At 65.8% G+C, this 56,646-nt stretch carries 54 protein-coding genes (1 of these 54 only partly in view); 39 read left to right on the plus strand and 15 right to left on the minus strand.

All coding sequences use genetic code 11. The features are described from left to right. From ACGRVM_RS15380 to phoB, 5 genes are all read left to right on the plus strand, one after another. A partial coding sequence (locus ACGRVM_RS15380) for a PstC family ABC transporter permease (protein ID WP_394624067.1) occupies positions 1-494 on the plus strand: 494 nt, incomplete at its 5' end. Continuing rightward, complete coding sequence (gene pstA, locus ACGRVM_RS15385; protein ID WP_377173136.1) at positions 491-1,810, plus strand: phosphate ABC transporter permease PstA; 1,320 nt, start codon at positions 491-493, stop codon at positions 1,808-1,810. The genes ACGRVM_RS15380 and pstA, both read left to right, overlap by 4 nt. A 27-nt stretch (positions 1,811-1,837) precedes the next feature. Beyond that, positions 1,838-2,605, plus strand: a complete 768-nt coding sequence (gene pstB, locus ACGRVM_RS15390; RefSeq protein ID WP_377173134.1) for a phosphate ABC transporter ATP-binding protein PstB — start codon at positions 1,838-1,840, stop codon at positions 2,603-2,605. Positions 2,606-2,608: 3 nt separating this feature from the next. Beyond that, on the plus strand, positions 2,609-3,322 hold the full coding sequence (gene phoU, locus ACGRVM_RS15395) for a phosphate signaling complex protein PhoU (protein WP_377173132.1): 714 nt from the start codon (positions 2,609-2,611) through the stop codon (positions 3,320-3,322). Further along, positions 3,319-4,026 (plus strand): phosphate regulon transcriptional regulator PhoB, encoded by a 708-nt coding sequence (gene phoB, locus ACGRVM_RS15400; RefSeq protein WP_377173130.1) that lies wholly within the window; start codon positions 3,319-3,321, stop codon positions 4,024-4,026. The genes phoU and phoB overlap by 4 nt, the downstream gene beginning before the upstream one ends. Here phoB and ACGRVM_RS15405 read toward each other — a convergent pair. The 12 genes from ACGRVM_RS15405 to ACGRVM_RS15460 all read right to left on the minus strand — a co-directional run bounded on the left by ACGRVM_RS15405 (position 4,023) and on the right by ACGRVM_RS15460 (position 18,131). Beyond that, positions 4,023-6,200 carry an alpha-ketoacid dehydrogenase subunit alpha/beta gene (locus ACGRVM_RS15405; RefSeq protein ID WP_377173128.1) on the minus strand — a complete coding sequence of 726 codons (2,178 nt, stop codon included), beginning with the start codon at positions 6,198-6,200 and terminating at the stop codon, positions 4,023-4,025. The two genes, phoB and ACGRVM_RS15405, sit on opposite strands and share 4 nt — an antisense overlap. A gap of 12 nt (positions 6,201-6,212) precedes the next feature. After that, complete coding sequence (locus ACGRVM_RS15410) at positions 6,213-6,956, minus strand: SDR family NAD(P)-dependent oxidoreductase (RefSeq protein WP_377173126.1); 744 nt, start codon at positions 6,954-6,956, stop codon at positions 6,213-6,215. A gap of 3 nt (positions 6,957-6,959) precedes the next feature. Then, complete coding sequence (locus tag ACGRVM_RS15415) at positions 6,960-7,754, minus strand: SDR family NAD(P)-dependent oxidoreductase (protein WP_377173124.1); 795 nt, start codon at positions 7,752-7,754, stop codon at positions 6,960-6,962. Further along, positions 7,751-9,352, minus strand: a complete 1,602-nt coding sequence (locus tag ACGRVM_RS15420) for a GMC family oxidoreductase (RefSeq protein WP_377173122.1) — start codon at positions 9,350-9,352, stop codon at positions 7,751-7,753. The genes ACGRVM_RS15415 and ACGRVM_RS15420 overlap by 4 nt, the downstream gene beginning before the upstream one ends. Beyond that, on the minus strand, positions 9,345-10,733 hold the full coding sequence (locus ACGRVM_RS15425; protein ID WP_377173120.1) for an FAD-binding oxidoreductase: 1,389 nt from the start codon (positions 10,731-10,733) through the stop codon (positions 9,345-9,347). Before ACGRVM_RS15425 ends, ACGRVM_RS15420 begins: the two co-directional genes overlap by 8 nt. Then, positions 10,733-11,527: a shikimate dehydrogenase family protein gene (locus ACGRVM_RS15430; protein WP_377173118.1), complete on the minus strand. Its 795-nt coding sequence runs from the start codon at positions 11,525-11,527 to the stop codon at positions 10,733-10,735. Before ACGRVM_RS15430 ends, ACGRVM_RS15425 begins: the two co-directional genes overlap by 1 nt. Before the next feature lie 56 nt (positions 11,528-11,583). Continuing rightward, positions 11,584-12,390: a 3-oxoacyl-ACP reductase FabG gene (gene fabG / locus ACGRVM_RS15435; protein ID WP_377173116.1), complete on the minus strand. Its 807-nt coding sequence runs from the start codon at positions 12,388-12,390 to the stop codon at positions 11,584-11,586. Position 12,391: 1 nt separating this feature from the next. Continuing rightward, positions 12,392-13,096, minus strand: coding sequence for an ABC transporter ATP-binding protein (locus ACGRVM_RS15440; protein ID WP_377173114.1), 705 nt, complete (start codon positions 13,094-13,096; stop codon positions 12,392-12,394). After that, positions 13,089-14,894 carry a branched-chain amino acid ABC transporter ATP-binding protein/permease gene (locus ACGRVM_RS15445; RefSeq protein ID WP_377173112.1) on the minus strand — a complete coding sequence of 602 codons (1,806 nt, stop codon included), beginning with the start codon at positions 14,892-14,894 and terminating at the stop codon, positions 13,089-13,091. Before ACGRVM_RS15445 ends, ACGRVM_RS15440 begins: the two co-directional genes overlap by 8 nt. Then, entirely contained in the window at positions 14,891-15,775 is an 885-nt protein-coding gene (locus tag ACGRVM_RS15450) for a branched-chain amino acid ABC transporter permease (RefSeq protein WP_377173111.1), read from the minus strand. Before ACGRVM_RS15450 ends, ACGRVM_RS15445 begins: the two co-directional genes overlap by 4 nt. Before the next feature lie 84 nt (positions 15,776-15,859). Next, positions 15,860-17,065, minus strand: coding sequence for an ABC transporter substrate-binding protein (locus ACGRVM_RS15455; protein ID WP_377173109.1), 1,206 nt, complete (start codon positions 17,063-17,065; stop codon positions 15,860-15,862). A 70-nt stretch (positions 17,066-17,135) separates the two neighbouring features. After that, positions 17,136-18,131, minus strand: coding sequence for an NAD(P)H-quinone oxidoreductase (locus ACGRVM_RS15460; RefSeq protein WP_377173107.1), 996 nt, complete (start codon positions 18,129-18,131; stop codon positions 17,136-17,138). 195 nt (positions 18,132-18,326) lie between these two features. On the opposite strand from ACGRVM_RS15460, the gene ACGRVM_RS15465 reads away from it, so the two are divergent. From ACGRVM_RS15465 to ACGRVM_RS15495, 7 genes are all read left to right on the plus strand, one after another. After that, complete coding sequence (locus ACGRVM_RS15465; protein ID WP_377173105.1) at positions 18,327-19,040, plus strand: GntR family transcriptional regulator; 714 nt, start codon at positions 18,327-18,329, stop codon at positions 19,038-19,040. A 209-nt stretch (positions 19,041-19,249) separates the two neighbouring features. Next, positions 19,250-20,947: a type I secretion protein gene (locus ACGRVM_RS15470; RefSeq protein WP_377173104.1), complete on the plus strand. Its 1,698-nt coding sequence runs from the start codon at positions 19,250-19,252 to the stop codon at positions 20,945-20,947. A 54-nt stretch (positions 20,948-21,001) separates the two neighbouring features. Next, complete coding sequence (locus ACGRVM_RS15475) at positions 21,002-22,678, plus strand: mechanosensitive ion channel family protein (RefSeq protein WP_377173102.1); 1,677 nt, start codon at positions 21,002-21,004, stop codon at positions 22,676-22,678. Positions 22,679-22,780: 102 nt separating this feature from the next. After that, complete coding sequence (locus tag ACGRVM_RS15480) at positions 22,781-24,178, plus strand: methyl-accepting chemotaxis protein (protein ID WP_377173100.1); 1,398 nt, start codon at positions 22,781-22,783, stop codon at positions 24,176-24,178. Between the two features lie 199 nt (positions 24,179-24,377). Next, the gene (locus tag ACGRVM_RS15485) at positions 24,378-24,734 is read left to right on the plus strand and encodes a hypothetical protein (RefSeq protein WP_377173099.1); all 357 of its coding nucleotides are present in this window, start codon (positions 24,378-24,380) and stop codon (positions 24,732-24,734) included. Positions 24,735-24,770: 36 nt separating this feature from the next. Continuing rightward, the gene (locus ACGRVM_RS15490) at positions 24,771-26,918 is read left to right on the plus strand and encodes a TonB-dependent siderophore receptor (protein WP_377173097.1); all 2,148 of its coding nucleotides are present in this window, start codon (positions 24,771-24,773) and stop codon (positions 26,916-26,918) included. 23 nt (positions 26,919-26,941) lie between these two features. Then, complete coding sequence (locus tag ACGRVM_RS15495) at positions 26,942-27,754, plus strand: DJ-1/PfpI family protein (RefSeq protein ID WP_377173095.1); 813 nt, start codon at positions 26,942-26,944, stop codon at positions 27,752-27,754. Positions 27,755-27,805: 51 nt separating this feature from the next. Here the strand turns inward: ACGRVM_RS15495 and ACGRVM_RS15500 are convergent, their stop codons facing one another. Further along, positions 27,806-28,717, minus strand: a complete 912-nt coding sequence (locus ACGRVM_RS15500) for a LysR family transcriptional regulator (RefSeq protein ID WP_377173093.1) — start codon at positions 28,715-28,717, stop codon at positions 27,806-27,808. A 112-nt stretch (positions 28,718-28,829) separates the two neighbouring features. Here ACGRVM_RS15500 and ACGRVM_RS15505 point away from each other — a divergent pair, with 112 nt between their 5' ends. From ACGRVM_RS15505 to ACGRVM_RS15525, 5 genes are read left to right on the plus strand one after another with little or no spacing between them, the layout of a single operon-like run. Next, positions 28,830-29,759, plus strand: coding sequence for a VOC family protein (locus ACGRVM_RS15505; RefSeq protein ID WP_377173091.1), 930 nt, complete (start codon positions 28,830-28,832; stop codon positions 29,757-29,759). A gap of 14 nt (positions 29,760-29,773) precedes the next feature. Further along, positions 29,774-30,400 (plus strand): alpha/beta hydrolase, encoded by a 627-nt coding sequence (locus ACGRVM_RS15510; protein WP_394624068.1) that lies wholly within the window; start codon positions 29,774-29,776, stop codon positions 30,398-30,400. 28 nt (positions 30,401-30,428) lie between these two features. Beyond that, the gene (locus tag ACGRVM_RS15515; protein ID WP_377173224.1) at positions 30,429-30,725 is read left to right on the plus strand and encodes a GNAT family N-acetyltransferase; all 297 of its coding nucleotides are present in this window, start codon (positions 30,429-30,431) and stop codon (positions 30,723-30,725) included. Beyond that, positions 30,712-31,305: a histidine phosphatase family protein gene (locus ACGRVM_RS15520; protein WP_377173223.1), complete on the plus strand. Its 594-nt coding sequence runs from the start codon at positions 30,712-30,714 to the stop codon at positions 31,303-31,305. The genes ACGRVM_RS15515 and ACGRVM_RS15520 overlap by 14 nt, the downstream gene beginning before the upstream one ends. Before the next feature lie 25 nt (positions 31,306-31,330). Continuing rightward, positions 31,331-32,308 carry a pirin family protein gene (locus tag ACGRVM_RS15525; RefSeq protein WP_377173221.1) on the plus strand — a complete coding sequence of 326 codons (978 nt, stop codon included), beginning with the start codon at positions 31,331-31,333 and terminating at the stop codon, positions 32,306-32,308. A gap of 70 nt (positions 32,309-32,378) precedes the next feature. Here ACGRVM_RS15525 and ACGRVM_RS15530 read toward each other — a convergent pair whose 3' ends face one another. Beyond that, entirely contained in the window at positions 32,379-34,430 is a 2,052-nt protein-coding gene (locus tag ACGRVM_RS15530) for a TonB-dependent receptor domain-containing protein (protein ID WP_377173220.1), read from the minus strand. 200 nt (positions 34,431-34,630) lie between these two features. Here ACGRVM_RS15530 and ACGRVM_RS15535 point away from each other — a divergent pair, with 200 nt between their 5' ends. From ACGRVM_RS15535 to ACGRVM_RS15565, 7 genes are all read left to right on the plus strand, one after another. Then, positions 34,631-35,683 carry a hemin-degrading factor gene (locus ACGRVM_RS15535; protein WP_377173218.1) on the plus strand — a complete coding sequence of 351 codons (1,053 nt, stop codon included), beginning with the start codon at positions 34,631-34,633 and terminating at the stop codon, positions 35,681-35,683. Then, a complete protein-coding gene (locus tag ACGRVM_RS15540; protein ID WP_377173216.1) occupies positions 35,680-36,543 on the plus strand; it encodes a heme/hemin ABC transporter substrate-binding protein in 864 nt (287 codons plus the stop codon). The genes ACGRVM_RS15535 and ACGRVM_RS15540 overlap by 4 nt, the downstream gene beginning before the upstream one ends. A gap of 4 nt (positions 36,544-36,547) precedes the next feature. Continuing rightward, positions 36,548-37,618 (plus strand): FecCD family ABC transporter permease, encoded by a 1,071-nt coding sequence (locus ACGRVM_RS15545; RefSeq protein ID WP_377173214.1) that lies wholly within the window; start codon positions 36,548-36,550, stop codon positions 37,616-37,618. Beyond that, the gene (locus ACGRVM_RS15550) at positions 37,615-38,397 is read left to right on the plus strand and encodes a heme ABC transporter ATP-binding protein (protein ID WP_377173212.1); all 783 of its coding nucleotides are present in this window, start codon (positions 37,615-37,617) and stop codon (positions 38,395-38,397) included. The genes ACGRVM_RS15545 and ACGRVM_RS15550 overlap by 4 nt, the downstream gene beginning before the upstream one ends. A gap of 11 nt (positions 38,398-38,408) precedes the next feature. Further along, positions 38,409-39,158, plus strand: coding sequence for a ChaN family lipoprotein (locus ACGRVM_RS15555; protein ID WP_377173211.1), 750 nt, complete (start codon positions 38,409-38,411; stop codon positions 39,156-39,158). Between the two features lie 12 nt (positions 39,159-39,170). Beyond that, positions 39,171-39,497, plus strand: coding sequence for an antibiotic biosynthesis monooxygenase family protein (locus ACGRVM_RS15560; RefSeq protein WP_377173209.1), 327 nt, complete (start codon positions 39,171-39,173; stop codon positions 39,495-39,497). 195 nt (positions 39,498-39,692) lie between these two features. Continuing rightward, on the plus strand, positions 39,693-41,513 hold the full coding sequence (locus ACGRVM_RS15565) for an ATP-dependent nuclease (protein WP_377173207.1): 1,821 nt from the start codon (positions 39,693-39,695) through the stop codon (positions 41,511-41,513). A 196-nt stretch (positions 41,514-41,709) separates the two neighbouring features. Here ACGRVM_RS15565 and ACGRVM_RS15570 read toward each other — a convergent pair whose 3' ends face one another. Next, positions 41,710-42,357 (minus strand): hypothetical protein, encoded by a 648-nt coding sequence (locus ACGRVM_RS15570; protein ID WP_377173205.1) that lies wholly within the window; start codon positions 42,355-42,357, stop codon positions 41,710-41,712. Between the two features lie 303 nt (positions 42,358-42,660). On the opposite strand from ACGRVM_RS15570, the gene ACGRVM_RS15575 reads away from it, so the two are divergent. The 15 genes from ACGRVM_RS15575 to ACGRVM_RS15645 form a co-directional block, all read left to right on the plus strand. Further along, entirely contained in the window at positions 42,661-43,155 is a 495-nt protein-coding gene (locus ACGRVM_RS15575) for an Lrp/AsnC family transcriptional regulator (protein ID WP_377173203.1), read from the plus strand. Between the two features lie 165 nt (positions 43,156-43,320). After that, positions 43,321-44,490: a glycine cleavage T C-terminal barrel domain-containing protein gene (locus ACGRVM_RS15580; protein ID WP_377173230.1), complete on the plus strand. Its 1,170-nt coding sequence runs from the start codon at positions 43,321-43,323 to the stop codon at positions 44,488-44,490. 81 nt (positions 44,491-44,571) lie between these two features. Next, complete coding sequence (locus ACGRVM_RS15585) at positions 44,572-45,375, plus strand: enoyl-CoA hydratase (protein WP_377173201.1); 804 nt, start codon at positions 44,572-44,574, stop codon at positions 45,373-45,375. 2 nt (positions 45,376-45,377) lie between these two features. Then, complete coding sequence (locus ACGRVM_RS15590) at positions 45,378-47,012, plus strand: acyl-CoA synthetase (protein WP_377173199.1); 1,635 nt, start codon at positions 45,378-45,380, stop codon at positions 47,010-47,012. Positions 47,013-47,147: 135 nt separating this feature from the next. Beyond that, the gene (locus ACGRVM_RS15595; protein ID WP_377173198.1) at positions 47,148-47,780 is read left to right on the plus strand and encodes a DUF3047 domain-containing protein; all 633 of its coding nucleotides are present in this window, start codon (positions 47,148-47,150) and stop codon (positions 47,778-47,780) included. Positions 47,781-48,006: 226 nt separating this feature from the next. Further along, positions 48,007-49,062: an extracellular solute-binding protein gene (locus tag ACGRVM_RS15600; protein WP_377173228.1), complete on the plus strand. Its 1,056-nt coding sequence runs from the start codon at positions 48,007-48,009 to the stop codon at positions 49,060-49,062. Between the two features lie 64 nt (positions 49,063-49,126). After that, positions 49,127-50,227 (plus strand): ABC transporter ATP-binding protein, encoded by a 1,101-nt coding sequence (locus ACGRVM_RS15605; protein WP_377173196.1) that lies wholly within the window; start codon positions 49,127-49,129, stop codon positions 50,225-50,227. A 4-nt stretch (positions 50,228-50,231) separates the two neighbouring features. Then, complete coding sequence (locus ACGRVM_RS15610; RefSeq protein ID WP_377173194.1) at positions 50,232-51,092, plus strand: ABC transporter permease; 861 nt, start codon at positions 50,232-50,234, stop codon at positions 51,090-51,092. After that, positions 51,089-51,940: an ABC transporter permease gene (locus ACGRVM_RS15615; RefSeq protein ID WP_377173193.1), complete on the plus strand. Its 852-nt coding sequence runs from the start codon at positions 51,089-51,091 to the stop codon at positions 51,938-51,940. The genes ACGRVM_RS15610 and ACGRVM_RS15615 overlap by 4 nt, the downstream gene beginning before the upstream one ends. 98 nt (positions 51,941-52,038) lie before the next feature. Continuing rightward, positions 52,039-52,848 (plus strand): transporter substrate-binding domain-containing protein, encoded by an 810-nt coding sequence (locus tag ACGRVM_RS15620; RefSeq protein WP_377173191.1) that lies wholly within the window; start codon positions 52,039-52,041, stop codon positions 52,846-52,848. Between the two features lie 66 nt (positions 52,849-52,914). After that, positions 52,915-53,658 carry an amino acid ABC transporter permease gene (locus ACGRVM_RS15625; RefSeq protein ID WP_377173190.1) on the plus strand — a complete coding sequence of 248 codons (744 nt, stop codon included), beginning with the start codon at positions 52,915-52,917 and terminating at the stop codon, positions 53,656-53,658. 208 nt (positions 53,659-53,866) lie between these two features. Next, complete coding sequence (locus tag ACGRVM_RS15630; protein WP_377173188.1) at positions 53,867-54,730, plus strand: amino acid ABC transporter permease; 864 nt, start codon at positions 53,867-53,869, stop codon at positions 54,728-54,730. Beyond that, the gene (locus ACGRVM_RS15635) at positions 54,727-55,488 is read left to right on the plus strand and encodes an amino acid ABC transporter ATP-binding protein (RefSeq protein WP_377173187.1); all 762 of its coding nucleotides are present in this window, start codon (positions 54,727-54,729) and stop codon (positions 55,486-55,488) included. Before ACGRVM_RS15630 ends, ACGRVM_RS15635 begins: the two co-directional genes overlap by 4 nt. Positions 55,489-55,669: 181 nt before the next feature. Next, on the plus strand, positions 55,670-56,416 hold the full coding sequence (locus ACGRVM_RS15640; RefSeq protein ID WP_377173185.1) for an amino acid ABC transporter substrate-binding protein: 747 nt from the start codon (positions 55,670-55,672) through the stop codon (positions 56,414-56,416). Between the two features lie 3 nt (positions 56,417-56,419). Further along, positions 56,420-56,646 carry the start of an amino acid ABC transporter permease gene (locus tag ACGRVM_RS15645; RefSeq protein WP_377173184.1) on the plus strand. 448 nt of this gene lie beyond the right edge of the window, so the window shows 227 of its 675 coding nt (coding positions 1-227); its start codon is at positions 56,420-56,422; the stop codon falls past the right edge of the window.

Genomic DNA, 56,646 nt, shown 5'->3' on the forward strand with positions numbered 1-56,646 from the left:
TCTTCGGCCGCGACGGTCTGGGCTGGATGCAGGCGGGCACGGCGGTCATGACCGCGGGCCTCGTCATGGGCATCATGCTCATTCCCTTCGTCAGCTCGCTCAGCGACGACATCATGGGCGGCGTGCCGCAGGCGCTGCGCGATGGCAGCTACGGCCTCGGCGCGACCCGCTCGGAAACCATCCGCCAAGTCGTGCTGCCCGCCGCGCTTCCGGGGATCGTGGGCGCCGTCCTTCTGGCCGCGAGCCGCGCCATCGGCGAGACGATGATCGTCGTGCTGGGCGCGGGCGCCGCCGCCAAGCTGGGCCTCAACCCCTTCGACGCCATGACCACGGTCACCGCCAAGATCGTCAGCCAGCTGACCGGTGACGCCGACTTCTCCTCTCCCGAGGCGCTCGTCGCCTTCGCGCTGGGGATGACCCTTTTCGTCATCACGCTGGGGCTGAACGTCGTCGCCCTCTGGATCGTGCGCAGATATCGCGAGCAATACGAATGACACAGAACAGCCTTCTGGTGCCCGACGCGCGCACCCGCCGCCGCAACGCCGCCGAGAAACGCTTCAAGGCCTATGGGGCGATCGCCATCGCCATCGGCATCGGGTTTCTCGTGGTGCTCCTGACGACGATCATCGTCAACGGGCGCGGCGCCTTCCAGCAGACCTATCTCGAGGTGCCGGTCTATCTCGACCCGGCGGCGCTCGACAAGAACGGGAACCGCGACCCCGAGGAGATCGCCAAGGTCTCGACCTTCGGCTACGCGCCGCTCATCAACGACGCGCTCCTCGCGCAGGTCGAGGCGCTCGGCACGCAGACCGAGCTGACCGATGCCGCCGACATGAAGGCGCTCGTCTCGCCCTCGGCCGCCGCGCAGCTGCGCGATCGCGTGATCGCCAATCCCGATCTGATCGGCGAGACGGTGACCTTCCAATTGCTCGCGTCGAGCCGTGTGGACGGGTATCTCAAGGGCCGCGTGATGCGCGAGGACGTGGCGCGCGACAAGAATATCGATGCCGCGCATCTCGATATCGTGGACGCGATGAAGGAGGCGGGCATCGCCGCCAAGGGCTTCAACTCGGAGTTCATCACCGGCGCGGACGCCTCGGAAAGCCGGCCCGAGCAGGCGGGCATGGGCGTCTCCATCCTCGGCTCGCTCGCGATGATGGCGGTCGTGCTGATCCTGTCGCTGCCCATCGGGGTGGCCGCGTCGATCTATCTCGAGGAGTTCGCGCCGAAGAACCGCTTCACGGACCTGATCGAGGTGAACATCTCGAACCTCGCGGCGGTGCCGTCCATCGTCTTCGGTATCCTCGGCCTCGCCGCCTTCATACAGTTCGCGAACCTGCCGCAATCGGCGCCGCTCGTGGGCGGCCTCGTGCTGACGCTCATGACGCTACCGACGATCATCATCTCGACCCGCGCCAGTCTCAAATCCGTGCCGCCCTCGATCCGTGACGCGGCGCTCGGGGTGGGGGCGTCCAAGATGCAGGCGGTCTTCCACCATGTTCTGCCGCTCGCGATGCCGGGCATCCTGACGGGCACGATCATCGGCATCGCGCAGGCCCTTGGCGAGACCGCGCCGCTCCTGCTCATCGGGATGGTGGGCTATGTCGCCACCAACTATCCCGACGGCATCAGCTCGGCCTTTCTCGACCCGAACTCGGCCATGCCCGCGCAGATCTTCGAATGGGCCAAACGGGCGGACCCCGCCTATTACGAACGCGCCTGGGGCGGGATCATCATCCTTCTGCTCGTGCTTCTGGCCGTGAACCTCATCGCCATTCTGCTGCGTCGCCGCTTCGAGCGCCGCTGGTAAATAGAAAGACGGATTCCCATGCAGGACATGACCAACAAACCCATCAAGATGTCCGCCAACGGCGTTCAGGTCTGGTATGGGGACACGCACGCGATCAAGGATGTGAGCGTCGATCTCGAGGACCGCACGGTGACGGCCTTCATCGGCCCCTCGGGCTGTGGCAAGTCCACCTTCCTGCGCTGCCTCAACCGGATGAACGACACGATCGACATCTGCCGCGTCGAGGGGGATATCCATCTCGACGGGCAGGACATCTACGACCGCCGGGTCGACCCCGTGCAGCTGCGCGCGCGGGTCGGGATGGTCTTTCAGAAGCCGAACCCCTTTCCGAAGTCGATCTATGATAACGTCGCCTACGGGCCGCGCATCCACGGGCTCGCGCCGACCCGCGCCGATCTCGACCAGCTCGTCGAGGAGGCGCTGCGCCATGCCGCGCTCTGGGAAGAGGTCAAGGACCGCCTGACCGCCCCCGGCACCGGCCTCTCGGGCGGACAGCAGCAGCGCCTGTGCATCGCGCGCGCCATCGCCACGCAGCCCGAAGTGCTGCTGATGGACGAGCCGTGCAGCGCGCTCGATCCCATCGCGACGGGCCAGGTCGAGGAGCTGATCGCGAACCTGACAAAGGATTTCTGCGTCGCGATCGTGACCCACTCGATGCAGCAGGCGGCGCGGGTCAGCCAGCGCACCGCGTTCTTCCATCTCGGCAATCTCGTCGAATACGGCGAGACCGGGCAGATCTTCACCAATCCCGTGGACAAGCGGACCGAAAGCTACATCACCGGACGGATAGGATAAGACATGAGCAAGCACATCACATCCGCCTATGACCGCGATCTGGAATCGGTCGAGGTGCTCATCACCCGCATGGGCGGCCTGGTCGAACAGGCCATCCTCAACGCGGCCTCGGCGCTCGATGCGCAGGACGAGGAAGCGGCGCAGCAGGTCCGCGCCGAGGACCGGGCCATCGACGCGCTCGAGGATCAGCTCAATGACGAGGCCGCGCGCATCATCGCGCTGCGCGCCCCCACGGCGATCGACCTGCGTCTCATCCTCGGGGTCATCAAGATCTCGGGCAACCTCGAGCGGATCGGCGACTATGCCAAGAACATGGCCAAGCGCACGACGCTTCTGGCGGGCATGCCCCAGGTCGAGGGCGGCACGGCCGCGCTGCGCCGCATGGCGCGCGAGGTGCAGCGCATGCTGAAGGACGCGCTCGACGCCTATGTGCGCCGCGACGCCGATCTCGCCCGCGAGGTTCTGGAGCGCGACGAGGACGTGGACCAGATGTACAACGCGGTCTTCCGCGAGCTTCTGACCTTCATGCTCGAGGACACGCGCAACATCACGCCCTGCATGCATCTGCATTTCATCGCCAAGAACACCGAGCGGATGGGCGATCACGTGACCGCCATCGCCGAGCAGGTGATCTACATGGTCACCGGCCAGCACCCGGACGAGGACCGTCCCAAGGGCGACGCCACCTCCGTCGATGCGGAGGTGGCGGAGGGATGAACGCCGCCTTCACCACAGGGCGGCCTTCCGTGCTCCTGGTCGAGGACGAACCCGCGCAACGCGAAGTGCTGGCCTATAATCTCGAGGCCGCGGGCCTCGAGGTGATCCGGGCCGGGGACGGCGAAGAGGCGCTGATGCTGGTGGCCGAAGGCACGCCCGATCTGATCCTTCTCGACTGGATGCTTCCGAATGTGTCGGGCATCGAGGTCTGCCGCCAGATCAAGTCCCGCCCCGCGACGCGCGGCGTGCCGATCATCATGCTCTCGGCCCGGACCGAGGAGGTGGACATGGTGCGCGGCCTCGATACCGGGGCCGACGACTACATGACCAAGCCCTATTCGCTGGCCGAGCTGATGGCGCGCGTTCAGGCGCAGCTCCGCCGCTCGCGCCCCGCCGCCGCCGGTGCGCGGCTCGAATTCGAGGACATCGTGCTCGACGGCGAGACGCACCGCGTCACGCGCGGCGGCACCGAGGTCAAGCTGGGTCCGACCGAGTTCCGCCTTCTCGCCACGCTGATGGAGCGCCCGGGCCGCGTGCTGAGCCGCGAGCAGCTTCTGGACCGCGTCTGGGGCCGCGACATCCATGTCGACAGCCGCACCGTCGATGTTCATGTGGGCCGCCTGCGCAAGGCGCTGGGGCAGGGCGACGCGATGCGCGCCGACGTCATCCGCACCGTGCGCGGCGCCGGATACGCCCTCGGCTAGAGCGGCGCGCCCATATCGGCCATCATCCGGCGCAGGGCGTCTTCGATTTCGCGCCGGCCCGCGCTCGCGGCGGTCTCGAGCACCTTGGAGATGCTGGGCGATGCCTCCGCGCCGGTCACGCGCTGGATGGGCTGATCGAGCCAGTCGAAGACGCGGCGCTGGAGCGCGTCGGCCAGCCATCCCCCATAAGAAGTGCCCTGCGCGCCCTGCTCGACGATTAGGACATTGTTCGTCTTGCGAATGGAGGCCTCGATTGTATTCCAATCGAGAGACGCGCGGTCGAGGCTGCGCAGATCGATGATCTCGGCGTCGATCCCGAGGTCATCCACCACCTCGCGCGTCTTCTCGACCATCGCGAGATAGGTGAGCACGGTGAGTTTCGTGCCGGCCCGCACCACCTTGGCGCGGCCAAGGGGAATGATGTAGTCAAGATCGTCGACAGGTGCGGCGCCCTTGCTGGCGTAAAGCTCCACATGCTCCAGCACCAACACGGGATCGCGGCACAGAAGGGCGGCGTTCATGAGCCCCACATAGTCGAAGGGTGTGGAGGGGGCCACGATGCGCCAGCCGGGGGCGGTGGCGAAGATGCCCGCGGGGTCCATCGAATGCTGCGAGCCATAGCCCGTGCCGATGGCCACCTTGGTGCGCAGGACCAGCGGCATGTCCGCATCGCCGCCGAACATGTGGCGGAACTTGCCGATCTGGTTGAAGACCTGATCGGCGGCCACCCACATGAAATCGGGGTACATGAATTCGATGACGGGCCGCACGCGCCCGTCCGCCGCCATGCCCGCGGCGATGCCGGTGAAGGCGTTCTCGCTGATCGGGGTGCCGAGGACGCGGGCAGGGAAGGCGTCGGCCAGCCCGCGTGTCGCACCGTTCGTGCCGCCCTTGAGGCGGTGCACATCCTCGCCGAGAACGACGATGCGGTCGTCCTCGGTCATCCGGCGGTGCATCACATCTGCGACCGTATCGACGAACTTCGCCTCTTGCAGCGTGCCGTCGAACGTCGCCTCCTCAGCGGTGCGGGCGCCTTCGAATTCCGACAGATCGCCACGCAGGCCCGCGTCCCGGAAACTTTCCTCGGGCCAGAGGCTCGGGATGATGCGGGGGCGTCCCTCGTGCATCTCGGTCAGCTCGCCCGCGACATCGTCCATCAGCCGGACCGCGCGATCCCGCAGGGCGGCCACGTCGTCCTCGCCGAGCACCTGCCGCTCCATCAGGTTTCGTGCCATCGCGTCGAGCGGGTCTCGCGCGCGCCACTCGGCCTCCTCTTCCTTGGCGCGGTAGCCGAAGGCGCTGCCGGGCAGGGGGCCGTTCTGGTGGAAATAGCGGTAGAGGTCGGCCTCGATGATGGTGGGCCCGTCCCCTCCGCGCATGATTTCGTTCGCGGCGAGGGCGGCGCGATAGACGGCGACCGGGTCCATCCCGTCGACCTTGAAAGAGGGGATGCCGAAGGCAAGACCACGCGACGACAGGCGCGGCTCGGCCGTCGACTCCTCGACCGTGGTAGACACGGCATATCGGTTGTTCTCGATGAAAAAGCAGATCGGCAGCTTCCACGCCGCCGCGATGTTCATCGTCTCGAGAACGGAGCCGATATTCGTGGCGCCATCCCCGAAATAGCTGTAGACGACGCGGTCCGTTCCCGCATTCCGATGCGCCCAGGCAGCGCCCGCCGCCATCGGCACGCCGCCCCCCACGATGGCGTTGGTGCCGAGGTTGCCCGCCTCTTCCCAGCGCAGATGCATCGAGCCGCCGCGCCCCCGGCAGAAGCCCTGGGCAAGGCCCATGATCTCGGCCATCGTGCATTTCGACAGATCGCGGATCGCTGCGGGGAAATCCTCGGTGGCGGAGATGCTGGCGGCGACATGGCGCAGCGACTTGGCCAGGAACTGGTGATGCGCCCGGTGCGAGCCGTTGACCTGATCGCCGTCGCCAAGGGCCATCGCGGATCCGACGGCGCCGCCTTCCTGCCCGATGGCGGAATGTGCTGGCCCGTGTACGAGTTGCTTGCCGGCGAGGTCGAGAACCTTTTCCTCGAAGGCGCGGATGAGGTGCAGTTGGGCGAGGATGGTGCAGCCGGTCTTCGGGTCGACGCCGCTGCGATCCTCATCCGTCACGGTGATCTCGCGCCACGGGGCGAGGGGGGCAAGATCGCGGTATTCTGGCATTCGTGGCTCCTCTCAGGCGACCATGTAGAGGCCGCCATTGACCTGTATCGTCTCGCCGGAAACGAAGCTGGCCGCGTCGCTCGCGAGGAAGGCTGCGACGCTGGCGACTTCCTCGGGCAGGCCGAGCCGGGCGAGGGGCGTCAGTTTCAGCGTCTCGTCGCTGCGGGTTTTCTTGAAATCGCCGATCATGGGCGTGTCGATGATGCCGGGCGCGATTGCGTTGCAGCGGATATCGGGCGCGAGCTCACGGGTGAGCGAGCGCATCAGCGCGCCCACCGCGCCCTTGGCGGCAGCGTAATGCGCGTTGGTCAGCGCGCCGCGATGCGGCGCGAGCGAGGTGAGAAAAACGAGCGCACCGCCCGGTCTCAAATGCGGCTGCGCGCGGCGGCAAATGTAGAAGACGCCGTCCAGATTGACGGCGAGGGTCCGCCGCCATTCGTCGTCCGACATCTGGGCGAAGGGCTGCGCGGGATAGACGCCCGCGCCTGGGATCAGGTAGTCGATGCCGCCGAAGCGGGAGACGGCGAGATCCACCAGCCTTTGGGCGTCATCGGGATCGGCGGCGTCGCCGGCCAGCATGGCGATGCGCGCGCCGTCCATGTCCTCGGCCAGTGTCTCGAGTGCTGCCTCGTCCCTGTCGCCCAGAACGAGGTTCGCGCCCGAGCGATGGAAAAGCTCGGCGATGCAGCGTCCGATACCGCCTGCGGCGCCGGTCAGCAGAAGCGTGCGGCCGCTGAAATCGAAACTCGCGTTCATCGTCTAGAACCCCCTTGCGCGAAACCCGCCATCCGCCAGATGCGCGTGCCCGGTGATGAAAACCGCCGCGTCCGAGGCGAGATAGACCGCCATTTCAGCCACTTCCTCGGGCGTGCCCATGCGGCCCTGCGGCGTGCGCGCCTCGATCGCCGCGAGGTCCAGCTTGCCATCTGCGATCAACTCGTCCGTCAGCGCGGTGCGGATGTAGCCGGGGCAGATCGCGTTGACGCGGATGCCGTGGGCGGCCCACTCGTCGGCCAGAACTTCGGTCAGCGAGATGACTCCTGCCTTCGAGGCGCAATAGGCCGCGCGGTTCGCCGAGGCCGAAAGGCCCCACATCGACGCGGTGTTGAGAATGACGCCGCCGCCCTGCGCCTTCATGTGCCGCGCGGCGGCCTGCGCACAGAGGAAAGTGCCGGTAAGGTTCACGTCGATCGCACGGCGCCAGTCGGCGGGGCTCAGATCGAGGCTGGGCCTGTTCATCGAGATGCCCGCATTGGTAAGCAGTATATCGAGACTGCCGAAGCTCTCGGCGCAGGCATCGCAGGCGGCGGCGACGTCCGCCTCCTCGGTGACCGAGCCCGCATGCACGGCGATACGCGCGTCGGGAAAGTCGGCGCGCAGCGTCGCCGCCGCCCCGGCCAGCGCGTCCGCGTCGCGGTCCATCAGCATCAGATACGCGCCGTGGCGGGCGAAGGCGCGCGCCATCGCATAGCCGATGCCGCGCGCGCCCCCGGTGTTCAGGACAGCGCGGCCCGCAAGGCCGGGATAGGTGGCGGGAGCGAAGGCACGCGTCATCCCGCCGCGTCCTTCAGGATGAGGTCCGCGCCTTTTTCCGCGATCATGAAGACGGCGGCCTGCGTGTTGCCCGACACGATGGTCGGCATGATCGACGCATCGACGATGCGCAGCCCTTCGAGGCCGCGCATTTTGAGTGCCGGATCGACGACCGAGGCCTCGTCCGCGCCCATCCGGCAGGTGCCGCTGGCGTGATAGATCGTCTGGCCGTTGTCGCGCGCGAATTGCAGCCAGTCCCCATCGCTTCGGCAGCTCTCGCCGGGGCTGATCTCGGGGCCGCGAAAGGCGTCCATCGGGGCCTGTGCCACGATATCGCGTGTCATCTTCATGCCGTCCACCATGGCGCGGCAATCCTCGGGCGTGGCGAGGAAATTGGGCCGTATCACGGGTTGGCGCGCGGGATCGGGGCTTCCGATATGCACTGTTCCGCGCGACTCGGGGCGCAGTTGCGTGACACCGATGGTCATGCCCGGCTGACGGTCCAGCTTGCGCTCGGCGGCATTGGCATAGCTGGCATGCAGGAAGAAGAGCTGCACATCCGGCCCTTCGAGATCGGGCCGGGTGCGCATGAAACCATGCACAAGGCCGGTGCCGTAGGTCAAAATGCCCTTGCGGGTGAGCGCGTATTGCAGGACCGATCTCACGAGGCTGAGGCCGCGCGTCATTTCGTTGAGCGTCACCGGCTGCGTCACGCGCCAGTTCATGCGGGTGCAAAAATGGTCGATGTAGTTGGCGCCGACTGCCGGCGCCTCATGCAGCACATCGACGCCCGCGCCGCGCAGTACCTCGGGGTCTCCGATCCCCGACAACTCGAGCAGTTGCGGCGTGTGAAAGGCGCCCGCGGCCAGCACCACCTCGGCGCGCGCATGGGCCTGCAGCTTGCAGCCGTTCTGCATCACTTCAACGCCGGTGGCGCGGCGTCCGTCCATGAGTATGCGCTGCGCCTGCGCGCCGGTCCAGATCGCCAGGTTCGCGCGATGGCGTGCCGGAGCCAGATAGGCGGTGGCCGCCGAAACGCGGCGCCCGTCCTTCTGATTGACTTGGTAATAGCCGAAGCCATCCTGCGACGCGCCGTTGTAGTCGTCATTCTCGGGGTGGCCCGCCGCCTTGGCCGCGCGGATGAAGGCGCGCCCGATTTCGGGGCGTTCCTTCACCGTGGTCAGGGGCAGGGGGCCGCCGCGCGCGCGCAGATCGCCCTCGGCCTCGTCGTAATCCTCGATCCGTTTGAAATAGGGCAGCACGTCGTCGAAGCCCCAGCCGGTGCAGCCGCGCTGTGCCCAGCCGTCGAAATCCTGCGGCTGGCCGCGCACATAGATCATTCCGTTGATGAGGGTCGAGCCGCCCAGCCCCTTTCCCTTGGGGATCGAGATGACGCGGTTCATCGTCGCCTCTTCCGGCTCGCTCGTCAGGCGCCAGTTGTGGCGCGGATTGGTCAGCAGTTTCGAGAAGCCGGCGGGGATATCCACCCAATGGCTCTGCCCCTCGTCTCCGGCCTCGATCAGTAGCACGCGATGCTTGCCCGATGCGCTCAGGCGATTGGCCAGTACGCAGCCCGCATTGCCGCCGCCGACGATGATGTAATCGAATGCGCTATCCACGTGTCGGCACCACCTTGCCGGGGTTCATCAGGCCCGCCGGATCGAGCGCGTCCTTGATCCGGTGGGTCAGGTCATGCTCCACCGCGCCGGCGAGCCGCGCCCATTCGGCGACGCGGTATTGGCCCAGCCCATGCTCGGCCGAGATCGAGCCGTGATGCGCAGCGACCATGTCGTGCAGGGCGGCATTGACGCGGGCGGCATCTTCCTTGGCGACGTTCATCACGTTGTAATGAAGGTTCCCGTCGCCCAGATGGCCGAAGACGTTGAGCCGTGCTTCCGGAGCCACATCGCGCAGCATTGCGCCCGCCTCTTGCAGGAACGCATCCATGCCCGGGATCGGCACCGAGATGTCATGCTTGATCGCGCCCCCGGCCTTGCCTTCGGCTTCGGTCAGGCTCTCGCGCAATTGCCAGAGCGCATCGGCCTGCGCGCCCGACTCGGCCAGCACGCCGTCGGTGGCCCAGCCTTCCTCGAAGGCGGCCTCCAGCAGCTTTTCAGCCGCCTCCCGAAGCCCGGGAAGGGACGAGCCCGCCTCGATCAGCAGCACCCAATCGGCGTGGACGGGCGCGGTCTGGCCCATATGCTCAGATATCAGATCGAGACCCGCGCCCGAGATGAGCTCGAACGCCGACAGCGCCTCGCCGATTTCGTTCTGTGCGCGTGCATAGAGCGCGATGGCCGACGCGATGTCCGGTACGGCGATGAGCGCGGTGGCGCGGTGGCGGGGCAGGGGGACGAGGCGCAGGACGGCCGCGGTGACGATCCCGAGCGTGCCTTCGGTCCCGATGAAAAGCTGTTTCAGATCATAGCCTGCATTGTCCTTGCGCAGATGCCGCAGGCGGCTGAGGATCTGCCCGTCCGGCAGCACCACTTCGAGGCCGAGGACCAGCGCGCGCGTCATGCCGTAGCGCAGCACGTCGACCCCGCCCGCATTCGTGGCGATCAGCCCTCCGATCCGGGCCGATCCTTCGGCGGCGAGGCTGATCGGCAAAAGGCGGTTCTCATTCCGCACGGCGTCCTGAACCGTTTGCAGGATCGTGCCTGCCTCGACTTCCACGGTCATGCCCACCGGATCGATCCGGCGGATGGCGGTCATGCGGTCGAGCGCGAGGATGACTTCCGTGCCGCTTTCGTCGGGCGTGGCGCCCCCGGCGAGGCCGGTATTACCGCCTTGCGGCACGATGGCGGTGCCTGCCTCGGCGCAGGCTGCGACGCAGCGCGCCACCTCCTCGGTTCCGGCGGGCCGCAGAACGCAGAGCGGGCGCCCGTGGAACATGCCCCGCCAATCGGTCGCATAGGCGGCCATGTCGCCGCCCGTCAGCACGGCGGCATCGCCGCAGATGGCGCGCAGTCTTTCGAGAAGGGGGGCGTCGCCGGGCATCAGATGGCGCCCATGTATTCGGCCATGAGGCGGGCCTGGCTTTTGAGCATCGGCAGGCCCGGATGGGTGCGCGCGCCCGCCTGCTCGGCGGCGGCGAGGAGGGGGGTCACGGCAGGGTCCATGATCGCCTCCGCGACGATCTGGCCTGCGTGAAGCTGGCTGGTGTCGAGCGGCAGCGCATCGCCCTCGCGCATGCCGAGCGATGTGGCGTTGACCACCAGATCGGCCTGCGCCACAGCGCTCTCGTCCGTCGAAAGGATGACGTCCGGATAGGCCTTGGCGACGCGGTCGGCGAGACCCCGTGCCCGCGCTTCGGTGCGGTTCGCGATGGTCAGCCCGGCGATGCCCGCCTCGGCCAGCGCGAAGGCGATGGCGCTTGCGGCGCCGCCCGCCCCGGCGAGGATCACGCGCAGCCCCTCGGGATCATGTCCTGCGCCGCGCAGCCCCTCGACGAAGCCCACGCCGTCGAGGATCGCGCCCGTGAGCGTGCCATCCGCGTCCCGGCGGATGCAATTGACCGCGCCCACCATGCGGGCCTGATCGGTCAACGCGTCGCAGAGCGCGGGGATCACGGTCTTGTGCGGAACTGTCACGATCACGCCCTTCAGGGACTGAATCCGGCGCAGACCCTGCACCGCATCCTGGAGCCCCTCGGCTCGGACATGCAGCGGAACCAGAACACCGTCATGGCCTTCCTCGGCGAACAGCCGGTTCATCACCTGCGGGGTTTTGACGTGGTGGATGGGGTCGGCGAGGATGCCGTATAGCTTCGTGTTGCCGGTGATCTGACTCATGTCCTTGCCTTCAGCTTCGAGCGTCGCCGCTCACGTCATGTGTTGAGCGCAGGGGCTCACGTCATATAAAGCCCGCCGGCCACGTCGATTGTCTGACCGGTGACGAAGCTCGCCTCGCTTGAGGTGAGCCATAGCGCGGTGTCGGCCACCTCGGCGGGCTGGCCGAGCCGCCCCATGGGCGTGAGCGCGATCTGCGCGTCATTGGCGGCCTTTCCCGCGCCCGCGACCATCGGCGTCTCGATCCGGCCCGGCGCCAGCGCGTTGACGCGGATGCCGAACGGACCGAGCTCGGCGGCCAGGTGGATGGTGAAACCCACGATGGCGGATTTCGTCGCGGCATAGTGGCTCGCCACGATGGGCGAGTGGGTCTTGCCGGCGACGGAGCTCATGTTGACGATCCAGCCGCGCCCAGCCTCGCGCATACCGGGTGTGACCGCGCGGATCGTGTTGAAACTGCCGGTCAGGTTCACGTCGACGACACGGCGCCATTCCGCGGGGTCCATCTGCCAGACGCCATGAGGTTTGCCGTCATGCTTGGGCGAGATGCCCGCATTGTTGACGACCGTATCGAACGGCGCGTGATCGGCGGCGAAGCGCGCGCATATCTGCTCAACGGCGTCCCAATCGGCCACGTCGAGCGTCAGCGGCACCGCATGGCCTAGCCCCGCCTTGCCGATCAGCGCGGCGGTCTCGGCAATGGCGTCCTCGTTCATGTCCGCGACACCCACCGTGGCCCCGCGCCGGGCGAAGCCGAGGGCGAGCGCGCGGCCGATGCCGTTCCCAGCGCCGGTGACGAGTACGTGCCGACCCGCATGACTCGGCCGGGTGTCCAGATCTTCGGGGGTGATCTCGCTGCGCTCCATCTCAGATCCCCAGATAGGCCTTGCGCACATGCGGGTTCTCGAGAAGCGCGTCCGCGTCGTCGCTCAGCACGATCTCGCCGTTCTCCAGCACATAGCCCCGATCGGCGGCCTTGAGCGTGTGAAAGACGTTCTGCTCGACGATGAGCACCGTCGCGCCGGTCTTCACGATGCTGTCGATCACCTCGAACACCTGCGCGACGATGATGGGGGCGAGGCCGAGGGACGGCTCGTCGAACATCAGAAGGCGCGGCTTGGACATAAGTCCCCGCGCGATGGCGACCATCTGCTGCTCGCCGCCCGAGAGGGAGTTGGCCTTCTGCTCGAGCCGCTCGGCGACGCGCGGAAAGAGGGCCAGCACCTCGTCCATGATCTGCGACTGGCTGGCGCGCGCGCCCTTGCGGTAGGCGCCCATCATCAGGTTCTCGCGCACGGTCATGTCCGGGAAAAGCTGGCGTCCCTCGGGAATGAGGGTGATGCCGAGCTCGACCGTCTCGTGGGACGAAAGCCTCGTGATGTCCTGCCCCTCGAAGCGGATCGTGCCCGCCGTCGGCTTGATGAGTCCCGAGATCGTGCGCAGCGTCGTCGTCTTGCCGGCGCCGTTGGCGCCGACGATGGTGACGACCTCGCCCTCGGCCACGGTAAGAGAGACGTCCTGAAGGATGGTGGTGCTGTCATAGCCCGAATGGATGCCGCTCAGCTCAAGCATGGGTGAACTCCTTGCCCAGATATGCCTCGATCACCTGGCTGTCTTCGACCACTTCCTTCGGCTTGCCCTCGGCGATGACCTCGCCGGAACTCAGCACGATCACATGATCCGAGAGCGACATGACGGCCTGCATCACATGTTCGATCGCGATGATTGACACACCCTCGTCGCGGATCGACAGCATCAGGTCGATCGCGCGGCGCACGTCGGCCTGGTTGATGCCCGCCATCACCTCGTCGAGCAGCAGGACACGCGGCTCCATCGCCATGACGCGGGCGACTTCGAGACGCTTGAGCCCGCCGATGGTAAGCGACGATGCCTCGGCGTTGAGATAGGGCGCGAGGCCCATTTTCTCGGCGGTGCGCCGCGCCGCCGCACGCGCGTCATCGACATGCGGATAACGGTGGAACGCGCCGACCATGATGTTTTCCTCGACGGTCATGGCCGCGAAGGGCTGCACGATCTGGAAGGTGCGCCCGACGCCCAGAGACGCGAAATCGGCAGGTGTCCTGGGTGTGTGCCACTTGCCGTCCTTCCCCTTGATCTCGACCGTGCCGCCATCGGCATCGAGAAAGCCCGAGATCATGTTGAAGACCGTCGTCTTGCCCGCGCCGTTGGGACCGATGAGGCCGAGGATCTCGCCCTCGCGCAGGGTGAAAGACACGTCGTTGGTCACATGCAGACCGCCGAAATGTTTGTTCAGGTTCCGCACGCGCACGATCTCCTCGCCCGGCTCGGGCGGGGTGAACTGGCGCGCGACCTCGGGGGCGGCGACCTCCGCGGCCTGCTTGCCTTCGGTATCGTCGGGTTTGAACCAACGCCCGACGACGCCCATCAGCCCGTTCGGGATGAATATGACGACAAGCACCAGAACCGCGCCATAGACGAAGCCGTGCAGGCCCACCGCCTCAGCGCCGAGCGCGCCGCGAGCGAATTCGGTGATCGGCACGAGGAGCACCGCGCCCAGAAGCGGGCCGAAGACCGTGCCGAGCCCGCCGATCAGCGCGAACATCGCGATCTGGATCGAGAAGGCGAGCGAGAAGGCCGATTCAGGTTCGACGAAGGTCAGGTACATGCCGTGGAACGTGCCCATCATCGCGGTGAGGGCGGCCGAAATGGCGACCGCGATCAGCCGCACCTTGACGGTGCCGATCCCGGCGGCGCGCGCCGCGCTCTCCCGCTCGCGCGTCGCGACGAGCTGAAAGCCGAGGCGATGCGAGCGGATATACCATGCGACGGCGAGGATGAAGCACATCATGCCGAAGGCGATGATGAGAGCGGGCAGACGTTCGCGGAAGACCATCCATTCCCAGCCGATATTGAGCGGGATCATCATGCCCGTCGCGCCGCCGGTGAAGTCGCGGAAATGCAGCGCGAGCTGATGGAAGACCTCGAGAAAGGCGATGGTCGCCAGCGCGAAGAACGGCCCGTGCAGACGAAAGCAGGGATAGCTGATGATGATCGCGACGACCGCGGCGATGCCCGCCCCGGCGAACATGCCGATCCAGGGCGAGATGCCGATATTGGTCAGCATGACGCCGGTATAGGCGCCGATCCCGTAGAAGATCGCATGGCCGAGCGAAAGCTGCCCGGCGAAACCGCCGACGATGTTCCACGCCGTCGACAGGCCCGCGAAGATGCAGATCGTGATGAAGATGTGATAGACGAACTGGTCGTCCACCGCGACAGGCGTGATGAAGATCGCGGCAAGAAGGACGGCCAGCGCGATGGCGGCGCCGGTGCTGCGCTTGGCCTTGGTGCCCATCGGGGCGGTCTGGGTGCTGGTTTGATCCGTCATGATACATGCGACAGGTTCAGTCGCCCTCCGAACAGGCCCTGCGGACGCAGGATCAGGATGAGAAGAAAGACCGTGAACACCGCGACTTCGCGCATGTCAGAGCCGATGTAGAAGCCCGCGAGACTGTCGATCAGGCCGATGATCATCGCGCCGAGGAACGCGCCCCCGATCGATCCGAGGCCGCCGAGCACCACGACCACGAAGGCGGTCAGCACAAAATAGGTGCCGATCCCGGGTGAGGTCGGATAGAGCGGCGCGACGAGGCAGGCGGCGACGCCGACGCAGGCGGCGCCGAGGCCGAAGGTGACCATGTAGACGCGGCTTACATTGATGCCCATGAGCTGCGCCGCGGCGCGGTTCTGCGCAACCGCCCGGATGCCGCGGCCCGCCTGGGTGCGTTGCAGGAAGAGATGAAGGCCGATCACCAGAAGCGTCGCGACGGCGAACATGACGATCTGTCCCGTCAGCATGCGGACCGGCCCGATCTCGATCGAGGAGCGCAAGCCGTAGGCGGGCGTCGTGTAGATGTCGGCGCCGAAGATCAGCAGCGCGAGGTTGATGAGCGCGGTCGAAAGGCCGACGGTGGCGAAGATCTGGATGTCGTGATTGCGCGCGCCCATCAGCGGCTCGATCAGCAACTTCTGGGTCAGCATCCCCAGCACGAAGAGGAGCGGCACGATGGCCGCGACGGCCACGTAGGGGTGCATGCCCAGCGATGTGCTGACCAGAAAGGTCGCATACATCCCGATCATCAGGAATTCGCCATGGGCGAAGTTCACGACCTTGACGATCCCGAAGATCAGCGTGAGCCCCACGCTGGTGATGGCGAACAGGCCGCCCAGAAGCAGGCCGTTCACCACGACTTGAAGAAACACGTCCATCGACTATCCCACCTTGTCCGGGTTCGGAGCGGCCCGCGCGGCGGCCCGCTCCTTGCGATCCGTCGCCGGATCAGAAGACCAAGATCAGTTCTTGGTGCGCATCTCGGCCGCGGCGGCATCGTCCGGATAGACCGTCACCAACTTGCCGTCCTGCCATTGCAGGCCCATCATCCGGGCGCGCTCGTTCTGATTGTTCTCGCCGAACTTCACGCCATAGCCCGCGGCGGTCGTGCCCTCGGGGATGTCGATGGCCTTGACCGTCTCGATGATGGTCGCCGGTTCGAAATCCGAGGCTTCGTTGAGCGCTGTCAGGATAGCCATCGCGCCGACATAGTTGGTCAGCGAATGGCCCGAAAGCGGCTCGCCGCCGTATTTCGCGTCATAGGCCGCAAGGAAGTCGTCGATACCGGGGGTGAATTCCTTGTTCACGATATACTGCGTGAAGTCGGTGTTCAGCACGCCGTCGATAATCTCGTGGCCCACCGCATCGGCCGTCGCCTGGGTGGAATAGCCGCCACCGCCGCCGATCACGGCCAGGGGCTCGAAACCGGCCTCGTTGGACTGCTGGAGGAACAGCACCGAGTCGTTCTGGTAGGAGGTCTGGAGCACCACGTCGACTTCGCGCTGCTTGAGATCGAGCACGATGGAGGACATGTCGACGGTCGAGGCGGGATAGGCCAGCTTGGCGACGACATCGAGGCCGGCTTCCTCGGCGAAGCGCTCCTGATGCCCGGACACCGATGTGCCGTAGCTGCTGTCCTCGTGGATGATTCCGATCTTGAGATCGCTCGCCTCGACGCCGTTCATGGGCGCGACCTTGTCGACGATCATGTTGATGATCGTATCGGCCATGTCCTCGGCGGTCGGGTTGACGCGGAAGAGATACTCGAGCCCGCGGCCCGTGACTTCGTCCGCAACGGCGCCGAGTTCGAAATAGGGGATGCCCGAGAGTTCGGCCACCTGGCTCGCCGCGATGGAGCGGCTCGAGGAATAGGAGCCGAAGATCGCCTTGACGTTCTCTCGCGAGATGAGGCGGCGGGCTTCGCCGATGGCCTGGTTGTTGTCCACGGCGTCGCCGCGCTCGAGCACGATCTGCTCGCCTTGCAGGCCGCCATTGGCATTGATCTCGTCCACGGCCAGTTCCAGCCCGCGCGCGGATTCCTCGCCGAGCAGGGCAAGCTGGCCGCTGAACGGATAAAGCGCACCGAAGGTGACTTCGGCATGGGCCGCCTGCGCGCCCAGAATGGCGCCCGCGGCAGCGGTGGTCTTCAGGATTGTGGTCAGTTTCATTGGGTTCTCCTCCCCTGGTTGGTCTTCGTTCGGCCCGCCAGCGCGCTCCTCCGCGCCGGCGTGCGGTTGGTCAATCGGTCATGGTCAGGACGATCTTGCCGACATGCGAGCCTTCATCCATTTTCGCGTGCGCGCCGCGCACGTCCGAGAGCGGGAAGGTGCTGTCGATCACCGGCACGGCCACGCCCTTGGCGAGGAGCGGCAGCACATGCTCTTCGAGTGCGCGGGCGAGATCGGCTTTCATCTCGACGGGACGCGCGCGCAGGGTGGAGCCGGTCCATGTCAGCCGCTTGGTCAGAAGTTGCAGCATGTTGAGCTCGGCCTTGGGCGGCTTTTGAAAGGCGATCTGCGCGATGCGCCCGTCGATGGCCACGGCCTCGAGATTGCGCTGCATGTAGTCGCCGCCGACCATGTCGAGGATCACCTCCGGGCCCTTGCCATCCGTTGCCTTCCTGGCCTCCTCGACGAAATCGGAACTCTTGTAGTTGATCGCGACATCGGCGCCGTTGGCTTTGGCGGCCTCGCATTTCGCGTCGCTGCCGCAGGTCACGATGACGCGGCTGCCGAGCGCCTTGGCCAGAAGGATCGTCGTCGTGCCGATGCCTGACGTGCCGCCATGAATGAGGATCGTCTCGCCCGTCTTCAGCCCCGCGCGCTGAAATACGTTGGACCAGACGGTGAAATAGGTCTCGGGGATGCCACCGGCTTCGATCATGCTCATGCCCTCGGGCACGGGCAGGGCGTTCGTTTCGTGCACGGCGCACCACTCGCCGTAGCCGCCGCTCGGGACCAGCGCCATGACGCGGTCGCCGACGGCGAAGCGGCTGGCGCCCTCGCCGAGCGCTTCGACGACGCCCGCCATTTCAAGGCCGAGAATGTCCGACGCGCCGGGCGGCGGCGGGTAATTTCCCTCGCGCTGCATCACGTCGGGGCGGTTGATGCCCGCGGCATGGACGCGCACCAGGATCTGACCGGGCCCGGGCGTGGGGCGCGGCAGCTGGACCACATCCAGAACCTCGGGGCCACCCGCACCGCTGGCCGTGACGGCCCGCATCGTATCGGTCATCGCGATCTCCTCCGCTTCGGCATCCGTTCGGGGCCTCATGTCCGCCGTGCCCTCCCCGGCACGCCGAACACCCCGCCGCCCCTTGCCTTCCCTGCGCTTCGATCTCGCTTTGAGCGGGACGCCGTGCATAATAATCAGGCTATGGGCGCGAATGCGTTATTTGTTATAACAAGAATAAGCAGGGGAGGCGCATACTTGTCAACGCGGAGTTTGGAAAACACGCCCGAAGGCGGTGATGCCCATGCCTGGGCAAGCCCGATTACCAAGGAAAATCTGGGCGATAGGGCCTATTTCGCGCTGCGCGAGGCATTGATGGGCGGGCAGCTCAAACCGGGCGAGAAGCTGCGTCTCAGACCCATGTCCAAGCGATTCGGAATCAGCGCGACGCCGATGCGCGAAGCGTTTCTGCGGCTCGTCTCGCTCGATGCGCTCGCGCTCGATGCGCGCGGGACGGCGATGGTGCCCGAGCTCAGCCGCGAGCAATTGATCGAGATCCGCAACATCCGGCTCGACCTCGAGGGGCGTGCCGCCGCCGCCGCCGCAACATGTGCGACCGACGCTCAGATCGATGCGCTCGAGGCGATGCACGCGCAGCTGTCGCGCGCCTTCGAGGCGGGAGATTTCGCGCAGGCGATCGACCTCAACACGCAGTTTCACCTGTCGCTCTGCCGCGCGGGCGGGATGCCGATCCTGCTCGAGATCGTCGAGAACCTCTGGGTGCGCTGTGGGCCGCTGCTGTCGCATCTTTACGACGCGGGAAACCCGTTCCACGATATCCACCCGCACCTGACGGTAATTGAAGGGCTGCGCGCCCGCGACCCCGATGTGACGCGGCGCGCGATCTGCCATGACATCGAACATGGCGGGCAAGGCCTTCTGCATCACGCAAAGGACAGCGGCGGGGCCTGATACCGGCCAAGCCGTGGCCAGTGGAAAGGACATGCCGCGCCGCCCGATTCGTGCCCGCGCTCCGCGCGAATGGCTATCGAAAGAGACGACTATATCTAAAGATAACTGAAACTTGCGCAACTCTCCTCTAGGAGGAGTGGTTCAAATTCATATTGAAGCAAGTTTTTTCAGGCCGGCCGCCTTTCGCATGATCGAAGGAGGTCCATACCATGCCACGTCTCGACCCGACCGCACGCCTTGTGGGCACGCGCGCAGATCACGGCCTTTTCGGCGGCAACGTGATCGCGACGCGGACCGAGGAGGAGCCGCAGGATTCGTTCGTCGCGCCCGTCGAGGCGCTCGGCGTCACGAGCTTGCGCTATCCCGGCGGCTCGCTGACCGAACAGTTCTTCGATCTGTCCGATCCCGATGCCGTGCGCGCCATCGACGCCGCGACCGGCGAGACGACCGATTTCATCCCGCTTTCGGAGATCATGGGCTATGCCGCCGAGACGGGCCGCAGCGTCAATATCGTGATCCCGACGCGCGACCAGCTCTCCGAGACGGCCACCGACGCGAATGGCGACCGCCTGCCCGAGGTCGATGCGGAGACGCTGCGCGGCTTCGTGCGGGACGCGATTTCTGGCCGATACGGTCCGGCGGAGGTGCAGTCCTTCGAGATCGGCAACGAGTATTGGGGCGCGGGGCAGATGAATGCCGCCGAATACGGGCGCCTTTCGGCCGAGATGACGGGCATCATCGACGAGGAGCTTCTGGCCCTGCAGGAGGAGTTTCCGCAGGCGGCGCAGACGGAAATCCTCGTGCAGATCGGACAGAATTACAATTTCTCGTCGCTCGACGAGGTCTATGAGGGCGTGCCGAACGATGCGGCGCTCGCCGATCTGAACGAGACCTACGGGCTCGATCTGACCGAGGAGAACGCCGTCTACGGCAGCGGGCGCATCAACTGGCAATTCGTGAACAACAAGATCATCGTGGAGCGGTTTCAGGAGGCGGGACGGCTGGGCGATGTGGACGGCATCGCCACGCATGTCTATTCCAAGGCGCCCGATTTTCCCAATTCGCGCTATACCGATATCAGCCAGTTCCAGCGGTCCTGGCTCGAGGAGCGGCCCGATCTCGAAACGCACGTGACCGAGTGGAACCAAAAGGCCGCGACGTCGGTCTATGAAGACGAGCGGGATTACGGCCTCTACCAGTCGCACGAGATGCTGAATCTCATGGAAGGCTTCATGAAGAACGGGGTCGATCAGGCGCAGGTCTGGCCGCTCTTGCAGAATACGGCCAATGCGCTCGCCGTCGGCCCGACGCTGGACGCGCCCGCCGCGCCGGGCGAGATGTTCCGCATGATGTCCGAGACCCTGCCGGGCAAGCGGCTGCTCGACTTTCAGCCCGAGGGTCGCGAGACCGAGATGCCGGCGGGCGCCGTCGATGTGCACGGCTTTGCCGGGGGAGGGGATCTGGCCTTCTACATCGCCTCGAACGCGCGCGAGGAGGTCACGCAGACCGATATCGACGTCTCGCAGCTTGTCGCAGAGGTGCAGGACGTCTCGATCCGCGTGCTCGGTGTCGAGGAGGGCGCGGCGCCCGGCTCGAACCGGTCGGCGGCGGTGCTGGAGGAGATGGACGCCGCCGAGATCTATCGGGACGGCTTTATCGAGGCGGTGCTCGCGCCGGGCGAGATCATGGAGGTCCGCATGACCGGCGTCACCCCGACCGAAGCCTTCGCGCCGAGCTTTCTTGCGCCCGGCGACGATCTTCTGCCGCCGATACCGCCCGAGGAAGAAGATCCGCCGGACGAGGACGTGCCCGCCGTCCCGGTGGATGACGGGGGCGGCATGGATCTGGGGATGGGGGCCGTTCTTCTGCCCCTGCTCCTTCTGGCCGGGCTGGCCGGCGGCTTCTAGGCCGACTGTGAAACCCGCTTGATTAACGCGCGCGCTGCCGACACTCTGAGCGCCATGCGTGCCCTTCTTCGGATATCGTCCCGGCTCCTCGCGGTGCTGGTGATCGCCTTCGCGGCCGAGGGTGCTCTCGCGCAGGACGAGACCGCCGAGGGCACCTGGTACGAGATTGACGCCGCCGCCCTCGAGAGCGGCGAGGGCGAGACGCAGGTTCAGCGCCGGACCCCGCGCGAGGCGGTGCGCAGCTTTCTCGAATTGACCGAAGCGGGGCAATTGAACGCCGCCGCGCGCTATCTCAACCTCAGCGATCTGACGCCCGAGCGGCGCGCCGAGCGCGGCCCCGAGCTTGCCCGGCAACTCGCGCTCGTGATCGAGCGGCAGCTCTGGATCGACTGGGCGGGCCTATCGGCGCGGCCCGATGCGATGATCGAGACGGGCGCGTCGAACAACCCGCTGGTGGGCAAGCCGCGCCGCGATATCGGGCTGAAGATGGTCGAAGTCGACGGGCAGGCCTACGAGATCCGGCTGGGGCGCTACAAGGCCGAGGGCGCCGATGCGATCTGGCTCTTCACGCCGCAGACCGTGCAGAACATTCCCAAGCTGTTCGAGGCGTTTGGCCCCGGCCGGTTCGAGCGCTACATTCCCGAGCGGCTCAACGCCCCGGTGGCAGGCCTGCGCCTTTGGGAGTGGCTGATCCTTCCGGTGATGCTCGGCGCGCTTTTCGGCTTCGGCTGGATCGTGAGCCGCACCGTCGGGGCGGCGGCTAAGCGGGTCGAGCGGCCGGTGATCCGGCAGGCGCTCGAGCGGGTGCGCGTGCCGCTCGGCCTCGTCGCCGTCGCGGTGGCGGCTCAATTCATGCTCGAACTCGGCGTGTCTTTCTCGGGCCCCGCGACGACGCTCCTGCGGCCCTTCCTGCTCATCGTCATGGTCGCGGGCATCGGGATCACGGCGCTCAAGGTGGTCGACGCGGTGCTCGACCGGATCACGCTCGGCGTCATCGGCGAGATCGACGACACCCGCAGCCTCGACGAGCGCGAGCTTTATACCTCGATCTACGCGATCCGGCGGGTGATCGTGCTGCTCATGGTCGGGATCGCGGTGATCGTCGTGCTCTCGCGGCTCAATCTCTTCGACTCGCTCGGCATGTCGCTCTTGGCCTCGGCGGGTGTGCTGACGGTGCTTCTGGGCATCGCGGGGCAGGCGGTGCTGGGCAACATCATGGCCTCCTTGCAGATCGCGCTGGCCAAGCCCATCCGCATCGGCGACAGCATCCTCTTCGAGGGCAACTGGGCCTATGTGGAGAGCATCTTCTACACCTTCCTGCGCCTGCGCACATGGGACGAGCGGCGCATCATCGTGCCGGTGAAATACTTCGTCTCGCAGCCCTTCGAGAACTGGTCGGTCAAGGATGCGCGCATCCTCAAGACGATCACGATCTTCCTCGATCACCGCGCCGACATGGAAATTCTGCGCGAGGTCTTCTTTGACATCGCCAGGGAGGATGAGGGCGTGATCGAGCATGACCAGCTCTTCACGGCGGTGACCGCGCATGGCGAGGCGGGGCAGGAGATGTCGTTCTACGCGATGTCGCCGGACCCCTCGACGGGGTGGGAGACCGCGATGCGCCTGCGTGAGAAGCTCCTGAAGCATATCCGCGAGAACCACCCGGACTGGTGGCCGCAGGACCGCGTGGAGCTCGACCGCCAGCCCAGGAAAGAAGCGGGCGAAAACTGAGACTTGGGGCAGTCGCCACGCCGGATGACGCGACGTCGACCCGCGCCGCGCAAAAGTTGGCTCGGGCTTTGCAACTCCAGCATGTTGCAGGAGGAGGCGGCCATGAAGGACCACGACCACAGCGCCGAGGACTCGGCGATCCCCGAGATCGCGCGCAGCGTCGGGCATCTCGGCGTCGGCCTCGCCGATGTGTCGGGCCATGTCGACGACGTCTCCGCGCAGGTGCAGGACGGCGCGCGGATCGCCGAGGAGCTGAGCCGCGACGCCCACCGCATCGCCACCGGCAACCAGCGCGTGATCGACGCCTCGAGCGAGGCCGAGGATGCGGCGCGGCAGGTCGAGACGCTGGTGACGTCCGGCCATGCCAAGATCGACGATATCATGGCGCGCGTGGTCGAGGTGACAGGCGGCGTGGTGCGGACCGGCGAGGAGATCGCGGGGCTGCGCGATGCGCTGAAAAAGGTGAACGACGTCGCGCAGGTCATCCATTCGATCGCGCGCCAGACCAATCTTCTGTCGCTCAACGCCTCCATCGAGGCCGCCCGCGCCGGGGCGGCGGGGCGCGGTTTCATGGTGGTGGCGCAGGAGGTCAAGACGCTCTCGACCAAGACCGCCGAGGCCACCGAGGAGATCAACAGCACGCTCGAGGCCATCGCCGCGCTCAATGCGGGGCTGGTCACGCGCAGCGACGCGCTTGTCGCGCGGGCCAGCGAGGTGCGCGAGCAGACGGGCGAGGTCAGCGGCGTGATGCGCGAGATTTCAGGCGCCGTGACCGAGGTGAGCGCGCGCCAGGCCGACATCCTGCACTCGACGCGCCAGATCGCGGCGGACATCACCGGGATCGACAAGAAGGCCGCCGATCTCTCGGAGCAGGTGGCCCGCTCGGGCGGCAGCCTGTCGAGCGCGTGCGCGCAGCTGCGCGCGCTCACCACCACGTCCGAGCGCCTCATCGGGGCGACGGCCCGGCTGGGATACCGCACCGAGGACAGCATCTATATCGAGGCGGTGATCGAGCGGGCGGGGCGCATCGGCGCCGCGCTGACCGCCGCCGTGAAGGACGGCACCATCCACCGAAGCGATCTTTTCGACACGGATTACGTCGAGATCCCCGGCACCGATCCCAAGCAGGTGCGCACCCGCTTCACCGATCTGGCGGACCGCCTCCTGCCGCAATTCCAGGACGACGCGCAGAGCCTTTCGCCCAAGGTCGTCTTTTGCGCCAGCGTCGATCGCAACGGCTATCTGCCGGTGCATAACCCGAAGTTCAGCAAGCCGCAGCGCAGGGGGGAGACCGCGTGGAACGCGCAGCATTGCCGCAATCGGCGCATCTTCGACGACCGCGTCGGCCTCTCGGCGGGCCGCAACACCGAGCCGTTTCTTCTACAGGCCTACCGCCGCGACATGGGCGGCGGGGAGTTCGCGCTGATGAAGGACGTCTCGGCGCCGATCATGGTCGCCGGCGAGCATTGGGGCGGCCTGCGCCTCGCGTATCTGGTGTGAGCGGGGGTATGCGGATGGCGCTTGATCAACCGCGCGTAATCAATGTTATGTAATTAAACGGACCATACCCGCGACAATGGCGCCCTTTACCGCCGCGGAAACGCGCTGTAGGTCTCGGCGCATTGTGGATCTTCAACGGCGCGGGGCGATTGTGCGGCCACGGATGGCGCGGAGCGGGCGGTTTGGCGGGTTGTGGTCGATGATGGCCACGGCGCTGCTGCTTTGCGCGCTCACGCTTCAGTCCATGACGCTCGCCACCGCCTTCGTGCCGCAGAAGGATGCGGACGGGCGCCTCATCGTCTCGATCTGCACGGGCGGGAAGATCGTCCAGATGGTGCTCGGCCCGGACGGCTTCGAGGAGATCGAGGACGGCGAGACCGGCGCGGCGGACTGCCCCGTGGTCGCCGCCCAGCACATGACCGAGGCCGGCGCGCCCGATATCGCCTTCTGGACCGCGCTCGGCGCGGGCGTCGTCATCGACACGCCCGGCGATCTGCTGCGCGCCGCGCCCGCCGCCTCCATTCCCCACCCGAGAGGACCGCCGGAGCTGACCTGATCGCATCGCATCACGTCATTTTCCGAAGGACTTCCCATGGAACCCATCTCGCGCCGGATTTTTCTGGCCTCTACCTGCATGGCATTCGGCCTGCCGGTCTCTCTCGCCGCCCAGCAATCGGGGCAGACATCCACATTCGATCTCGGCACGCTCGTCGTCGAGACCCCCGGCGAGGAGACCTCCGCCGGTCCGGTGGACGGGCTGCGCGCCCTCACCTCGGACAGCGCCACGGGCACGCGCACGCCGCTGCGCGAGGTGCCGCAATCCGTCGCCGTCGTCCCGCGCAGCGTCATCGACCGCCAGGCGGCGCAGAGCGTCAGCGACGCGCTGCGCAACGTGGCGAACGTGCAGGCGAACGATCAACGCAGCACGCCCGCTTTCGACAACACGCTCCTGCGCGGCTTTGCGGCCGAGCGCTATCGCGACGGCTTCACCACCAATCAATACGCCCCCGGCGACCGCGAGAGCCTGATAGATGTGGAGCGCATCGAGGTGCTCAAGGGCCCCTCGGCGATCCTCTTCGGCGGCGGCTCGGGTGCGCCTGCGGGCGGCATCGTCAACATCGTGTCGAAAAAGCCGGAGGCCGAAGCGGCCCGCAGCGTCGGCCTGCGCGTCGACACCGACGGCCTGCTGTCGCCCTTCTTCGACGTGAATCAGCCGCTGAGCGAGACCGTCCGGTTCCGCTTTGTCGGGGAATACGCGACGCAACGCTTCGATGTGGACGTGCTCGAGGCCGAACGTTTCACGCTGGCGCCTTCGGTCGCCTTCGACTGGGGCGCGACGACGCTTCTGGTGCAGGGGCGGTATTCCGAATGGAGCCAGCCCGAGTATCAGGGCCTGCCCGCCACCGGCACCGTCGCCGGGGCCTTCCGCATCGACCCCGATCTCTTCATCGGGCCGGCGGATATCGAGGATAGCGGCTCGCAGGCGGCGAGCCTCGGCGCGACGCTCGAGCATCGCTTCTCGGATATCTGGTCGGCCAAGGCGACGCTGCGCTGGTCGGCCAGCGACTTCGACGAGCATGTCCAGAGCCTCGTCGGCGCGGACGGCTTCGCGGCCGACACGCCCTTCGCCGCGCCCTCGACATGGGCGCTGGCCAACGGGCGCCTTGCGCAGGAGCAGGACGAGCTGTCCTTCGCGGCCTCGGCCAAGGCGGAATTCGCATGGGGGCGTAGCGTCAATACGCTTCTCTTCGGCGCGGATTACAGCGCGCTCGACGACGAGGGGTTCATCGCCGTCGCCTTCGCGCCCGCCACCGTGGATCTGACCGCGCCGGTCTTTTCGGCGCCCTATACGCGCCCCGGAACCGGGCTGAACGACCAGTTCGTCGAGAACCGCACGGCGGGTGCCTACGCGCAGTGGCAATCGAGCATCGACGACCGCTGGCACCTTCTCGGCTCGCTGCGCCTCGCGCATGTCGAGGTCGATTTCCGCAACGCGCTTGGCGCCGAGCGCACCGCCGAGACGCGGCTTCTGCCGCGCTTCGGGGCGGTCTATGACGTGACAGATCAGCTTTCGGTCTTCGCGAGCTATGGCGAGGGGATGCGCGGCCAGCCGTTCCAGCTTTTCTCCGGCAAGGCCCGGCCCGAGATGTCGCGGCAGATCGAGGCGGGGATGAAGTTCGACACGGATTTCGGCCTTGCCGGAACGGTCGCCCTCTTCGAGATCGAGCGCGAGAACGTCGCCGTGACCGACCCCGCGACGTTCCAGTCGCGGGCCGAGGGACGCCAGCGCGCGCGCGGCATCGAGGCGGATCTGACATGGCGGCTCGGCCCGCAGCTCAGCGCGCTTCTCAGCTACGCCTATGTCGATGCCGAATTCACGCGCGATGCGCCCACCGCGACGGGCGTCATCCCGGCGGGCAACGCCCTGCCCGGCGTGCCGCGGCATTCGGGGCGCGTCTGGCTCGACTACCAGTTCGCGGGCCGCTGGGACGGGCTCAGCCTCGGCGGCGGCGTCTATGCGCAATCGGGCGAGTACCTCAGCAACAACAACCTCTACAAGAGCGATGCCTTCTACACGCTCGATGCGGCGCTCACCTACGCGCGTGGCGGCTATCGCGCCTCGCTCGGCATCCAGAACCTGACCGACACCGATTATTTCGACCGCTACGGCTATTTCGGCGGGCGCGTGGCGCCGGGCGCCGGGCGCAAGCTGACGGCGGCGCTCGAAATCCAATTCTGACATCCCCGAAGGGAGATTCCAGCATGATCACCAGACGTTTCTTCAACCTCGCCGCGATCCTCGCCCCGTTCGGGATCGCGCAAACCGCCCGCGCGGACGATCAGGGCGCTGCGCGGACCGGCGCGAACGGGCACGACATGTCCCATACTCCGCCCGAATGGCAGGGCAGCGAGCAGGTCGTCTTTCTCGCCTATCCGGGAATGACCGCGCTCGACCTCGTCGGGCCGCAATACATGTTCGCCAGCATGATGGGCGCGAGCGTCCGGATCGCGGCCAAGACGCTCGATCCGGTCGTGACGGACACGGGCATCACGATCCTGCCCGACATCGTGCTGGCCGACGCGCCCGAGGCGCCCGACGTGCTCTGCGTGCCCGGCGCGGGCTCGGGCATTCTCGACGTGCTCGAGGATGCCGAGACGATCGACTGGCTCGCCCGGACGGGCGAGAAGGCGCGCTATGTCACTTCGGTCTGCACGGGCACGCTGCTTCTGGGCAAGGCGGGGCTGATCGACGGCTACAAGGTCACCTCGCATTGGATCACCCGCCCGCTCGTCGAGGAGTTCGGCGCGATCCCGGTCGATGCGCGCGTCGTGCGCGACCGCAACCGCGTGACCGGCGGCGGCGTGACGGCGGGGATCGACTTCGGTCTCACGCTTCTGGCCGAGATGCGCGGCGAGGACTATGCCAAGGCGGTGCAGCTTCTGGCCGAATACGACCCCGCCCCGCCCTTCGACGCGGGAACGCCCGACAAGGCGGGCGCGCATCTGACCCAGATGCTCGAAACGATGTTCACCGGGTTCAAGACCCGCTTCGCGCAGATCGTCTCGAAAGGCTAGGCCATCGCGAGGGCCGCGCGCGCGCCGAGGCGGCGGCCCTCGCCCTTCCCGTTACCGGGGCAGATCGAACGCGTCGAGATCGCGCAGATAGGCTTCGAAGAAATCCGTGAATGTCGCCACCTGCGGCGGCAGCGTCTCGTAGGGCGGATAGAAGAGCGAGAGCCAGAGCGGCGGGAGCGACCACGCGCCGAGCAGCGGCACGACCTCGCCCGTCTTCATGCCCTCGGCGACCAGAAACTCGGGCAGCATGGCGATCCCGGCGCCCGATCGCACCAACTGATAGAGCAGATCGCCGTTATTGGTCTGGATTGCGCGCCCCGCCCTGAAATGGCGCGGCACGCCGTCCTTCTCGAAGCGCCAGCTCTCGGGCGCGTCCTCCTCGCCGTACGAGAGGCACAGCGCCGGGTCGAGATCGCCCGGCTCCTCGGGCACCCCGTGCCTTTCGAGGAACGAGGGCGCCGCGACGATGCGCAGCGGCACCTCGCAGAGCTTGCGCCAGATGGTCGATTTGTCCGTCGGCGGCGCCGAGACGCGGATCGCCAGATCGCAGCTTTCGGTGACGATATCGACGAGCCGGTCGGTCAGGCGAATGGTCAGGTCGATATTCGGATAGGCGAGCCGAAAGCTCTCGATCAGCCCCGGCAGGATGCGCTGCCCGAAGGACATCGGCGCGTTGATCGCGAGGCGCCCGCGATGGGGCTGCATCTCGCGCTCGAGATCGCGCGCGACCTGATCGAAGGCCTCCAGAAGCGGCGCATAGCGCGCGGCGATGCTCGCGCCGGTCGAGGTGAGCGACACCTGCCGCGTCGTGCGCAGCAAGAGCTGCTCGCCCAGATCCTCCTCGAGCTTGGCCACGATGCGCGAGACCGAGGCGGGCGTCATCCGCAGGGATTTCGCCGCCGCCGCGAAGCTGCGCCGCGCGACCACCTCCAGAAAGACGCGCACGGGTTTGAGGTCCTGCATGGCGCCACCCCTTCCCGGATCGCAACAGTCTATGGCGATCCTTTATCATAGTTATGCGCGCCCGGGAGACCTAACTGTGGATCCAAGCGAAACCGAAGGTCAGGAGACGGGCATGACACATCTCATCAAGGGTCTGCATCACGTCACGTCGATGGCGGCGGACGCGCGCGAGAACAACGCCTTTTTCACCGAAACTCTCGGGCTGCGGCGCGTCAAGAAAACCGTCAATTTCGACGCGCCCGAAGTCTATCATCTCTATTACGGCGACAGCGTCGGCACGCCCGGATCGGTCATGACCTATTTTCCCTTCGGCCGCATGCCCAAGGGCCGGCGCGGCACGGGCGAGGTGGGCGTGACCGAATTCGCCGTGCCGCGCGGCGCCCTGCCCTTCTGGCGGGACCGCCTCGCCGCGATGGGTGCGCGCGGGATCGCCGAGGGCAGTTTTCTCGGCGAGAGCCGGCTTTCCTTCGACGGGCCCGATGGCGACAGCTTCGCGCTGGTCGAGGCCGAGCCCGAGGGGCGCAGCCCCTGGACCGGCGGCGGGATCGGCGAGAGCGAAGGCATCCTCGGCTTTCACGGCGCGCGGATCCGGCTGCGCGACGCGGCGGCCACGGGCGAGCTTCTGCGCTTCATGGGATACGAAGAGGAGGCCAGCGAGGCGGGCGTGACGCGCTACCGGATCGAGGGCGGCAACGCCGCGCGCACCATCGATCTCGAGGCGCTGCCGGACGCGCGCCCCGCCGAGCAAGGCGCGGGATCCGTCCATCACATCGCTTTCGCGGTCGAGGACCGCGCGGCGCAGCTCGAAATGCGCGCGGCGCTGATGGATACCGGCTATCAGGTCACGCCGGTGATCGACCGCGATTACTTCTGGGCTATCTACTTCCGCACACCCGGCGGCATCCTCTTCGAGATCGCCACGAACGAGCCGGGCTTCGACAGGGACGAGGATACCGCCCATCTCGGCGAGGCGCTGCAATTGCCCGAGCGCTATCGCCCCTATCGCGCGCAGATCGAAAAGCGCCTGCCCGAGCTTGCCTGAAAGGAGGCCGCGCCATGTCCACCGAAGCCTATCACGCGCTGGTCTCGGCGCCGGAGGGCGCCGCACCGCTGGTCTTCGCCTTTCACGGCACCGGCGGCGACGAGCGGCAGTTCTTCGGCCTCGCGGGCGAGCTTCTGCCCGGCGCGGGCATCGTCTCGCCGCGCGGCGACGTGTCCGAGCGCGGCGCGGCGCGCTTCTTTCGCCGCACCGGCGAAGGCGTCTATGACATGGCGGACCTCGCCCGCGCCACGGACAAGATGGCCGGCTTCGTCGAGGCATGGCGCGACGCCCATCCCGGAAGGCCGGTCTATGGGTTCGGCTATTCCAACGGGGCGAACATTCTCGCGTCGGTCATGATGGCCCGCCCCACGCTCTTCGCGCGGGCGGCGCTTCTGCATCCGCTCGTGCCCTGGTCCCCTGCCCCGGCGCCGGGGCTCGAGGGGGCGCGCGTGCTGATCTCGGCGGGCCGGCGCGATCCGATCTGCCCATGGCCGCTGACCGAGGCGCTGGCCGACTGGACGCGCGCGCAGGGCGCGCATCTCTCCACCTGCTTTCACGATGGCGGGCACGAGCTGCGCCGCAAGGAGATCGAGGCGCTCGCCGAGTTTCTGCGATCCGAGACCGACCCCGGCGCCACCTAGCCGCCATTTCATGACGTGAGGAGCGACCATGACCGAGCCAAGCATCATCCGCGAGGACAGCGAGACCAAGGGCCGCTATGTCGCGACCCTCGCCGGACATCCCGGCGAGGCGGAGCTGACCTTCTCCAAGGCCTCCGAGACCCTCATCATCGTCGATCACACCGGCGTGCCAGACAGCCTGCGCGGCAAGGGCCTCGCCGCCGCCCTCTCGCGGCGGGTCATCGCGGATGCGCGCGCCGCCGGCCAGAAGATCGTGCCGCTCTGCCCGTTCTTCCGCGCCTTCGCGGCCCGCCACCCCAAGGAGACGGCCGATGTCATCGCGTGATCGCCCTGAGCTGCCCCGGCGCCGCTTTCTCGCTCTCGGCGCGGCGGCCCTTCTGCTTCCCTCCGCCGCCCTCGCGCGGCCGGCCCTGCGCGAGGCTTTGCGCCGGGGCGGGCATGTCATCTATTTCCGCCACGGCGCGACCACATGGTCCGGCATCGACCATATCGACTGGCCGCGCGAGCGGCAGCGCCTGCTGTCGGATCTCGGCATCGCCCAGTCCGAGCGGATCGGCGCCGCCTTCCGGGCCGCGAATTTCCCCGTGGGCGAGGTGCTCGCCAGCCCCTTCGCGCGCTGCCGCGACATGGCCGAAATTGCCTTCGGCCGGGTCGAGGAGCGCCGCGAGCTTCTGGGTCTTCTCTCGGACGACGCGGGCCGCGCGGGCCGTATCGCCTATCTGCGCGATTTGCTGACGACGCCGCCCGCAGAGGGCACCAATCGCGTCATCGTCGCCCATCGCTCGAATATCGAGGAGGTCGCGGGCGCGCGGCTGGCCGAGGGCGAGGCGCTCGTCACCCGCCCTGCCCCGCAAGGCTTCGAGACGCTCGCGCAGTGGATGCCCGAGGATTGGGCCCGCGCCTGATACCCTGTTTCAAAAGGAGACCGCCATGAGCTGGAACCCCACGCAGACCCCCGAATGCCCGAATGCCGGACCGGACGCGCTCGAGACGCTCATCATCCCGCGCGCCCGCGATCTGGGCGGCTTCGAGGTGCGCCGCGCCCTGCCCTCTCCCAAACGCCAGATGGTCGGCCCCTTCATCTTCTTCGATCAGGTCGGCCCGGCCGAATTCGTCACTGATGGCGGGATCGATGTGCGCCCCCATCCCCATATCGGCCTCGGCACCGTCACCTATCTCTACCAAGGCGAATTCGAGCACCGCGACAGCCTCGGCACGCATCAGATGATCCATCCCGGCGAGGTCAACTGGATGGTCGCGGGCCGCGGCGTCACCCATTCCGAGCGCACCTCGGACGCGACGCGCAAGACGCGGCACAAGCTTTTCGGCGTCCAGACATGGATCGCCCTGCCCGAAAACCGCGAGGAGATGGCCCCCGCCTTCGAGCATCACAAGGAGGAGGCGCTGCCCGTTCTGGAGGATGGCGGCGTGCGCGCGCGCCTCATCCTCGGCTCGGCCTACGGCAAGGCAAGCCCGGTGACGATGCAGTCGCGCACCTTCTATCTTGACGCGATGCTGGAGCCGGGGGCGCAGTTTCCGCTGCCCGACGATCACGAGGATCGCGGCCTCTACATCACCGAAGGCTCCGTCGAGATCGCGGGCGAGGTCTTCGAGGCGGGCCGGATGATGGTCTTCCGCCCCGGCGACAAGCTGAGCGTGCGCGCGGGCGCGCAGGGCGCGCGCCTTCTCGCGCTCGGCGGCGATACGATGAACGAGGGGCGCTATATCTGGTGGAACTTCGTCTCTTCCTCGCGCGACCGGATCGAGGAGGCCAAGGAAGCCTGGAAAGCCGCCGATTGGCAGAACGGCCCCTTCCGCCTGCCGCCCGGCGACGACCAGGAGCACATCCCCATCAGCCCCGACCTCGACCGCACCTCCCCGCGCGCGCCGCAGACGCGCGGGGAGTGAGGCCGGGCGCACCGATCGCCGGATGATGTCGATGGCCGGCGCCACGCGGCGCCCGCCATCTCGCGCTCATTCAGAATGTCCGCGTCACCGAGACCTTGAACGTGCGGCCCGGCGCCTGCCGTGTGGGCGAGGACAGGTGCCCGACATAGGCCTCGTCCAGCAGGTTCTCGACCCCGAACCGCACCGCCGTATCCTCGAGCCACCCCTGATCCGGCTGCCAGGTGGCGCGCAGATTGTGCCGGGTCACGTCGGCGAGGTCCGCCCCCAGAGCATCGCGGCGGTCCACGGCATGAACGACCTCCCAGCTCAGGTCCAGATCATCGCTCCAGCGTTTGCCCAGGGTCAGTTGCACCCGGTCCGCCGGGCTGATGCGCCAGACGGTGCTGCTGCCGTCCGGATCGTATTCGCGGCCCTTGCCGATATGCCCGGCAAGATCGACGTAGAAACCACTCTGCGTGCCATAGGATGCTTCGAGCTCGAACCCTTCGGACTGCACGTGATCGAGATCCACCGTCGTCGAGCCGGAGACCGTGTAGCTGGTGATATCCCAAAGCTTGGTCTGGTAGTAGTTGCCGCGCAGGGTCAGGCTGTCGCCCGCCGCGAGCACGTCGAGGCCGGTGTATTCGGCGCCGATCTCCAGCGTCTGAGACTTCTCGGTCATGCCGATGCGACGCTGCGCCGTCGCCGCTGTGCCCAGATCGTCGATGATCGGCAGGCCTTCGGTATAGGCCGCGCTTCCGAAAATCGACAGGCCGTTGCCGAAATCATAGGCCAGCGCGAGGCCGCCCATGAGCGCGTCGTTGTCGTAGCTGTCCGGCACCCCCGCCAGCGGCACCGCGCTTTCGATGCGCGAATGCTCGTAGCGCAGCGCGGGCGTCAGGGTGATCTGCCCGATGCTCATCTCGTCCACGACGAAGAGGGCGAACCGGCGGTCCTCGCCGCCCGGCGAGCTGGCCGCATCGAGCCGCTCCTTGCGGATCACCTCCGCGCCCGCCAGCATGTCATGGGCGACCGTGCCGGTGCTGAACAGCGCGCGGTTTGAGACGGTAAGCTTCGTGGTCTGATAGCGGTTATCGGCGCAGATGACCCCCGTGAAGGGGCTCGCGCAAAAGGCGGCGACGCTCTGCCCGCCCTGGAACGGCGAGCTGCCGTCGATGTAATCCACGTCGATCGTCTGGTCCGCATAGCTGAGATTGGCGCGCAGATCGATCAGATCGCTCGCCGGGTTGTAGCGATACTCGAGCACCGCCTGACTGGTATCGGTGCGCCGGTCCACCCGGCCGAAACTGTTCGCCGTCGTCTCGAACTGGTCATAGGGCACGTCCTTGTCGTCGGCGACCGTCTCGGAATAGCTGAGCGTCAGGGATTGGGCATCGCCCTCGCCGAAGGTGATCTTGCCCTTGGCCAGCCACGAGGGTGTGCGGAACGACGAATTGCCGATGGTGGTGCCATCGCCCGCCGTCAGATTGCCCTGATCGCGCAGCGTGTAGTTGAAAAGGAACTCCACCCCCTCGGCGGGCATCCACGCGAGATTGGTCGATGTGGCCCAACCATCCCCATTGCTGCTGTATTCGAGCGTCTGCGAGCCGCCGGAGCCGAGCGCGCCCCCGGTGAAGTCCGCCGCATCCTTCGTCTCGAGCTTGACCACGCCGCCGACGATGCCCGCGCCATAGGCGAAACTGCCGATGGTGCCGCGCAGTACCTCGACCCGTTTGTAAAGGAGCGGGTCGGTGAAAAGCTGGGTGCCGATGCGGTAGAGCTCTTCCGACCCGACGCTGGCCCCGTCGATCTGCACCGCGATTTTCTGATCGCTGCCGAAGGTCGTGTTGGCGCCGAAGCCGCGGATATTGATGCCCGAACCCTGCGGCGTCGTGCCGTTGACGAGCATGACGCCGGGAACGGAATCGATCAGCTGCGCGACGGTGCTGGCCTGCCGGTCCAAAACCTCTTCTTTGTCGATCACCGTCCGCGACAGGGCGGTGCCGTAGCTCAGATCCCGCTTGCCCCCCGTCAGGATGAGCGTTCCGAGGTATCCGGGCGTGCCTTCGTCCTGCCCTGCGGCAGGCGCCGCCAAAGACAGACAGGCCAGCGCGGCAGAGCCGCGCATCAGTTTCATGTGCATTTGCGCCATCCTTCATGCGTCTTGTGGGCCGAAGCTCGCAAAGGGCTGGCGCGGCGATTTTTGGTGAATTGCGATTATCGGTATCGCTACGGGTTGCAGCCTTAAAGGTAGTCGACTAAAATAGTCAAGAAATTTGAGAGAGCCACGCACCGGACGCATCGGGCGCAGCCATCGGACCCTGTCACTCCGAGGATGCCCCAATGACCGAGCGAGCCGCTCCCACTCCCGCAGAAATCCGCGCCTTCATTGCGGAAAATCCGAAATCGCGCGCCCGCGACGCCGCGGACGCGCTCGGTATCGCCGAGGCGCAGCTTGTCGCCGCCCATGTCGGGAAAGGCACGGCGCGAATCGCCGCCCATCCCGACCGCATCATCCCCGCCGCCGAAAGACTGGGCGAGGTGATGGCCCTGACGCGCGTCGAGGCATGCGTTCATGAGAAGGTCGGCCGCTACGGCAATTACCATCCGGGCGAGCATGCGGCGATGACCCTGACCGAAGAGATCGACCTGCGCATGTTCCCCTCGCATTGGGTCCATGCCTTCGCAGTGGAAGCCGCCTCGGAGGAGGGTCCGCGCCGGTCGCTTCAGATCTTCGATGCGGCGGGCGATGCGGTTCACAAGATCCATCTGCGCGAGGCATCCGATCACGCGGCCTGGGCCGGCATCGTCGCCGAATTGGCGCATGGCGATCAGGGCGACGCCCAGAGGGTCGAGCCGCGCACACCCGCCGAGGCCGCGAAATCCCGCTCCGACAAGGTCGATACCCTGCGCGAGGAATGGGCGCGGCTCACCGACACGCATCAGTTCCTGCGCCTTTGCGCGAAGCTCAAGATGAACCGCCTCGGGGCCTACCGGATCGCGGGCGCGCCGTTCGTGCGGCCGCTCGCCCCGAAAGCGGCGGACGACATGCTGACCGCGGTGCGCGATGCGGGGATCGAGGTGATGATCTTCGTCGGCAATCGCGGCTGCATCCAGATCCATACCGGCCCCCTGCATGATCTGCGCAGGATGGGGCCGTGGCAGAACGTGATGGATCCCGGCTTCAACCTGCATCTCAGGCTCGACAAGGTGGCCGAGGTCTGGGCCGTGGAAAAGCCGACGCAGCGCGGCCCTGCCGTCTCGGTCGAGGCGTTCGATGCGGCGGGCGGCATCATTTTCCAGGTTTTCGGCGTCGGAAAGGAAGGGCGCGACTCGCGCGCCGACTGGGGCCGTCTCGTCGCCGGCCTGCCCGACCTCGAAGCGGTGCCCGCATGATCCGCCCGGCCCCGACACTCGGCCTCGCGGCCATCTTCGCGGCGCTGATCGGCGCGTCCCCCGCACCGGCAGACACGGGCGCCGATGTTCTGTCGATCGGAGGCGCGGTGACCGAAATCATCGTGGCGCTCGGCCAGGGGCACCGGCTGAAGGCGCGCGATACGACATCGAGCTACCCGCCCGAGGTGACCGAGCTGCCGGATGTGGGCTACATGCGCGCCCTCTCCCCCGAGGGGGTGCTGTCGGTCGACCCTTCGCTCATCATCACGGGCGAAGGCGCCGGCCCTCCGGAGGCTCTGGAGGTGATCCGCGCCGCCGATGTCGCGCTTGTCGAAGTGCCGGACGCGCGCGATGCGGACGGCATCCTGCGCAAGATTGAGATCATCGGCGACGCGCTCGGTGTTCCGGAGCGCGCCGATCTTCTGCAAGCCGACGTCGGCGCGGCCCTTGCAGAGGCGACGAGGGCCGCCGAGCGCCCCGAGGCGGACAAGAAGCGCGTCCTCTTCATCCTCTCCACCCAAGGCGGCCGGATCACCGCATCGGGCGCGGGAACCGAAGCCGATGCGGTGATCCGCATGGCGGGCGGCGTGAACGCCGTCACGGATTTCGAGGGCTACCGGCAACTGACGGACGAAGCGGTGGGTCTGGCCGCTCCAGACGTGATCCTGATGATGGATCGCGGCGGCGATCACGGCAAGTCCGATGCCGAGCTTCTGGCCCTGCCGGCGGTCGCGCTGACCCCGGCGGCGGAGCGCGCCTCCATCGTGCGGATGAACGGGCTGTTGCTTCTCGGCTTCGGGCCGCGCACGGCCGAGGCGGTGACGCGGCTCAGCCGCGCCATCTATGACGGCGGGAGTTGAGCCCTTGTCCGCGATCCCCGACACCGGAACGCATGTCGCGCGCGACCGCCTGACCCAAGCGCGCGCGCTGCACTGGCTGCTCGGGGCCCTGCTGGTGATCGCATGCCTCCTCAGCCTGCAAATCGGTGCCACCGAGGTCCGCATCACGGATCTTCTGGCGACCCTCGCGCGGGGCGAAAGCCTGAGCCGGATGGAGCGTGTCGTGCTCCTCGATATCCGCCTGCCGCGCCTTGCCATGGGCGTTTTCGTGGGCGCCGCCCTCGCGGTCTCGGGCGCGGCGATGCAGGGGCTCTTCCGCAATCCGCTGGCCGATCCGGGCATCGTCGGGGTCGGCGCGGGCGCGGGGCTGGGTGCGATCCTCGCCATCGTCCTCGGCGCGCTCATGCCCCTATGGCTGAGCGATCTGACCGGCACCCAACTCGTGCCCGTCGCCGCGTTCCTCGGCGGCTGGGGATCGACCATCCTGCTCTACCGCGTCTCGACCAGCGGGGGCCGCACATCCGTGGCCACGATGCTCTTGGCCGGGATCGCCCTCGGCGCGCTGGCCGGGGCGATTTCGGGCATCCTCGTCTATATCGCGGACGACCAGCAATTGCGCGACCTCAACTTCTGGGGGCTCGGCTCGCTCGCCGGGGCGAGCTGGGCCAAGGTGTTTGCGGCGGGGCCGATGATCCTCGCCGCCGTCGCCGCGGCGCTGATGCTGGGGCGCGGCCTCAACGGCCTCGCCCTCGGCGAGGCGACGGCAGCGCATATCGGCATCGACGTGCAGCGCATGAAATCCATCGCCATCCTCGCCGTCGCCGCGGCGACGGGCGCAGCGGTGGCCGTCTCGGGCGGGATCGGTTTCGTCGGCATCGTGGTGCCGCATCTTCTGCGGCTGGCCTCGGGCCCCGATCACCGGACGCTCCTCATCAACTCCGCGCTTCTGGGCGCCACCCTTCTGATCGTGGCGGACGTGATCGCGCGCACCGTCATCGCCCCGGCCGAGCTGCCCATCGGGATCGTCACCGCCGTGCTCGGCGCGCCGGTCTTTCTGTGGATCCTGCTCAAGCGCCGGGGGCTGGCGCTGCCATGACGCTCCGTGCCGAGAATATCCGCGTATCCTACGGCCCGCGCGAGGTGCTGGCCGGGGTCAGCCTGATCGCGCAGCCCGGAGAGGTCACCGCGATCGTCGGGCCGAACGGCTCGGGCAAGTCCAGCCTTCTGGGCGCCATCACGGCCAGCCTGCCCTATAGCGGCCTTGTCGAGCTGAACGGACGGGACATCCGCACGATGAAACCTTGGCAGCTCGCCGCGGAGCGGGCGGTCCTGCCGCAGGCCTCGCAACTGGCCTTCCCCTTCACCGTGATCGAAGTGGTCCGCCTCGGCCTTCAGTCGGGCACGGCGGGAGACCGCTCGGACGTTCCGCTGCGGGCCTTGGCGCGCGTGGGTCTCGCGCAACATGCGGATCGCAGCTTTCAGGACTTGTCGGGCGGCGAGGCGCAGCGTGTCATGCTGGCGCGCGTTGTGGCGCAGGTCTGGCACCCCGTCGAAGGCGGCACCCCGCGCTGGCTCTTGCTGGACGAGCCTGTCTCGAGCCTCGATATCGCGCACCAGTTGCAGGTCATGCAGATCGCCCGCGACTTCGCCGCGGCGGGCGGCGGGGTGATCGCCGTCATGCACGATCTGAACCTGACCGCGCTCTATGCCGACAAGGTCGCGGTGCTCGCCGGCGGCAGAGGCCTCGCCGTCGGAACGCCGAGCGAAGTGCTGACGGGCGAAATCCTGTCGCATGCCTATGGCTGTACGCTTCGCGTGTCGGCCCCCCCGCCCGAGGGCGTTCCCTATATCCTGCCCCACGCGGCCTCGGCCTGAAAGGATCCTTCATGCGCCTTGCCATTCTGCTTGCCTGTCTCGCCTGTCCCGCCATGGCCGAACCCGTGGCGGAGATCGTCATCTTGGGCGAAGTCCACGACAATCCCGATGCGCATCTCGGCCAGGCCGCCGCGCTGCGCGATCTGAGCCCCAGCGCGGTCATCTTCGAGATGCTGACCGAAGGCGACGCGAAGCGGGCCGATGCGGATCGCAGCCTGATCGAGGATGCGTGGGCGGCGAGCGGCTGGAAGCATTTCCCCATCTACGCCCCCATTTTCGATGCGCTCGGCGCGGCGCATATCGTCGGCGCCGCCGCTTCGCGCAAGGTGGTGCGGGCCGTCTATTCGGACGGACCCGCCGCGCTCTTCGGGCCCGACGCGCCGCTCTACGGGCTCGATGCCGCATTGCCGGGAGATGAGCAGCGGCTGCGCGAGGATCTGCAATTCGAGGCGCATTGCAAGGCCATGCCGCGCGACGCCATGGCCGGCATGGTCGCCGTCCAACGATACCGCGATGCCGTCTTCGCCCGCGCGGCGCTCGAGGCGCTCGAGCGTCATGGCCCGCCCGTCGCCCTGATCGTCGGCAACGGGCATGCACGTCTCGACTGGGGCGTGCCCGCGATGATCGCCCGCGCGGCGCCCGATATCACCACATATGCCACCGGATTCGTCGAAGGCACCACCGACATGCCCTTCGAAGAGATCCGCTTCGTCCCTCAGGCGGACCGGACCGATCCCTGCAAATCTCTCAATCCGGATTAAGGAGCCACAGAAATGTATCTTGCGATGAACCGCTTCACCGTCCCGCTCGAAAACGCCGCCGCCTTCGAGGAGCTATGGCTCGGCCGGGAAAGCCATCTCGAGGCGATGGACGGGTTCGTCTCGTTCCACATGCTCAAAGGCCCCGAGGATGACGGCCGTCGTCTCTACGCGTCGCATACCGTCTGGGCGAGCGAGGCCCATTTCCGCGCCTGGACCACAAGCGAGGAGTTCAGAGCCGCACACGCCCGCGCCGGCCAGACCCGCAAACTCCACGAAGGCACCCCGCGCTTCGAAAGCTTCCACGCGATCCAGTCGATCGGCGCGGCGGAGATGGGCTGAGGTTGGGGGGGAAGGATGCAGGGTCTAAGGTGGTTGGGAGAAAAAGGGGGAATCGAGAAAAGATCGTAGCACTGCGCAGCAAGGAGGGCACATGGCCGGCTACCAATTGGTCAAGCCTCGCTAGATTCGAGGGCACTGGCGTTCGCTACAAAGCTTGATAAACCGCTTCCAAACGAAGTTTTAACTTGGACAATTATGCAGCTTATAAAAAAAGTAGAAATCCACTACCTGCGTTCAATCTATTCAATGTCTCTCGACGCAGTAGGTGATTTGAACCTGTTTTTTGGCCGTAACGATTCTGGAAAATCTAATATTCTTCGTGGCCTAAATCTGTTCTTCAATGGACAAACTGATCCAGGGACAGATTTTGATTTTGATATAGATATGTCTGATCTACGAAAGCAAAAAGCTTCGGTTGCCAAGGGGCGACAATTTGTATGGATTAAAGTGACATTCAATGTGCCTCCAAATTACCGTAATTCTCTTGGGCACGAGATTAGTGTAAAAAAGCAATGGAACCGGTACGGTGGTGACATCAGCGTTTCTTCATCCCCTTCCCTATCCGGTGGAAAAACGGCTATGCTTACTAGGTTCCTTAATCAAGTTGATTTCACATATATTCCCGCAATCAAAGATCTCCAAGTATACGCCGATCTCATCGAGCGAATGTATTCATCCGCTTCAAAAGATAGCTATATGTTGGATGCTACTAGAAAATTCATTGACGCAATTGGTGAGCAGACCGAAACTCTAACACAGCAGTTACAAGAAATCTTTGCGAGCAAGGCTTCATTGTCAGCACCCACCAACATGGCAGCTCTATTCCGGAATCTTGATTTTGCTCATGGTGACGATGGGCATTCCCTGTTCAAACAAAAGGGTGATGGAGTCAAGGCGCGACACCTTCTGGAACTCCTGCGGTTCATTAACGAGAATGAAGTAAGCAAAAAATATTTTCTTTGGGGATTCGAAGAGCCAGAAAATTCTCTTGATTTGTCTGCCGCTTCTCTCGAAGCCCGACGATTCGCTTCGTTTGCGTCTCGTGACGACACGCAGATTTTCATCAGTAGCCACTCACCAGCATTCTATTTGGCGCCCTCAGAGAATGGATGTAGTACAAAGAGATTCTTCGTTGAAAAACAGATGCTGGACGAGCACAAGGAGGTAACGCCTGAGCGAGCTACAACAGTAATTGACAAACTTGAAGATGCGGACAGCACAATGCGCGCGGCGGGATTGATGCAACTCCCTTATGTCATTCGCTCTCTCAAAGAGCAGCAAGACGCATTTAGCAGGAAACAGCAAGAAATCGATGATTTGCAATCCCAGCTCGCAAATCTTTCAAAGCCAACACTGTTTGTAGAGGGTAAACACGATGTCAATGCCTATCCAAAACTTCTTTCGGCGTTCGGCGTAGAAAGTTCATTTGAAGTTAGGCAGTTCTCAGGAACGCCAAAGAGTACAAACGAAGTTATCAACACCATCTCTTTGGCGGGTGGACTTTCATCAAATTCCAAAACACTATTTCTATTTGACAATGATCCAGCTGGTCGAAGCTCTCTAGCGACTTTCGCTGGAAGAGGTTCAGATACATCCGGGTCACCTGTTCAAATTGGGAGCGGAAATCTCGCTGCGGCAGTACTGCCATATCAAACCAAAGCATTCGAAGCGTTCATGATTGAATGTGGCTTGAATGAGTCTGAAATAAAGTTTCCATTTGAGTTACTCTTTGTAAATGACGAAACATTAAAGTACGTTGAAGAAAAGACAAAGTGCGATATGAATTGGCTGGAAAGCACCCATGATGATTACTATCGTAAACCGCAAATCCTTACAAATAGATTGCGAAAGTTTGATCCAGGGTCTCATGGCTGGCTATATGCACGCATGGTACCAAATAACCTAAAATCAAGTTTCTTGAAAAAAGTGCTAACGGCGCCCAACAAAGAATGCAATGCTTTGAATAAGCTGGTTGAAACAGTTTGTGAGACACTTCAGCTTTCCCGCGATTTATGACATTTTTTGATCATCAAGGACTAATCATTCAAACATATAGGCTTTAACGGCAGCTTGAGATTGAACCGACTCGTTTCAGGAAAAGGGTCAATTTCGAAAGTTGCGGTGGGATTTCTTTGCGAAGTGACACCTTTACTCGGCTCGACCCACCCGCACCGCCCACCCCACTGTCACCGGACCAAAACCAACCCACACCTCACTCATCATCCTCGAGAGACTTGTAATACTCTCCCAACGCCTTCGACATCTCCGGGCTTACGCCCGCGCCGGTGCCGCTCGGTTCATAGACGGGGGAGGTGGCGACGGATGCGTCGTGGATGCAGGATTTGAGGCGGTCGATGGCTTTCGATGATCCCGCGAGGGACCAGTGATGGAGCGTCGCGTCGCCGTTCGCATCTTTGAGGGCGACCGCATTGCTGCGTGCGAGGGCCGCCAGCAGGCCGTTCTCGGAATCGACCATGTAGGAAGTGCTGGGGGTGAAGAGGAAGTCGCGCCCGTCGCGCCGCCCACCCGGCAGGAGACGCTGGTCGTAATCCACGTCGAGGCGCACGGGCAGGCCGTTGGTGGAGCTGCTTGTGCCGGTATCGATCATCATGACATTTTCCGGGGCCGCGCTCAGCAGGATGCTGTACCTGCCCTCGCTGTGATAGGTGATGTCGAGGATCTGTCCGTCATCGCTCAGCGATAGAAGCGTGCAGAGCTGCGCGCCCGTGTCGAAGGTGGTGTGCTCCACCGACCAGGCCCCGCTTTCCACGAGGCGGACCGTGGTTTGGTTCCCTTCGGTATCTGCGCCGGCCGCACCCGCGCACAGCAAGATCGGGAGGAGGAGATGCTTGAAGCTCATGAGTGTTCCTTTTGGGTTTCGCGAAAGGTACATTTTTGCAGATTATCCCCTTTTTGGAAATTCCTCCGCAGCGGCGGGGCGGAGACGCACGCGCACAGCACATGTCCCCGATCCAGCAGGTCATCGAGAGCGGGAAGCCTTTCGCCGGGTCCAACCAAAACCCCCATCGTATCCACCCCCCCCTACCGCATTGACGTGCCCGCGGTGCCGCGTCACAACTGAACGGGCCTTGGTCCTCGGGCCGGGCGCGGCACAAAGGCCCGCGCGGGGCGGCGCTCATCGTTACGGACGGAATGCGAAGACATGCGAGAACGGCAAGGGCTCGATCCGACGGACATTCGCATTCTCAGCGCGGTGCAGAAGCACGGCCAGCTCAGCAAGACCAAGCTTGCGGAGATCGTGAACCTCTCGCCGACGCCCTGCTGGGCGCGGCTCGCGCGGCTTCGGGCGGCGGGCTATATCCGGGGCTATCACGCCGATATCGCGCTCGAACGCGTCGTCGATGCGGCGCGGGTCATCGTCACGGTCTCGCTCACCCATCACCGCAAATCCGATTTCGAGCGCTTCGAGCGGCACATCATGGCCATCGACGAGATCACCGACTGCATCTCGACCGGGGGCGGCGTCGATTACATCATGACGGTCGTCACCCCCAGCCTTTCGACCTTTCAGGCCCTGATGGAAGAGCTCCTGTCGGCGGATCTCGCCATCGACCGCTACATGACCTATTTCGCCACCCGGCTCATCAAGGCCGGGCAGCCGAACCTCGCGAAACTCGCGGCGCAGGCCAGGCGCTGATGGATCGGCGCGACCATCCGGTCGCAAATCCCGCGAATCCAAGCCCGAACGGTCTGCGGAATGGCCTCATCTTGGACCGATACGCACCCTGAATCGGTTTAGATCCCGTCTATCGCAACGCAGCGCACGGCAAGGCCCGTCGCGCCCTCGAGGGAGACAGACGTGATGCAGTCCAAGACTTTCGGCTTCGGCACCCAGATCCGCAAATCGCCCTTCTTCGACGCCACGGTGCGTTGGGGCGCGCAAGGGTTCTCGGTCTACAACCACATGTATATCCCGCGCGATTTCGGCGATCCCGAGCAGAATTTCTGGACGCTCGTGAACGATGCGATCCTCTGCGACGTGGCCGTCGAGCGCCAGGTCGAGATCAGCGGGCCCGATGCGGCGCAATTCGTGCAGACGCTCACGCCGCGCGATCTGTCCTCGATGGCGGTGGGCCAGTGCAAATACGTGCTCATCACCAATGCCGAGGGCGGCATCCTCAACGATCCCATCCTTCTCAAGCTGGCCGAGGACCGCTTCTGGCTATCGCTCGCCGACAGCGACATTCTCCTTTGGGCGCAGGGCGTCGCGGTTCATGCGGGCCTCGATGTGCAGATCCACGAGCCGGACGTGTCGCCCCTTCAGTTGCAGGGTCCGAAATCGGGCGAGATCATGCAGGCCCTCTTCGGCCCCGAGATCGCCGATCTGCGCTATTACTGGTTCATCGAAACCGAGCTGGACGGCATCCCGCTCGTCGTTTCGCGCACCGGCTGGTCGAGCGAGCTCGGCTACGAGATTTTCCTGCGCGATGCGGCCTATGGCGATGCGCTCTGGGAGCGGATCATGAGCGTCGGCCTGCCCATGGGCCTCAAGCCCGGCCACACGTCGAGCATCCGCCGCATCGAGGGCGGGATGCTGTCCTATCATGCGGATGCTGACATCCAAACCAACCCGTTCGAGCTGGGGCTGGAGCGTCTGTGCAATCTCGACATGGAGGCCGACTTCATCGGCAAATTCGCCCTGAAGCGCATCCGCGACACGGGCGTCAGCCGCAAGCAAGTGGGGCTGATCCTCGAGGGCGCGCCGCTGACGGGGCCGAACACCACTTTCTGGGCGATCCATCATGCCGGCGCGCCGGTGGGCAAGGTCACCTCGGCGGTTTATTCCCCGCGGCTCGGGCAGAATATCGCGCTCGCGATGGTCTCGGTCGAGGTCGCGGCGCTCGGCACCCAGCTGACCGTGACGACCGATGCGGGCGAGACAGGGGCGCGCGTCGTGGAGCGGCCTTTCTTCGATCCGCGCAAGAGCCTTGCGGCCACGGCGGCGATCCGGCCGGCGGAAGCGCGCGCCTGAGGCCGCATTGCGCGATTGCCAAAGGGTCAGCCGATGGTGTGTAACTGAAATCTCAGGCATGCCCGCGCAAGGAGAGAGGCGATGAGCCAGACCGGCGAGATACTGCTCCGCGATCTGTCGCAAGACGGAATTCTGCGGCTCACCCTCAACGACACCGCACGGCGCAATGCGCTCTCGGAGGCGATGCTGGCCCGTCTTGGCGCCGCGATCGCCGATGCGGGCGAGACATCGGCCGTGCGGGTGGTCGTGCTGGCGGCGAACGGGCCGGCCTTCTGCGCGGGGCATGACCTGAAGGAAATGACGGCGGGGCGGGACGCACCCGATGGCGGGCGCGCCTATTTCGCCAAGGTCATGGCGGCCTGCTCGGGCGTGATGCAGGCCATCGTGACCTGCCCCAAGCCCGTCATCGCCGAGGTCACGGGCATTGCTACGGCAGCGGGATGCCAGCTCGTGGCAAGCTGCGATCTGGCCATCGCCGCCCAAAGCGCGCGGTTCAGCACGCCGGGGGTGCATATCGGGCTTTTCTGCTCGACGCCGATGGTGGCGCTCTCGCGCAATGTCGCGGACAAGCACGCGATGGAGATGCTGCTCACGGGCGACATGACCTCCGCGGAGCGGGCCGCCGAAATCGGGCTGGTCAACCGCACGGTCGAGGACGGCGCCCTGCGCGAAGAGGTGATGAGCCTCGCGCGCAAGATCGCATCGAAATCGAGCATGACCCTCGCCACCGGCAAGCGCGCCTATTACGCGCAGCGCGAAATGCCGCTCGGCGAGGCCTATGACTATGCGAGCCGCATCATGGTGGAGAACATGCTGACCCATGACGCCGAGGAGGGCATCGGCTCGTTCATCGGCAAACGCGCGCCTTCATGGCAGGATCGCTAGACATGTCCGAGAACGCCTACGATATCGGCCTGCCCCGGACCCCGGCCAATTTCCAGCCCCTCACCCCGATCGGTTTTCTCGAGCGGGCGGCGTCGGTCTTTCCGGATCACACCGCCATCGTGCATGGCGCCCTCCGCCGCAGCTATGCCGACTTCTATGCGCGCGCGCGGCAACTGGCCTCGGCCCTCACGGGGCGCGGCTTGGAGCGGGGCGATACCGTTTCGGTCATGCTCGCCAACACGCCGCCGATGCTCGAATGCCATTATGGCGTGCCGATGTGCGGCGCGGTGCTTCACTCGATCAACACACGGCTCGACGCCGCGATCATCGCCTTTCAGCTCGATCATGCGATGGCCAAGCTGGTCATCGTGGACCGCGAATTCGCGCCGCTCATGGCCGAGGCGCTCGCCCTCGCCACCGTCTCGCCGCAGGTGATCCGCTACGACGACGCGGAATATTCCGGCCCCGGCGCGCTCGAGGCCGCACCCGAATACGAAAGCCTTCTGGCCGAGGGCGATCCAACCTTCGCCTGGACGCCGCCCGAGGATGAATGGGACGCGATCTCGATCAACTACACCTCGGGCACCACCGGTCATCCCAAGGGCGTGGTTTCCCATCATCGCGGCGCGTATCTTCTGGCGCAGGGCAACGCGCTCACCACATCGATGGCGCGGCACAGCGTCTATCTGTGGACGCTGCCGATGTTCCATTGCAACGGCTGGTGCTTCCCGTGGACCCTCTCGGCGGTCGCGGGCACGCATGTCTGCCTGCGGCAGGTGCGCTCGGACGCGATCTGGTCCGCGCTCGCCTCCGAGGGTGTGACGCATCTGTGCGGCGCGCCCATCGTGATGTCCCTCATCCACGGCGCCCCCGAGAGCGAGAAGCGTGATCTGGGGCGGCGCGTGCAGTTCCTGACCGCCGCCGCCCCTCCCCCCGAGAGCGTCTTGACCAGCATGGACGCCGCCGGGTTCGACGTGACGCATCTCTACGGCCTGACCGAGACCTACGGCCCCTCCGTTGTCAACGAATGGCACGAGGACTGGTCCGATCTTCCCGCCCCCGAGCGCGCCCGCCTCAAGGCGCGGCAGGGCGTGCGCTACCTGCCGCTCGAAGGGCTCGACGTTCTCGATCCGGACAGCATGACGCCGGTGCCGCGCGACGGGCAAACGATGGGCGAGGTGATGTTTCGCGGCAATGTCGTGATGAAGGGCTATTTCCGCAATCCCCAGGCGACGCAGGAGGCGCTGGCCGGGGGCTGGTTCCATTCGGGCGATCTCGGCGTCGTGCATCCCGACGGCTATATCCAGCTCAAGGACCGCTCGAAGGACATCATCATCTCGGGCGGCGAGAACATCTCTTCCATCGAGGTCGAGGAGGCGCTCTACCGCCATGCCGCCGTCGCCGTGGCCGCCGTCGTGGCCATGCCTCACGCGAAATGGGGTGAGACGCCCTGCGCCTTCGTCGAGCTTCATGCCGGGCAAAGCGCGGACGAGCCCGCGCTCAGATCGTGGTGCCGCACGCATCTTGCGCCCTACAAGGTGCCGGGCCGCATCGTCTTCGAGACGATCCCGCGCACCTCGACCGGCAAGATCCAGAAATTCGTGCTGCGCGAACGGGCAGCGGCGCTGGCCGAGTGATCGGCCAAGCGCGGCGCGGGCCGGATTGCACCTGCCCGCGCCGCGCGACCTCACCCCATCCTCACGAAATCGTTGCTTTTCCCGGCGCGCGGGCGCGGCCTAGGCTCGGGCGAGGCAAGACAAAGGATGCGCGTCATGATCAAGGCAAGACTTCTCTGCGCGGCGCTGCTGCTGCCCCTTCCGGCGATGGCCGGCCCCCTCGGCGGCTGGACCGAACAGAAATTCTCGCTCTTTTCCGGCAATGACTGGCGCCAGGGCAGCGACAGCGTGGCCGTGCGCTCGAACGACACGGTCTCGATGCTCTGGACGACGCTTCCCGAGGCGGAGTGGTCCTCGACCGGGGCGAGCTGGTCCTGGTCGGTCGATCAAAGCGTGCCGGCGACCGATCTGGCCCGAAAGGGCGGCGACGACCGCAATCTCTCGCTCTATTTCGTCTTCATGCCCGAAGAGATCGCCCGCCAGAACGTGAATTCCGGCATCCGCCAGCTTCTCGACGTCGAGGAAGCCCGCGTGCTGATGTATGTCTGGGGCGGCAATGCGCAGCGCGGCGCGCTTCTCGGCTCGCCCTATCTCGGCGGTCAGGGCAAGACGGTGGTGCTGCGCGGCGCGGGCACCGGCGCGCATTCCGAGCGTGTGGACCTCGCCGCCGACTATCGCCGCGCCTTCGGCGGCGCGCCCACCTCTCTCGTGGGGCTCGCGCTGTCGGCCGACAGCGACGACACCAACGGCGCCATCGCCGCGTCGCTCTCGGGGCTGACGCTCAACTGACGCCCCGAATTTTTGACCGCCCGGAAAAAATTCTCTCCCTGACCTCTCCGGGTGGTTGACGCAGCGTGCGGAACGCGGCCTAGTAGCGCAAGCCCGAGCGGGGTCCGATGGCGATGCCTCGTCATGCGCCCGGCCCGCGCGACCGTCACGAAACCGTTGCACTGACGTGCTCATAAGCGCGGCGTGACCATCCGGAAACACTAGGGAGATTTCCATGAAACCCATTATGCTCACTCTGACGGCCGGTGTCGCGGGCGCCGCTCTCATGGCTTCGGCCGCCAGCGCCGAGACGCTGCGCCTCCTGACCTGGGGCGGCTACGCGCCCGAGAACGTCATCGAGAAATTCGAGGCCGAGACGGGGCACACCGTCGAAGTCACCATGTCCAACAACGAGGAAATGATCGCCAAGCTGCGCGCCACGAGCGGCAGCGGCTTCGATCTCGCCCAGCCCAGCCAGGACCGCATCGCGGGCCCGCAGGCCGAGTTCGGCATCTACAAGCCGATGGACCTGAGCCAGATCAACGCGGATCTCTTCATCCCCTCCATGCTCGAGGCGACCAAGCAGAACACCACCGTGGACGGCGAAGTCTACGGCGTTCCGCATGTCTGGGGCACCTCGGGCCTCGTTCTGAACACCGCCGAGGCGGGCAGCGTCGCGGATTATTCCGACCTCTGCGATCCCGCGCTCGAGGGCAAGGTGTCCTACCGCCTGAAGCGCCCGACGCTGATCGGCTTCGCCTATTCGATGGGTCTCGACCCCTTCGCCGCCTATGGCGACGAGGCGGCCTACACCGACATCATGAACCAGGTGGAGGCCAAGCTGATCGAGTGCAAGCCGATCGTGAAAACCTACTGGGACGGCGGCGACGAGCTTCTGAACCTCGTGCGCTCGGGCGAGGTCGTCGCGGCGATGGCGTGGGATACCGGCGGCTGGAAGCTGAACAGCGACAATGCCGATATCAACTTCGTGGCCCCCGCCTCGGGTGCTCTGGGGTGGATCGACACCTTCGTCCTGCCCGCCAAGGGCCAGGCCGATCAGGCGGCCTATGACTGGATCAACTTCGTCATGCAGCCCGAGATCGCCGCGATGATCACCGAATCCGCCGGTAACTTCACCGCCTCGGCGGGCGCGGACGAATTCGCCTCGGACGCGCTGAAAGCCCAGTATCAGGCCAGCTTCCCGCCCGAAGCCGTGGACAACATCAAGTGGTATCCGCCCGTTCCCGCCGGTCTCGAGGCCATCGAGGGCGGCGTTCTGGACCGCGTGAAGGCCGCTCAGTAACCACCGCACTCACGGGCGGCCCGCGTGTTCGGGCCGCCCGTTTTCACGTCTGGAAATACCCCGCATGACCGCCGCCCCCGACCTCGAATGCACCCATCTCACCCGCCGCTTCGGCGAGACGCTGGCGGTCGATGACGTCTCCTTCTCGGTGCCCGCGGGCTCGTTCTTTTCGATCCTCGGCCCCTCGGGCTGCGGCAAGACCACCATCATGCGCATGATCGCGGGCTTTCTCGAGCCGAGTTCGGGCGATATCGCGATCAAGGGCCGCTCGGTTCTGGACGTGCCGCCCAACAAGCGCCCGGTGAACATGGTCTTCCAGCATCTGGCCCTCTTTCCGATGATGAATGTCGAGGACAATATCGGCTATGGCCTGCGCCGCGCCGGAAATTCCAAGGCCGAGATCGCGCGCAAGGTGGACGAGGTGCTGGACCGCATCGGCCTTCCGGGCATCGGCAAGCGCAAGACCGACGAATTATCCGGTGGGCAGAAACAGCGCGTCGCCATCGCCCGCTGCATGGTGCTCGAACCCGATGTCCTCTTGCTCGACGAGCCGCTCGGCGCGCTCGACCTGAAGCTGCGCGAGCGCATGAAGGTCGAGCTGAAGTCGCTTCAGGCCGCGTTCGACACCACCTTCGTCTACATCACGCATGACCAGTCCGAGGCGCTCGTCATGTCCGACCGGATCGCCGTGATGAACGCGGGCAAGTTCGAGCAGGTCGGCACCGGGCAGGATCTCTACTACCGGCCCGAAACCGCCTTCGTCGCGGGCTTCGTCGGCGAAAGCAACCGCTGGCGCGGCCGGATCGAGCGCGTCGAGGGCGGCACCGCCGAGCTGCGCACCGAGGCGGGCCTGACGATGCGCGGCGCCGCGCGCGGCGCGGCGGCGGATCAGATCGTCGATATCTACGTGCGCCCCGAGGCGATCCGCATCGGGCGCGCGGCCGGCGATGTCGCGGGCTTCGACAACCGGCTGTCGGGCACGGTCGGCAGCCTTCTCTTCAACGGCGCCGCAAGCCGCATCATCGTGACCTGCGCCGAGACCGGCGGCGAGATCGAGGTGACCTTGCCGCAATCGGGCGAATTCGCAAACCTCGCGCGCGGCGCGCCCATCCATGTCGGCTGGTCCGCCGATCAGGCCAATTGCTTCGCGGCCAGCGGGGGCTGAGCGCATGGCCTCCAGCGCGCGCCTCGGCTTCATCCTCCTGCTCACGCCGCTCTTGCTGTGGCTCTCGCTGCTCATCATCATCCCGCATGTGGACATGCTGATGCTCTCCCTGCGCGAGCGCGTGGGCGTTGGCGAATACGAGGCGAGCATCGCCAATTACCGCACCATCCTGACCGAGCCGCTCTACATGCGCACGTTCATGCGCACCGCCGTCATGTCGATTCTCGCCACGTTCATCACGCTTTTGATCGCCTTTCCGGTCTCCTACTACATCGCCAAGATGGTGCGGGGACGCGCGCGCTCGGTCCTCTTCCTTCTCTGCCTCGTGCCCTTCTGGGTCTCCGAGCTGGTGCGCACTTTCGGCTGGATGATCCTCCTGCGCGAGACGGGCGTGATCTCGCAGTTCCTGCAATGGTCCGGCATCGTCTCGGGGCCGGTGGAGATGCTCTACAACGATGCCGCCATCATGACCGGCCTCGTCTATACCTCGATGCTCTTCATGGTCGTCCCGCTGGTCACGACGCTCGACAGCCTCGACGACGCGGTGATCGAGGCGGGCTACGATCTGGGCGGCTCGGGCTGGTCGGTCATGCGCGAAATCGTGATCCCTCACGCGGTGCCTGGCATCGTCTCGGGCTGCATCGTCGTCTTTATGCTGAGCCTCGGCAACTACCTCACCCCCACCATGCTGGGCGGCAAGGACAGCCTGTGGTTCACGGAAATGATCTACTCGCAATTCATCGTCCGCTTCAATTGGGAGCTGGGCGCGGCCTTCGGCTTCATGCTGCTCGCGGCGTCCAGCTTCATCATCTGGGCGATGCTGCGCCTGACGGGCCAGACATTGGAGAGGACGATGGGCTCATGATCCCCACCATCCCTACCTCCCGCGCGCTCGGCGTGATCTGGACCGGCTATGTCGCGCTCTTCTTCGTCTACCTGACGGTGCCGCTGATCGTCGTCGCGGTCTTCGCCTTCAACGACAGCCAGTTCCCTTCCCTGCCATGGGAAGGCGTCACGCTCGACTGGTTCTTCGGCTCCGAGCGTCCGCGCATCGGCGTCTTTCACGAGCGCCAGATTCTCGGCGCCATCGGCACCTCGGCGCTGGTGGGCGCCTGCGTGTCGGCTCTCTCGGTCGCGGTCGGCACCTCGAACGCCTTCCTCTTCAACCGCTACAAGTTCCGCGGTCGCGGCCTGCTTTACGTGCTGATGCTTCTGCCCCTTGTGGTGCCGGGCATCGTGCTTGGCATCTCGATCCTCGTCTTTTCCTCGACGGCGGCCAATGGCCTCTGGGACGCGGCGCAGATCGATGCGCAATTCCTGCGGCCGGGCCTCACGCTCGTCATCCTCGGGCAGTTCTCCTTCATCACCACCATCGCGACGCTCGTCATCTCGGCGCGGCTTCAGAAGTTCGACCGCTCGCTCGAGGAGGCGGCGCTCAATCTCGGGGCCGATCGCCTCACGGCGGTGCGCACCATCACCATCCCCTTCCTGATGCCCGCCATCGTCGGGGCCGCCGTCGTCGCCTTCCTCATGAGCTTCGAGAATTTCAACACGACGCTGATGCTCGTCGGCTCCGACGCGCCGCTGACGATCGCCATGTTCGACCGCCTGAAAGAAGGCTCGACGCCCCTTCTCAACGCCGTCTCGCTTTTGCTGATGATCGGCTCGTCGCTCCTCGCGCTGGTGATGATCGCCTTTCAACGCCGCGCATGAAAACCTGTCCGATTGCACTGGACTCGGGCGCGCCGAGACCGCAACACTGGTTTCGGACCGGCGCCCCGCGCCGAAAGATCCACCAACAGGAGAGCGCAATGAAGAGCTATATCAAGACCGCAATCGGCGCGGCCGTGGCCGCCGTCATCGGCACCGGCGCATTGGCCGACAAGCTTCAGGAGATCATGGATGCCGGCAAGATCGTCGTCGGCGTCAAGAACGACTACAAGCCTTGGGGCTATCTGACCTCGGACGGCGAGCTTGTCGGCCTCGAGATCGACCTCGCCAAGGATGTGGCCGAGCGTCTGGGCGTCGAAGCCGAGCTGATCCCCGTCGTCGCCTCGAACCGCATGGAATTCCTGCAGCAGGGCCAGATCGACCTCATCATCGCGACGATGGGCGACAACCCCAAGCGCCGCGAAGTCGTGGGCATGATCGAGCCGAACTACTACGCGGGCGGCACCAACGTGATCGCGCCAAAGGCCGCCGGTCTCGAGACATGGGAAGACCTGCGCGGCAAGGATGTCTGCGCGCTGCAAGGCGCCTATTACAACCGCCGCGTGACCGAGCTTTACGGCCCCAACCTCGTCGCCTTCGCGGGCATCCCCGAAGTGACCTCGGCCCTCCAGAACGGAAGCTGCGTCGCTTTCCTCTATGACAACACATGGATCGAATCGCAGCTTTCCTCGGACGATCAATGGGCCGACTATGAGATGCCCTTCGAGACCGAAGACCCGCAGGCATGGGCCATCGCCGTGCCGCTCGAGGATCTGGACAGCGCCTATGGCCAGAAGATGTCCGAGATCGTGACCGACTGGCACAAGTCCGGCTACCTGATCGAGCGGAACGAGGCCAACGGCATCGCGCCCAGCCCCTTCCTGCAAGAGCAGCACGACAAGCTGCAATAAGACAGGCATCGGCCCGGCGCAGCTCGCCGGGCCGCACGCCCCCTAGTCGAAGGCCCCTCCCCCCGCATGGAATTTCTCACGACCCTGATCGACTGGCTCCGGCCCGACTGGTTTCTGGATCTGGTCGTCATCAGCGATGACTATTATCGCGGCCGCTACATCGCGGGGCTCTGGACCACGATCAAGCTGGCGGTGCTGTCGATCGTCTTCTCGCTCATCGTCGGCATCATCGGCGCCGCCGTGCAGGGCGCGCCCTCGCGGACGCTGCGGGTGCTGGTCGGCGCCTTCGTCGCGTTCTTCCGCAACACGCCGCCGCTCGTGCAGCTCTATTTCTTTTTCTTCGCCATTGGCACCGTGCTGCGCTTCACCGGCGAAAACGGATTGCCGCAACCCCTCGTCAGCAATTTCGGCTGGGCGGTGATCGCCCTTTCGCTTTTCGCCGGCGCGCTCAATACCGAGATCTTCCGCGCGGGTATCGAGGCGGTGCCGCGCTCAACGGTCGAGGCCGCCGAGGCGCTGGGATACACCCGCCTGCAAATCTACCGCGAGATCGTACTGCCGCTCGCCATCCGCATCTCCCTGCCCGCTCTCGGCACGAACCTCGTCAACCTCGTCAAGACGACGACGCTGGCCTATGCCATCGCCGTGCCCGAGCTTCTCTATGTCTCGGCGCAGATCTGGTCCGAGGATCTGAACGTGCGCGAGATGATGAACGTGCTGCTGATTTCCTATGTCGGCCTCGTCGCCGTGCTGGTCTGGGTGCTGCACCGCTGGGAAAAGGCCCTGCGCATTCCGGGGTATGGCGAATGAGGATGGCTGGCCCCTGCCCCTCCCTATGCCCGATCGAGGGCGCACGTCGGCCCGTGGGATGGCGCCGCGACGCGCGTTCGGCGCGCTTTATCCCTGCAATGTCACTCCAACAATCATGCGATGCGCGCGGTTACCAAAGCGCCAGCCCGCCGGAACGGGCCGGCGCTCGCCCGGCGCGCTGCGCGCTTGACTCCGGGCGAGGCACACCATGATCCACCAGCCCCCCAAGATCCGCGGCGCCCTGCCCGTCCTGCTGCCGATGCGCATCCGCCCCGAGCCGCTGCCGTTGGCCGAGCGCATCCTGAACCCCTGGACCGCGACCGCGCTCATCCTCGCGCTGGCCTACGTGCTCATCACACCCGCCTTCGCGCAGGGCGAGGCCGAGGGCCGCCAGAGCATCGCCTCGATCCTGCTCGAATGGACGCCCACTCTCGCGGGCGGCTTCGGCTTCAACGTGCTCATCTCCATCATGTCGATGGCGATCGGCACGGTTCTCGGCGTCATCCTCGGCGTGCTTCAGGTCTCGCCGCTGCGCCCCATCCGCAGCGCTGCATGGCTCGTCACGCAGTTCTTCCGCAACTCGCCTTGGCTCGTGCTGCTCTTCTACTGCATCCTGCTGATCCCCTTCCAGATCGAGATCGGCGAGACGACCATCCCCTTCCCCGGCTGGATCAAGGCGACCATCGGCCTCTCGCTGCCGGTCATGGCCTATATGTCCGAATACATGCGCGGCGCGATCCTCTCGATCCCGACGGGGCAGTGGGAATCGGCCGAATCCCTCGGCTTCACCCGCCGCCAGATCATGACGGACGTGATCCTGCCGCAGACGGTCAAGCGCGTGCTGCCCTCCTGGATGAACCTCTACGCCGTGCTGACGATGGCGACGCCGCTCGTGTCGATCATCGGCATCAGCGACGTGATGACCCTCACCCGCGCCGCCCTCAGCGCCGAGGGCCGGGTCGATCTGCTGATCCCGATGTATCTCTACATCCTCAGCTGGTTCTTCATCTACTGCTACCCGATCAGCGCCGCCACGCGGCGGCTCGAGCGCAAATTCTCGGTGAACACATGAGCGAGGCCCCCATGACCTGGACCCCCGACCAGCCCATCGTATCGCTGAAGGACGTGCACAAGTCCTTCGGCCAGACCGAGGTGCTGCGCGGCGTCAGCCTCGACGTGATGAAGGGCGAGGTGATCTGCATCATCGGCCCCTCCGGCTCGGGCAAATCGACCCTGATCCGCTGCATCAACGCGCTGAACGACATCCAGAAAGGCTCGATCACCGTCGAGGGGCTCGAGGTGAACGACCCCAGGCTCGACAAGCTTGCGCTGCGCAAGAAGGTCGGGATGGTGTTCCAGCAATACAATCTCTTCCCGCACAAGACCGTGCTCCAGAACGTGATGATGGCCCCCATCAAGGTGCTGCGCCAGAACCGCGCCGAGGTCGAGGAACGCGCCCGCGCCCTCATCGCCAAGGTGCGGCTCACCGGCAAGGAAGACGCCTATCCCGGAGAGCTTTCGGGCGGCCAGCAACAGCGCGTCGCCATCGCGCGCAGCCTCGCGATGAACCCCGACGTGATGCTTTTCGACGAGGTCACGGCGGCGCTCGACCCCGAGACGGTCAAGGAGGTGCTGACCACGATCAAGGATCTGGCCGCCGACGGCATGACCTGCATCCTCGTCACCCACGAGATGGGCTTCGCCCGCGAGATCGCCGATTGCATCTATTTCACCGATCGCGGGGTCATCGTGGAATCCGGCCCGCCGGACACGTTCTTCGACAACGCGCAGGACCCGAGGACGCAGGAATTCTTGAGTCAGATTTTGTGACGCGGGGTTGATTTTGTCACCACCGCAAAATTTTTTCCTATTTCTAAGCAAATTCTGGAATATCTTCCCATTCCTTAAATAACCCCAGCCACGCCGGACCTTTCGGCGCGGCCCGCGTTGTGCCTGCAAGGGCAGGTGTTAAATGCCCGCCAAACGCAATGCAGACCGAAAGGCACATCACATGAAACGCATCCTCACCAGCGCTGCCCTCGCCGCGACCCTCGCCACCGCATCCCACGCCGAGACCTGGGATGTCGGCATGTCGGGCGGCTATTTCCCCTTCACCTTCGTGCAACTGGACGAGCTTCAGGGCTTCGAGGTCGATTTCATCAACGCGCTGGCCGAAGAGACCGGCAATGAGGTGAATTTCGTTACCATGGCCTTTTCCGGCCTCGTCGGCGCGCTGGAATCCGGCCGCATCGACACGATCGCCAACCAGATCACCATCACGCCCGAGCGCGAGGCGAAATTCGCCTTCTCGCAGCCCTATGTCTTTGACGGCGCGCAGATCGTCGTGAAGGAAGGCAACGAGGATATCGAAAGCACCGAGGATCTGTCGGGCAAGACCGTCGCCGTCAATCTTGGCTCCAACTTCGAGCAGCTTCTGAACGATCTGCCCAATGCGGGCGAGATCGACATCAAGACTTATGAGAGCAACATCGCGCAGGATACCGCGCTCGGCCGCGTCGATGCCTTCGTGATGGACCGCGTCTCGTCGGCGCAGCTCATTCAGGAAAGCCCCCTGCCCCTCGCCCTCGCGGGTCAGCCTTTCTCAGAGATCCGCAACGCCCTGCCGTTCCGCGATGACGAGGAAGGCCGGGCCCTCCGCGAGGAGATCGACGCCGCCATCACCACGCTCAAGGAGAACGGCACGCTGGCCGAGATCTCGCAAAAATGGTTCGGCACCGACATCACCTCGGCGGACTGACCCATGCGCGCGCTCGATCTGGACTACATGCTGGGCCTTGTCCCGGTCCTTCTGGGCTATGTCCCGCTCACGCTCTTCATGGCGGGGCTGGGGATGGTCTGCGCATTGGTCCTCGCCGCGCTGATGGCGGTCGAGCGCGTGGCGCAGGTGCCGGTCCTCGACGGGTTCGTGCGCCTCTTCATCAGCTTCTTCCGCGGCACGCCGCTGCTCGTCCAGCTTTTCCTCTTCTA

It is taken from the genome of Roseovarius aquimarinus, from assembly GCF_043661195.1.
Taxonomy (GTDB): Bacteria; Pseudomonadota; Alphaproteobacteria; order Rhodobacterales; family Rhodobacteraceae; genus Roseovarius; species Roseovarius aquimarinus.

Bases quoted from the DNA above. Each gene is read 5' to 3' on its own strand.
- pstA (WP_377173136.1), top strand. From the start codon at position 491: ATGACACAGAACAGCCTTCTGGTGCCCGACGCGCGCACCCGCCGCCGC.
- pstB (WP_377173134.1), top strand. From the start codon at position 1,838: ATGACCAACAAACCCATCAAGATGTCCGCCAACGGCGTTCAGGTCTGG.
- phoU (WP_377173132.1), top strand. From the start codon at position 2,609: ATGAGCAAGCACATCACATCCGCCTATGACCGCGATCTGGAATCGGTC.
- phoB (WP_377173130.1), top strand. From the start codon at position 3,319: ATGAACGCCGCCTTCACCACAGGGCGGCCTTCCGTGCTCCTGGTCGAG.
- ACGRVM_RS15405 (WP_377173128.1), bottom strand. From the start codon at position 6,200: ATGCCAGAATACCGCGATCTTGCCCCCCTCGCCCCGTGGCGCGAGATC.
- ACGRVM_RS15410 (WP_377173126.1), bottom strand. From the start codon at position 6,956: ATGAACGCGAGTTTCGATTTCAGCGGCCGCACGCTTCTGCTGACCGGC.
- ACGRVM_RS15415 (WP_377173124.1), bottom strand. From the start codon at position 7,754: ATGACGCGTGCCTTCGCTCCCGCCACCTATCCCGGCCTTGCGGGCCGC.
- ACGRVM_RS15425 (WP_377173120.1), bottom strand. From the start codon at position 10,733: ATGCCCGGCGACGCCCCCCTTCTCGAAAGACTGCGCGCCATCTGCGGC.
- ACGRVM_RS15430 (WP_377173118.1), bottom strand. From the start codon at position 11,527: ATGAGTCAGATCACCGGCAACACGAAGCTATACGGCATCCTCGCCGAC.
- fabG (WP_377173116.1), bottom strand. From the start codon at position 12,390: ATGGAGCGCAGCGAGATCACCCCCGAAGATCTGGACACCCGGCCGAGT.
- ACGRVM_RS15440 (WP_377173114.1), bottom strand. From the start codon at position 13,096: ATGCTTGAGCTGAGCGGCATCCATTCGGGCTATGACAGCACCACCATC.
- ACGRVM_RS15445 (WP_377173112.1), bottom strand. From the start codon at position 14,894: ATGACGGATCAAACCAGCACCCAGACCGCCCCGATGGGCACCAAGGCC.
- ACGRVM_RS15450 (WP_377173111.1), bottom strand. From the start codon at position 15,775: ATGGACGTGTTTCTTCAAGTCGTGGTGAACGGCCTGCTTCTGGGCGGC.
- ACGRVM_RS15455 (WP_377173109.1), bottom strand. From the start codon at position 17,065: ATGAAACTGACCACAATCCTGAAGACCACCGCTGCCGCGGGCGCCATT.
- ACGRVM_RS15460 (WP_377173107.1), bottom strand. From the start codon at position 18,131: ATGACCGATACGATGCGGGCCGTCACGGCCAGCGGTGCGGGTGGCCCC.
- ACGRVM_RS15470 (WP_377173104.1), top strand. From the start codon at position 19,250: ATGCCACGTCTCGACCCGACCGCACGCCTTGTGGGCACGCGCGCAGAT.
- ACGRVM_RS15475 (WP_377173102.1), top strand. From the start codon at position 21,002: ATGCGTGCCCTTCTTCGGATATCGTCCCGGCTCCTCGCGGTGCTGGTG.
- ACGRVM_RS15480 (WP_377173100.1), top strand. From the start codon at position 22,781: ATGAAGGACCACGACCACAGCGCCGAGGACTCGGCGATCCCCGAGATC.
- ACGRVM_RS15485 (WP_377173099.1), top strand. From the start codon at position 24,378: ATGATGGCCACGGCGCTGCTGCTTTGCGCGCTCACGCTTCAGTCCATG.
- ACGRVM_RS15490 (WP_377173097.1), top strand. From the start codon at position 24,771: ATGGAACCCATCTCGCGCCGGATTTTTCTGGCCTCTACCTGCATGGCA.
- ACGRVM_RS15495 (WP_377173095.1), top strand. From the start codon at position 26,942: ATGATCACCAGACGTTTCTTCAACCTCGCCGCGATCCTCGCCCCGTTC.
- ACGRVM_RS15500 (WP_377173093.1), bottom strand. From the start codon at position 28,717: ATGCAGGACCTCAAACCCGTGCGCGTCTTTCTGGAGGTGGTCGCGCGG.
- ACGRVM_RS15505 (WP_377173091.1), top strand. From the start codon at position 28,830: ATGACACATCTCATCAAGGGTCTGCATCACGTCACGTCGATGGCGGCG.
- ACGRVM_RS15510 (WP_394624068.1), top strand. From the start codon at position 29,774: ATGTCCACCGAAGCCTATCACGCGCTGGTCTCGGCGCCGGAGGGCGCC.
- ACGRVM_RS15515 (WP_377173224.1), top strand. From the start codon at position 30,429: ATGACCGAGCCAAGCATCATCCGCGAGGACAGCGAGACCAAGGGCCGC.
- ACGRVM_RS15520 (WP_377173223.1), top strand. From the start codon at position 30,712: ATGTCATCGCGTGATCGCCCTGAGCTGCCCCGGCGCCGCTTTCTCGCT.
- ACGRVM_RS15525 (WP_377173221.1), top strand. From the start codon at position 31,331: ATGAGCTGGAACCCCACGCAGACCCCCGAATGCCCGAATGCCGGACCG.
- ACGRVM_RS15530 (WP_377173220.1), bottom strand. From the start codon at position 34,430: ATGCACATGAAACTGATGCGCGGCTCTGCCGCGCTGGCCTGTCTGTCT.
- ACGRVM_RS15535 (WP_377173218.1), top strand. From the start codon at position 34,631: ATGACCGAGCGAGCCGCTCCCACTCCCGCAGAAATCCGCGCCTTCATT.
- ACGRVM_RS15540 (WP_377173216.1), top strand. From the start codon at position 35,680: ATGATCCGCCCGGCCCCGACACTCGGCCTCGCGGCCATCTTCGCGGCG.
- ACGRVM_RS15550 (WP_377173212.1), top strand. From the start codon at position 37,615: ATGACGCTCCGTGCCGAGAATATCCGCGTATCCTACGGCCCGCGCGAG.
- ACGRVM_RS15555 (WP_377173211.1), top strand. From the start codon at position 38,409: ATGCGCCTTGCCATTCTGCTTGCCTGTCTCGCCTGTCCCGCCATGGCC.
- ACGRVM_RS15560 (WP_377173209.1), top strand. From the start codon at position 39,171: ATGTATCTTGCGATGAACCGCTTCACCGTCCCGCTCGAAAACGCCGCC.
- ACGRVM_RS15565 (WP_377173207.1), top strand. From the start codon at position 39,693: ATGCAGCTTATAAAAAAAGTAGAAATCCACTACCTGCGTTCAATCTAT.
- ACGRVM_RS15570 (WP_377173205.1), bottom strand. From the start codon at position 42,357: ATGAGCTTCAAGCATCTCCTCCTCCCGATCTTGCTGTGCGCGGGTGCG.
- ACGRVM_RS15575 (WP_377173203.1), top strand. From the start codon at position 42,661: ATGCGAGAACGGCAAGGGCTCGATCCGACGGACATTCGCATTCTCAGC.
- ACGRVM_RS15580 (WP_377173230.1), top strand. From the start codon at position 43,321: ATGCAGTCCAAGACTTTCGGCTTCGGCACCCAGATCCGCAAATCGCCC.
- ACGRVM_RS15585 (WP_377173201.1), top strand. From the start codon at position 44,572: ATGAGCCAGACCGGCGAGATACTGCTCCGCGATCTGTCGCAAGACGGA.
- ACGRVM_RS15590 (WP_377173199.1), top strand. From the start codon at position 45,378: ATGTCCGAGAACGCCTACGATATCGGCCTGCCCCGGACCCCGGCCAAT.
- ACGRVM_RS15595 (WP_377173198.1), top strand. From the start codon at position 47,148: ATGATCAAGGCAAGACTTCTCTGCGCGGCGCTGCTGCTGCCCCTTCCG.
- ACGRVM_RS15600 (WP_377173228.1), top strand. From the start codon at position 48,007: ATGCTCACTCTGACGGCCGGTGTCGCGGGCGCCGCTCTCATGGCTTCG.
- ACGRVM_RS15605 (WP_377173196.1), top strand. From the start codon at position 49,127: ATGACCGCCGCCCCCGACCTCGAATGCACCCATCTCACCCGCCGCTTC.
- ACGRVM_RS15610 (WP_377173194.1), top strand. From the start codon at position 50,232: ATGGCCTCCAGCGCGCGCCTCGGCTTCATCCTCCTGCTCACGCCGCTC.
- ACGRVM_RS15615 (WP_377173193.1), top strand. From the start codon at position 51,089: ATGATCCCCACCATCCCTACCTCCCGCGCGCTCGGCGTGATCTGGACC.
- ACGRVM_RS15620 (WP_377173191.1), top strand. From the start codon at position 52,039: ATGAAGAGCTATATCAAGACCGCAATCGGCGCGGCCGTGGCCGCCGTC.
- ACGRVM_RS15625 (WP_377173190.1), top strand. From the start codon at position 52,915: ATGGAATTTCTCACGACCCTGATCGACTGGCTCCGGCCCGACTGGTTT.
- ACGRVM_RS15630 (WP_377173188.1), top strand. From the start codon at position 53,867: ATGATCCACCAGCCCCCCAAGATCCGCGGCGCCCTGCCCGTCCTGCTG.
- ACGRVM_RS15635 (WP_377173187.1), top strand. From the start codon at position 54,727: ATGAGCGAGGCCCCCATGACCTGGACCCCCGACCAGCCCATCGTATCG.
- ACGRVM_RS15640 (WP_377173185.1), top strand. From the start codon at position 55,670: ATGAAACGCATCCTCACCAGCGCTGCCCTCGCCGCGACCCTCGCCACC.